Source organism: Luteibacter sp. ME-Dv--P-043b (assembly GCF_030209605.1).
Lineage (GTDB): Bacteria > Pseudomonadota > Gammaproteobacteria > Xanthomonadales > Rhodanobacteraceae > Luteibacter.
The window spans coordinates 57,672-112,967 of the sequence record NZ_JARVRT010000013.1 but is presented as its reverse complement, the minus strand read 5'-3'; the positions used below and the strand labels follow the sequence as shown (position 1 = coordinate 112,967).

Below are 55,296 nucleotides of genomic sequence, written 5' to 3'. Positions count from 1 at the left end.
GAACGTCGTGCGGCGATGCGTCGGGTCATGGGCGGCAATCGGTGTCTTTGGAAGATAAGCGCTGATGATGCCTGCTACCTTCCCGCTTGGGAACCGCGTTTCAAACGCACGTCTCGCGCACCCGGGGGCCCGGCGCTACCATCGGGCCCCTGTTCGTCGCTGCCCGTGGAAACCCAGGGAATGATCCCGACCGTTCGCACCTGCCTCGTCCGCCTCATGCCCATCGCCTGCGTGCTGCTGCTCGCTGCCTGCGGGCCCGCCAGGAAAAGCGTGTTCCCGCCGGCGGTGACGCTGCAGGAAGTCACCGCCAAGCCGGGTGGCGTCTGGCACCTGACCCTGCGCATCCGCAACAACAGCTATGGCGGCATGGCCTTCCAGAGCTTCCAGGGCACCCTGCGCGTCGGTGACCTGGGCGGCGTGTTGATGGATGTGAAGGTGGACCAGGACATCCCCTCGTTCGCCGCCGACGTAGCCAGCATGGACCTCGTGCCCACGCCGGAGATGAGCCGCGCGCTGGCCGAGCTGGCTGCCAAGGGCAGCGCCGGCTCGCTCCCCTACACCATCGATGGCCACATCGTCGCGCTGCCGGAGCAGGAAAAGACGCCCCGCTCCTTCGAGGTGCACGGGCGCAACTGGCTCTCGCCGGTACCCGGCATCCCCGATACCTATCGCTCTCCCTGATCCCACCCAGCCGCGCGCGCCGCGACGCCAGGACCCCGACATGACGCTCTACAAAGCCCCCCTCGACGACATGCGTTTCACCCTTTACGACGTGCTGGGCGCGGAAGCCGTGCTGGCCCGCCTGGACGGCGGCGAAGCGCACACGCGCGATCTGCTCGACGCCGTGCTCGACGAAGCGGCGCGCTTCAACGAGCAGGTGCTGGCACCGCTGAACGCCAGCGGCGACCAGGAAGGCTGCCACTACGACAAGGCCACCGCGTCGGTCACCACGCCCAAGGGGTTCAAGGAAGCCTATCGGCAGTACGCCGACGGCGGCTGGGCCGGGCTGACCGCCACCGAGACGTTCGGCGGCCAGGGCCTGCCCATCGTGCTCGGCGCGCTGACCAAGGAAATGATCGACTCGGCCAACCTGGCCTGGGGCATCTATCCGCTGCTCTCGCACGGCGCCACCGACGCGCTCGAGCACCATGGCGACGCCTGGCAGCAGGAGGTCTTCCTGAAACCGCTGGTGGAAGGACGCTGGACCGGCACGATGTGCCTCACCGAACCCCAGGCCGGTTCCGATCTCGGCCTGCTGAAGACGCGCGCCGAACCCAACGACGACGGCAGCTACCGAGTCACCGGCACCAAGATCTTCATCAGTGCGGGCGAGCACGATTTCGTCGAGAACATCGTGCACCTGGTGCTCGCGCGCCTGCCCGACGCCCCCGCTGGCAGCCGCGGCATCTCGATGCTCGTGGTGCCGAAGTTCAAGGTCGGCAAGGACGGCGCGCTCGGCCAGCGCAACGCCGTGGCGGCCGGCGCCATCGAGCACAAGATGGGCATCAAGGGATCGGCCACCTGCGTCATGAACTTCGACGATGCCCAGGGCTGGCTGGTCGGCCCGGCGCACAAGGGCCTGGTCGCGATGTTCACGATGATGAATGCCGCGCGCCTAGCGGTGGGTATCCAGGGCCTGGCCGTTTCCGAGCGCGCCTTGCAGAACAGTCTTCACTACGCCCGCGAGCGCCTGCAGATGCGCGCACTGTCGGGCGCAAAGTTGCCGGAAAAAGCGGCCGATCCGCTCACCGTTCACCCGGACGTGCGCCGCATGCTGCTCACCCAGCGTGCCTTCGTCGAGGGCGGCCGTGTGCTCGCCGCCTATGCCGCGTTGCAGGGCGACATCGAAGCGCGCGATCCCGATCCGCAGGCCCGCAAGGAGGCCGGCGAACTGCTTTCCTTCCTCATTCCCATCGCCAAGGGCCTGCTTACCGAAGCCGCGCAGGAATGCACCAAGGAAGCCCTGCAGATCTTCGGTGGCCACGGCTATATCGCCGAACACGGCATGGAACAGTTCGTCCGCGATGCCCGCATCATCACGCTGTACGAGGGCACCACGCAGATCCAGGCGCTGGATCTCCTGGGCCGCAAGGTCATGCAGCTGCAGGGCGCCGGACTGAAGCATTTCCTGGGCGAGATCTCGGCGTTCTGCCAGGCCCACCAGGGCAACGACACGCTGAAGCCCTTCATCGGCCCGCTGGCGATCGCCGCCAAGACCTGGGGCGATCTCACCCAGGCCATCGCCAGGAGCGCGCAGGCGAATCCGGAAGAACTCGGTGCTGCCGCCGTCGATTACCTGTACCTGTCCGGCTACGTCACCCTGGCCTACTGCTGGGCCCGTAGCGTGCTGGCCGCCGAAGGCTCGAGGCTGTCCGCGGACGGCAAGCAGGCCAAGCGCGATACCGCCAGCTTCTACTTCAGCCGCATCCTCCCGCGCATCCACATGCACAAGGCAGCGATCGACGCCGGCGTAGCCACCCTGCCCGAGGTGCTCTGACACGTCGCACCGCCGGGCGGCATCGCGCAGCGGTGCGCATCGCACCACGTACGCGGCATCACCCCGCGTGGACGGCATCACCCCGCGCATACGGCATCGCCCCGCATATACGGCATCGCCGCTCCTGTAGGAGCCGGCGATGCCGGCGATCCCGCGGCAGCGGCCCCCTCGCCGCACCGCCAAAGGGGCTTTTCCCCACATCCCCGAAGGTGTAGAAAAGGCTACCGGCCAGTCTCCCCACCGCAACGGTGCCCGACACGATGAGCGCTTCCCCGTTCCTGATCCGTCTCGCCGAAAGCGACGATGACGAGTTCATCCTTGGCCTGCTCCATCGCTTCGTCGACTTCCCGCTGCCCAACGGCCGCACCAAGACGGATTGCCTCAAGGGCATCGAATCCGACCTGGTCAGGCACCTCGACGAGCAACCGTCCAACAGCTACATCTTCGTCGCCGAGAATCAGGACGGCGAGCCGGTCGGCTTCGTCCACCTGCAGAAGACGAAGGATTTCTTCACCCATCGCGACAACTGCCACATCTCCGATATCGCGGTAGCCAAGGCACACGAAGGCGACGGCGTCGGCACGTTCCTGCTCGACCACGCCTATGCCTGGGCCAAGGAGCACCGCTGCCAGTTCGTCACCCTGGCCGTGTTCCCCGGCAACGAGCGAGCGCGCGAGATGTACGTCAAGCATGGCTTCGACACCGACCTGATGCGCCTGGCCAAACCCGTCCGATAGGACGCTGGTGGCGCCGGGAATAAAAAAAAGGCTGCCCTGGGCAGCCTTTTTTCGGCCATCGGTAAAGGCGATCAGACCTTCGCGACGGCGCCTTCCTTCTGCTCGCGCACGTCGAGGCGTGCGGCCATGCGATCGATGTTGGCCAGCGACACCAGGTGCGCGTAGATCCAGCCGAATGCGCCTTCGCGGAGGAACTCGCCGGCTACCTTCTCGTCGAGGGCGCGCAGCTTCTCTTCGTTGATGACGAACAGGCCGTTGAGGTTGATGCCCTTGCCTTCCTTCTGCAGGGTGATGGTGCGCGGCTCGAGCAGGTCGTGCTCGCGCAACTTGCCCATGAACCACTGCGTGCGGGCGACGTGGTCCTGGAATTCCCCCAGGAAGTTCACGGCGTTGGTCAGGGCCGGCGCGTCAGTGCCGTCCTCGTTGAACAGGCGCTCGCCCTCGGTTTCGTTGAAGCCTTCGTAAGCCTCGTCGAGGAAGACGGTGAAGTCGTCACCTTCCGTACCGGCGGGCTTCTCGGCCAGCACGAACGGGTAGCGGCGCACGAAGGCCGGGATGTACAGGCCCTGCTCCCAGAAACCGTTCTCGCCCACCAGCAGGTTTTCACCCTGGCGCAGGCCCAGGAGGGCCATCGGACCGGCTTCTTCCATGCTGTTGCCGGCGAACAGGATGGGGACGTCGCGCGAGGCGGGGGCGAACTCGACGCCCGTGAGGGGCACGGAATGCGCGGTGGCCGCGAAACGGATGTTGTTCACCGCCTTGAGGCGGAGATCGCGATGCGCGGTGCGGTTCAGGGGAACCGGACGCTCGTAGAAAAGCACTTCAGCCACTGTGAAACCCTCATGGACCCGCCGGACCTGGGAAGCCACCCCGGCCCCCCTTCCAAACCCGCGCAGGCATATACGAACCCCCACTATATCAGTGCCGCATGACCGCCACAGCACCGCAAGAAGCATACCGGGCGTGTGCAATTCGGTCGCAATTATCGGCTATGCTCGGGCAAACCCGCTTCAAAGGGGTGGGATCGCTTACCCGATCCGCACGGAGTTCGGCTGACTGGAACGCTCTTTCGCACGTGTGAAGGACGAGACCCGATGACGATGGAAGTGCTACACGAAGACCTGCCGAGGGTGACCGCGCTGCACACCACGCGCGTGCTCTCGCTCGACGCCGCCGGCCGCATCCTTGACTGGATCAGCTGGCAGGATGCCGTCTGCCTCTATGTGCGCGGCGTGGTGGCCTGGACGCTGGGCGACCCCTGCCTCACCGTGCACGGCGGCACCAGCCGGGCCAACGGCCTGCAAAGCACGCTGGACCTCCACCCCATCGTGGCCAGCACGGGCCATTGCCGCGAGCACGCGATCGACCCGGCGCCGGCCCTGACCAACACCGCCCTGTTCGCCCGCGACCGGCACCTTTGCCTGTACTGCGGCCACCACTACACGCGTCACGAACTCACCCGCGACCATGTGATTCCCCTGTCCAAACGCGGCGCGGACGAATGGGAAAACGTAGTCAGCGCGTGCCTGGCCTGCAACCTGCGCAAGAGCAACCGCACCCCCCAGCAGGCCAACATGCCCCTTCTGGCCGTGCCCTACCGGCCCAGCTGGGTCGAGCACCTGATCCTGTCCAATCGCAATATCCTGGCCGACCAGATGCAGTTCCTGATCAGCCATTTACCAAGGGATCGGCGCCCCGCCTGAGGCCTGGCCGGGCTTCGCCCGCAAACTTTCACACCCCATCCCTTGCCCCGGCCTCTCCGGAGGCCAACAATACGGGGATGAACGACCTCTCCCGCTATCCCTATCTGGCGCAGATCGAATCGCCGGAGGACCTCCGGCGTTTCCCGGTGGACGAACTTCCAGCGATCGCCGATGAACTGCGCCGATACCTGATCGAGGCCGTGGCCTCGTCGGGCGGGCATTTCGGCGCGGGGCTGGGCGTGGTCGAGTTGACGGTGGCCCTGCACCACGTGCTGGACACCCCACGCGATCGTCTTGTCTGGGACGTGGGCCACCAGTGCTATCCGCACAAGATTCTCACCGGTCGTCGCGACCGCATCACCACCATCAAGAAGAAGGACGGCCTGGCGCCGTTCCCGCGCCGCGAGGAAAGCGAATACGACACCTTCGGCGTCGGTCACTCGTCCACCTCGATCTCGGCCGCCCTGGGCATGGCCATCGCGCTGCAGCGCCGGGGCGACCCGCGCAAGGTCGTGGCCGTGATCGGCGATGGCGCGATTACCGCGGGCATGGCCTTCGAGGCGCTTAACCACGGCGGCGACGTCGAACCGAACATGCTGGTGATCCTCAACGACAACGGCATGTCGATCAGCGAAAACGTCGGCGCGATGACCAAGATGATGGCCCGCGCCATGTCCAGCCGGCGGCTCAACGCCCTGCGCGAGCGCGCCAAGAAGGCCATGCCGCGCGAGTCCTTCTTCGGCCGCTTCTTCAAGCGCTGGGAAGAACACGCCAAGGGCATGTTCGTGCCGTCCACCCTGTTCGAGGAACTGGGCTTCCACTACACCGGCCCGATCGACGGGCACAACATGCCCCAACTGGTGCAGGCGCTGGAAACGGTCAAGGACCTGCCCGGCCCCCAGCTCATCCACGTGATGACCACCAAGGGCAAGGGCTACGAGCCCGCCGAGAAAGGCCCCATCGAGTACCACGCCGTCGGCCCGTTCGATCCCGTCGCCGGACTGGTGAAGAAGGGCGCGCCGGCCAAGCCTACCTACACCGACATCTTCAGCGACTGGCTGTGCGACATGGCTGCCAGCGACGAGCGCCTGCTCGGCATCACGCCTGCCATGCGCGAAGGCTCGGGCCTGGTCCGTTTCTCGCGGGAATACCCGCAGCGCTACTTCGACGTGGCCATCGCCGAGCAGCATGCCGTAACGCTGGCCGCGGGCATGGCCGTGGAGGGCGCCAAGCCGGTGGTGGCGATCTACTCCACCTTCCTGCAACGTGCCTACGACCAGGCCATCCACGACGTGGCGCTGCAGAACCTCGACGTCACCTTCGCCATCGACCGCGCGGGCGTAGTGGGGCCGGATGGCGCCACGCATGCCGGCAGTTTCGACCTGTCGTTCATGCGCTGCCTGCCGAACATGGTGATCATGGCGCCGGCCGACGAGAACGACTGCCGCACCATGCTCAGCACGGGCTTCCATTACAAGGGGCCGGCCGCCATCCGTTACCCGCGCGGCACCGGCCCGGGCGCGAAGATGGCCGAGACGCTGGAAACCTACCCGATCGGCAAGGCCGAGGTGCGCCGACGCGGTCGCCACGGCCTGGCGATCCTCTCCTTCGGCACCATGCTGGCCCCCGCCGCCGTGATCGCCGGCGAAATCGATGCCACGCTGGTCAACATGCGCTTCGTCAAGCCGCTGGATGCCGAGCTGATCCTGGAGCTGGCTCGTACGCACGAGGCCTTCGTCACCCTGGAGGACAACGCCATAGCGGGTGGCGCCGGCGCAGGCGTGGCCGAGTTGCTGGCCGCCAATGGCATCACCCAGCCGATCCTGCACCTGGGCCTTCCGGACGTCTATCTGGAACACGGCAGCCGCGAGGAAGTCCTGACCATGGCCGGCCTCGACCTGCCGCAGATCCGCAACGCGATCCTGGCCCGGTTCCCGCAGTTCGTCGCCAAGGATGTGGCGAGCGCTTAAGCGGCTTCCATCGCTTCCATGGCTGCACGTGCGAGAAACCCCGAGCGGGTTTCTCCGTGGCGCTCGGCATAGGCGTCTATGGCGCTCAAGAGGCGATCGGGCACGGTGATGTTGACACGTACGGCCTTTGTGCTCAGCTTGGACAGGTCAACGCTGGCCAACGCCCATGTCCATCCCTCATAGCCGACGCGGGAGCGCAGGGCCTCCAGTGACGATGCTTTTGGCGGCATCTTGCCCCCTTCGATGGCGTCTTCGAGAAACAGGAGAATGGCCTCTTCAGCGTTCGCTACTGCCTCGTCGAGCGTATCACCGGCGCTGAAGCAGCCGGGAAGATCAGGCACGACCACACCATAAGCCGTGGTGCCACTACCTGGTTCGATGGCGATGGGATAACGCATGGTGTTCTCCAGATGCCGGGCTCAAACTATTCCGGCTTGTTTCTTGATGGCGGCGACAAGACCCCTGCCCAGTTCTTTTTTTGGGTGAGGCACGATCACCGTCACGTCCGCTGCATTGCGAAGCTTGTGATGGCTTCCCCGGATGCTCACTACGTGGAAACCATGAGCCTTGAGAAGCCTGATCAGGTCAGCGGAGGTCATGGTGTGTATAGTACACACTAAGTCTGACTATGTGTAGTCTTCGTGAAGATCAAGGCGCTGTTTTTTAAATCGAAACTTACTTCGCCATGTTGGAATTGCCACCTAGGACGTAATCGTGGATTTGAGTCCCTACGGATTCGTTGCCGGCGCGGCACCCGGATTGATTTCTCTTTTGCGCACCATGTTGGGCGTTCGGCGCGTCATGTCCGAGGCCAGAGACATTGCTCGAGGGCACGGAGAACTTCTGGATTTCCACTCGTCCGAAAATCAGTCTTATGACTTCATGTTCAACCCGCAAAACTTTATTAAACCCGGTGACGGGCCTGGCGTGCGAAGCGGTAAGAATCTCCTCCTGTCTCATAGGGACAAGGTATGGAGACGTTATTGGACAGGGTTTATTCTGGTGCTCCTTGGCGTGCCGTTCGGCCTGCTCATGGCGACGTGTGGCGAATACCTTTTAGGGCGGCCCTGGTGACTCGCATCCTCCAGATACACGGTCGCGGTTTTCAAGGTCTTGCTCCGTAAACACGTCATGCAAGCCGTGCGATGCCAGCACGGTACGGACGTCTTCCCCCTGGTTCCAGCCATGCTCGACAAGCAACCATCCGCCCGAGTGCAGGTGGCCCGCCGCGCCGGATGCGATACTCCGGATGTCGTCGAGGCCATCGTTGCCGGAGGCCAGTGCGCTGTTGGGCTCGAAGCGAAGGTCCCCCTGACCCAGATGCGGGTCGTCCGCTTCGATATAGGGCGGGTTGCTGACGATCAGGTCGAAGCGCTCGCCTGCCAGCGGCGCGAACCAGTCGCCGGCCAGGAACCTCACCCGTGAAAGGCCGAGACGTTCGGCATTGCGCCGGGCAATCTCGAGCGCCGCGCTGCTGGCGTCCAACGCCGTCACCGAGAGGTCGGGGCGCTCCTTGGCAAGCGCCAGGGCGATGGCCCCGCTGCCGGTGCCCAGGTCGACCACGCTCGCACCCTGCGGCAGGCGTTCCAGCGCCAGTTCGACCAACCGCTCCGTCTCCGGACGCGGGATCAGCGTGGCGGGCGTGACCTCGAGCGTCATCGACCAGAAGTCGCGGGTGCCGGTGATGTAGGCCACCGGCTCGCCTGCGACGCGGCGCTTGACCAAGTCGTCGAACCGCCCGGCCATGACGGCATCCAGCGCGTCATCCGCATGGGCGAAGAACCAGGCGCGGTTCACGCCCAACACGTGCGCCAGCATCAGCTCGGCCTCGAGGCGATCGCCGAGGTCGGCGGCGGATTGGCGCAGGATCGTGCGGACATCGGTCATCGGCGAATTCTAGCCCGCGCACGGCAGGAAGACGCCAGCAAGGTAGCCGCGACTACAATTCCGGCATGTCGCCGCGCCTCATCCTCTTCCTGACGGTCCTGCTCCTCGGCGGGTGCAAGGCCGCGTTCTTCGACGCGGTGAACCTGCGCCAGCCGACCGATGGCGTGGTATCGCATCGGGACATCATCTACGACACCGCGACAGGCACGGCACTGGACGTCTACGCGCCCGCCCACGCCCGGCATGCACCCGTCGTCGTGTACTTCTACGGCGGCAGCTGGATGGGCGGCCGGCGGCAGTGGTTTCGCTGGATGGGCGAGGCCCTGGCCGCGCGTGGCGTGGTGACCGTGGTCGCGGACGTTCGCCTCTGGCCGGCGGTGCGGATGAAAGGGTTTCTCCACGATGCCGCCGAAGCCGTGCGCTGGACGCGCGACCACGCCGCCACGTTCGGCGGCGATCCGCACGACGAATTCGTGATGGGGCATTCGTCCGGTGGGCAGATCGCCGCCATGCTCGCCGTGGACAAGCAATGGCTGGCCGCCGTGGGCATGCGGCCCCGCGAGCTTGCCGGCGTCATCGGCGTGGCCGGCACCTACGACTTCATTCCGTTCGACGAGCCGGCGTTCGCCGATATCTTCGGGCACAGCCCCGCCGAACAGGCCCTGTCGCAGCCGATCAACTTCGTGGACGGCGATGAACCGCCAGCGCTCATCCTTCAGGGCGAGGACGACACCATCGTGTCGCCGGCCGAAGCCGTTGCGTTCGAAGGCCGTTACCGCCAACAGGGCGAGCCCGTGGAACTGCGTCTCTATCCCGGCCTCGGCCACGAAGGCCTGCTGCTCGCCTTCGGCCCGCGACGGACCATAGCTCCCGTGCTCGACGACACGCTGGACTTCATCGGCCGCCATCCGGTTGCCCTCGAGCACTGATCCTGCGCCGTGCATCCGTTTTCACGGCGGGTCCGTAAGCTCTGTTCATGACCCGACTCTTCTTTGTCACGCTCGGCACCCTTCTGCTTACGGGCTGCCAGTCCGTCCTGTTCGGCGCGATCAATGCGCGGCAGTCCTCCACCGGCGTCGTGGCCCACCACGACATCGTCTACGACCCGACCGAGGGCCTGGCGCTCGACGTCTACGGTCCCGTGCAGGCAAAGAACGCACCTGTGGTGGTGTTCTTCTACGGCGGCAGCTGGAAGAGCGGCAAACGCCAGTGGTATCGATGGGTGGGTGAGGCCCTGGCGGCCCGCGGCATCGTTACTGTCGTACCGGACTACCGTCTCTGGCCGAAGGTGAGGCTGGACGGCTTCGTCGGCGATGCCGCCAGGTCGGTACGCTGGGCGCACGATCGGGTGGGCGAGTACGGTGGCGATCCCTCGCGCATCGTCGTCATGGGCCATTCCGCCGGCGGGCACATCGCCGCCATGCTGGCGACCGACGAACACCGCCTGGCGATGGTCGGCATGCGCCCCCGTGATCTGGCCGGATTCATCGGCCTGGCCGGTCCGTACGACTTCCTGCCACTGAAGCAGGACGACTTCATCGACATGTTCGGGCACACCGCGGCGGAGCAGGCACGTTCGCAGCCGGTCAATTTCGTCGACGGCGACGAGCCGCCTGCCTTGTTGCTACAAGGGCAGGACGATTCCACCGTCAGGCCGTCCAACGCGCTGTCGTTGCAGCGGCGCTACCAGGCACAGGGCGAACCGGTCGAGGTAAAACTGTACCCGGACATGGGCCACATGGGCATCCTTTTCGCCCTTCGCGGCGGCAAGGATGCCGCACCGGTACTGGACGATGTGGTCCGCTTCGTCCAGCAGCGGGTTCACCAGCCGGCGGCGCGCCCTGCCGCTGCCGCTGCCGCTGCCGTTCCCGTGCCCGTTCCCGCAGGGCACTGACGCCACCCGGCCTCAGCGCGCCTTCATGACGTCGCGGCCCTCGACGTTGCCGCCGCGTGCCGCATCCAGCACCTCCGGGTACGGGTAGTTCAACCCCAGCAACTGGCGGATATCCGGACTGGCATCCCTGACGAACGCCGCGGGCAGCGAGGCCGGCAGGTCTTCCATCGGCTTGACGAACTTCGGCAGGTACTGGGTGATGATCGCCGAGCGATCGACGGTGCTTCGATTGGGCATCGCGCAATGCCACACGGCGCCGAAGAAGATCACGGTGTCGCCCGGCTGGCCGAGCATGCGCTCGCAACGTTCGAAGAAGCGATCGTCGTCCTGCGGGTAATGCAGGTCACGCTGCGACCCCGGCACGTAGGCTGTCGCACCCGTTTCCTCGGTGAAGGGGTCGAGCATGATGGTCGCCTGCGCGTTGAGCGGAAAGCGCGAATGGATGCGCGCCGGATGCGTCTGCGGCGAGTGGAAATCCCAGTAGGGGTAATCGATGTGTGGCTCCTGCCCCGGACCGCCCGGAAGGATACGATTGGCGGCGATCGATCCCATGATGAACTCACTGCCGATGAAGGCGCGCATCACCTGCATGATCACCGGATGCGCGGCCATCCGCGAGAACACCTCGCCCTTGGCCAGCAGGTTCCAGACGCGGCGCTGCAGGTTGAGCCGACCGGCCCGCTCCGCATCGCCCTGGAAGTGCGTGACCTTGCCGCCACGCTCGTCGGCGTCGGACTCACGCATGACGATAGCCCGCGCCTCAGCGATCTCCGCCGGCGTAAACAGACCGCGCAAGGTGATCGCACCGGCACCATCCAGCAACTCGTTGACGATGAATCCGGTGTCGAGCGTGTCTTCAGTAAAGACACGAAGTTCGACCGCAGGACGGCGGGCAGTTTGGGCGGAGGCATTCATGGCAACTCCTGCGCGGGGCGCGTTGGCGTGTCGACCGTTTCAGGCGGCTCGGGCACTACGCTAGGCCGAATTGCAAGCGCTTGCAAACCGCACTGCAGCATCCGTAGAGTCGACACTCCCCCTCTCCGGAAAACCACGCGATGAGCGAGCTGAGGATCGGCCTGATCGGCGCGGGATACATGGGCAAGGCCCACACGCTGGCGCTGCACGGCGTGGCGGCGACGTTCGACACACCGCTGCGCCCCGTGTGCGAGATGCTTGCCACCTCCACCGCCGACGGTGCCGCATCGCATGCCCAACGCTGGGGATGGCGTCGTTCGACAGGACACTGGCGTGAACTCGTCAACGACCCGGCCGTGGATGCCGTGATCGTCGCCACCCCGCCGCGCACTCACCTCGACATGGTGATGGCCTGCGTGGCCGCGGGCAAACCGGTGTTCTGTGAAAAACCGCTCGGTGCGAACGTGCGCGAATCACTGGCCATGACGGAGGCGGTCGAAGCCGCGGCTATCGCCAACATGGTCGGCTTCAACTACATCCGCACGCCCGCCAGCCAGCTCGCCCGGCAGATCATCGCCTCCGGGGAGATCGGCGAGGTGATCCAGGTGACCGCGGAGCATGTCGAGGATTACCTGCACGACCCTGCCCTGCCCGCCTCCTGGCGCACGCGCATCGCCACGGGCACCGAGGCCGGTGCGCTCGGCGATGTCGCCTCGCACATCGTCAACGCGTGCCTGCGCCTCGTCGGGCCCGTCGCCAGCCTGGTCGCGGATACCCGCATCGTCCAGGCGACACGCGCGGGCGACACGGGACCGGAGCCCGTGGAGAACGACGACCTCGGCCAGATGCTGCTGCGCTTCGTCAACGGCGCCACCGGCAGCCTCAGTTTCAGCCGCATGGCCGCCGGCCGAAAGATGGGCTACACCTACCGCATCACCGGCACCCGCGGTGCCCTTGCCTTCGACCAGGAAGACCAGAACGCCCTGTGGCTTTACGACGCCAGCCGCGAGCCTGCGCGACGCGGCTTCCAGAAGCTGCTGATGGGCCCCGTGCATCCCGACTACCTGGCTTTCAACCAGGGCACCGGCCACGGCACCGGCTACAACGAGCAGATCGTGATCGAGGCACGCGACTTCCTGCAGGCTGTGGCCACCGGCACGCCGGTCTGGCCGACCTTCCGCGACGGTTACGCGGTGGACCGGGTGATCGACGCGGCGCTGGTATCGAACCGCGAGCGCCGCTGGGTCGATGTAGGCTAGCGCTCGCGCAGGCTTCGGCGCAGCACCAGTTCGCAGGGAAACAGCCTGCTGCGCGGCACCGTGTCGGCATCGTCCATCCAGGCCACGATGCGCTCGATGGCGTGCAGCACCATCGGGCGAATGGGCTGACGCACGGTGGTCAGCGCATAGGACGCCCACGCTGCCAGCGGCATGTCGTCGAAGCCGACGATGCTGATGTCATCCGGCACAGCCAGACCGCGCTCACGGCAGGCGTCGATCGCCCCGAGCGCCAGGACGTCGTCGGCGCAGAACACGCCGTCGATGGCGGCATCGCTGTCGAGCAGCGCATGCATCGCCCGCTGGCCGTGCTCGTGCGTGTAGTTGCCCGCGTGGACGGTGTGTCGCAGGGAACGCCCGGCCGCGGCAGCGAAGCCGGTGCTGCGATCGATGGTCGACGCGTCGTGGGCGGAGCCGCCGAGGAAGGCCAGCCGACGCAGGCCACGCTGGCGCATCGCCTCGGCCACCAGGCGTCCACCGGCCACGTTGTCCACCGTCACCACCGGCACGGGCGACGAACGCCCCGGGCGGCCGAACACGTGCATGACCGGCAGGCCCGCCTGGCGACAGGATGCCGCGAAGCCCGCCGGCGGTGCCGACGTGGCGATCAGCACGGCGTCGACGTTGTACTGCCGCACCATGTCGATGGCCGCCTGGCCGTCGTCGTCCTCGCCCAGGTTCGCCAGCAGGGGCCGAAGACCTCGCGCCTGCAACTCCCGCGTGAACAGGTCGAAGACCTCCATGAAGGTCGGGTTGCCGAAGTGGTTGGACACCAGCCCGATCAGCTTCGTCCGCCCCGTCATCAGGCTGCGCGCCAGATGGTTCGGCCGGTATCCCAGGCGATCCGCCGCCTCGGTCACACGCTGCCGTGTTTTCGCCGAGACGCTGGCGCCGACGGTAAACGTACGCGACACCGCGGACATGGACACACCCGCCGCCTCTGCGACATCGCGGGCGGTGGCGGTGGCAACGCGCGGCGGCGTGGATGGTCTGGATGACATGGGGCAAGGTTAGCGCAAGGGGCGGACGGCCGGGCTAAGTTGATGCACGTACCTGGATTGCACGATCCGATATCTCCGGCTGGAGGGATGACAAGAGCGAAAAGGCTCTTCGCGTATGACGGAGTATCTCCCGAAGCCAATGCCAAAGCCTGAGTCGCTGGCATGGCGCGGCGACGAGGCGCCGGGTGGTCACACTCTGCGCTCGAGCAGCGGCCGCAAGCGGCCGAACTCGCTCAGAGCGTAACCACCCGCCACCTCTGCGACGACAGAGGCAGGCGGGGATGGAGAGCAAAACGTCGGCCCTCGTCATATCGTCGAGATAAGTAACAGTCTTCGTATCCGTTTTTCCTGACTTGAATACGCAACAGAATCAGCGAGGCGCGGACGGATCCATTCGGTACAAGGGAGGGACCACAACGTGGACCCGTATCTTCCATCAGGCCACTACCGAGATATGGACCGAACGATCTTCCATGATTCGCATGCGCTCGGCGAGTCCTTCGTACCAGGCAGCCAAGGCCGGATAGCCATTGTTTCGATCGAATTCGGCGATCGCCTTGATGTTTGAAGAAAAATCGATAGGTACATCCGGTTGATCTGCATACCACTCACCCGGAATGGAATTGAACATAGACGTGGCGTCATCAGGATCGATCTTGTCTTGCGCGATCATGTCGTCAAGATAGGCCTGCAGTTGCCGTGGCGTTATATATGAAAAATCGATCCGTTGTGTCGAACGCGCACTCGACTCCGATTGATCGACAGCAGCGGCACGACTCACCGATGCCTTCATAGTCGCTTCTCCTGGAAGGAGTTGATTGGTCTTCATTGAAGATATTTCCACGATTCGCTTCTCCAGAAAGGTAGACAACGAAAGCAGATCAGCATGTCAAGCAACAGATGCGGGACACATGTCGCGGAAGAAACCTACGTGATGCAAAGGAGTCAAGGTTGGGCACAAGAGCGAAGTGCATTGGCTTACACCAGCAATCACTTGCGGCTGATATCGCCAAAAGCGGTGTAGCCGCACCATCGGCCTCGACCGACCTAGTCGTTCATGAAGAACTTCAATGAAAACATTTCTAATCGCAGCAAGCCTGCTCGTCGTGTCACCTGTGCAAGCAAGGCTTCTGAGCAACAACCTAAACAATGCTTACGTCTACTCGGTGACATCTTCCAAGGGCGGAACCGAGCTTGTTAAAGATCGATTGGCAACAGCACGTGACCACGGCGGCGCATGGATGCAGATCACTACGGACGACGTAGGCTACGGTCACAACGCGCAAGCCCGTTTGCTAGGCACTCCTCTGCGTGATATCCGCAGTGAGGCGCTGTGCAACGTCAACGGACAACCCCGGCCCTGTCACGGCCGCGGCACCGTCATAGGCTATCGCCGCACCTGGGATGCCAGCGGTCGCGAGGGCGGCAACTTCCAGTACATGGTGATTCCTAACGGCGTGGGCGGTCCGGTGCGCATCGACTTCCAGATCCGCTGATCCCCGAAGGATTCTCCCCCGATTACCGCAGAAGATATGTCGGGCCGCGAAAGTGACACTCGCTGCATCGCCAAAAACGGAGTCTCCCGTGTGGAACCGCCCAAGGTCGCCCACGCTTTGCTCTACGCACACGCTACCTCTGTCGTCGCAGAGGCGCTGGGTGGTTACGCTCTGAGCGAGTTCGGCCACTTGTGGCCGCTGCTCGAGCGCAGAGTGTGACCACCCGGCGCCTCGTCGCCGCACCATGCGAGCGACCGCAGCTCTGGCTTCGGGACAGTCCACACTTACACGCAAAGAACAAAAAAGGCCGGGCGATTTCTCGCCCGGCCTTTGACCGCAACCTACATCAGTTGACGATCAGCGCGTAATCGTCTTCGGGTCCTGCTTGGCCTTCAGCGCCGCGCACAGCAGCGTCTGTTCGCTGGTCTGCGCGAGACCACGATCGGCGCCACTGACCTGGCCAAGGCGGGGCTTGAAGAACGCATCCATGCGATCGGCTTCCGCCTTGGAGCAGCTGCCACCGGCCGCCATTGCCGGCAGCTGGCCACCGGCAAAGCTGCCGGTACGCGCCACGATCTTGTCGTAGTTCGCGGTGAACCACGTCCACAGGTCGTTACGCGTGGCTTCCGTGGCACGACCGCCACGCAGCACCGCCGCCATCTCGCCGACCTTTACATCCTTGCCCAGGGCGAAGTCGCGTGCCTTGTTGGCCAGCGCCGCATCCTTGGTGGAGGCAAGCGCGGAAAGCATCGCGTTGCGCTTGGCCGGATCGGAAGTCTTGGGGATCTCCGCGATCAGCGCATCGACGGCCGGCGCGCCACGTTCCTGCACCGCCACGCCCAGCGCATCGGCCAGCAGGTCAGGATCAGCCGCGTCGAGGTCGAGGTGGCCATCCTTCGTCTGCAGTGCGGCATCGCCCTGCTTGAGCATCTCCGCGCGTACCGAGGGCTCGGCGATGTCGTCGTCGCCCAGGAAACCCACCAGCGCCGTGCGGGTCAGCGTGTCGTTGTCCGCCTCACCGACCTTCTTGCGGAAGCCGAGGCCCTTCAGCTTCGGCAGGTAGGCATCGACGGCCCACTGGCGCAGGTGGCTCTTCTGCGCATCGGTGACGGCTTCGTGGTTGAGGATCCAGTCGAAGGTCATCAGCGGGGCGGTGAACACCTCGCGGGTCTTCGAGGCTGTCAACGGCTTCATCGCGGCAAGCACGTCGCCGGCATCGATGTCGCCGTGCTGGAACGCCGCGCGCACGGCATCGGCGTACGCCAGCTGCTCGGCATCGCTGAGCGTACCCACCACCTTGGCCAACGCCGCGAGGTCACCCTTGCCCTGCGCGAAGCGGTAGTAGCCGCGACCGTCGGCATTGGGCATCACCCAGGTGTTCTTCGCCGCGCCGTCGAGCACCATCGTGCCGGTGGCCTGGTCGAGCAGCTGGCACGCGACCTTGCTGGCTCCCGCGCCGGTACCGTAACGCACGCACATGGGCACGCCCCACACGCGGCTGGCGTCCCCCGTGCTGCCCAGCGGCAGGTAGCGACTCTGCGTCAGGTGCAGCACCGTCTTGCCACCTTCGGTCTTCACCTCGGTGGTGACATACGGCACGCCCGACTGGTCGAGGAAGCTGCGGAACGCCTTCTTGAAGGCATCGCCCTGGCCCGCGGCCTCGGCGATCGCGTCGATCAGGTCGTCGGCCGTGGCATTGGCGAACTTGTGCTTCTGGATGTACGCGCGCATGCCTTTCTGGAAAACCGGCTCGCTGACGTAGCCTTCGAACATACCTAAGACGGCGGCGCCCTTCTGGTAAGTGATGCCGTCGAACGCGGTCTCGATGTCGCCGTTACCGGTGATCGGCTGGCGGATCTTGCGGGCGCTCACGAGGCTGTCGTTGTTCATGGCGCCCTGGGCACCGCGGACGCGATCCAGGTCGGCACGGTATTCCGGATGCACCTTGCTGGTGACCTTCTGCTGCATCCAGGTGGCGAACGCCTCGTTGAGCCACAGGTCGTCCCACCAGGCCATCGTCACGGTGTCGCCGGTCCACTGGTGGGCCAGCTCGTGCGCGTTGACGTTGAACGAGCCGCGTACATACTGGGCGGCGGAATCCGGATCGATGAGCAGCAGCCAGTCGCGGAAGGTGACCAGGCCGGCGTTCTCCATCGCACCCGCGCTGAAGTCCGGCGCGGCGAGCAGGTCGAGCTTGTCATACGGGTAGCCGAAGCCGTAATAGTCCTCGAGCGTGTGGATGATGGCGTTGGTCTCACCCAGCACGTGTTGCATGCGATGGCCCTCGCCCTTGGCGGCGATGCCGCGCAGCGGCGTGGCGGTGGGGCGGTAGGCGGTCGGGCTGATGTCCGGGCCCTTCACCACGTCCCACGGGCCCACGGCGAACGCGACCAGGTAGGTGGGCAGCGGCTTGGTGGTGGAGAAGGTGAGGGTTTTCCAACCGGCGGCGGCTTTCTCTTCCTTGACCTGCGCGGTATTGGCCACGCCCTGGTCGTCGGACGGGATGGTCAGGCTGAGGTCGAACGGCACCTTGAACGACGGCTCGTCGAAGCCGGGGAACGCGTAGCGCGCCGACACCGGCTCCATCTGGGTCATGGCGTAGGGCACGCCCTCGTGGGACACCTTGTACAGGCCCTGCAGCTGCTTGTTCAGTGGCGCGGTGAACGCGATGGCGACGGTGATCTCGCCCTGCAGCTTCGCGCCGAGCTCGACCTTCGCCACGCCTTCCTTCTCGGCGGCGACGGTGTACTTGCCGGTGTGCGTCTTGCCGGCGGCATCGGTCACGGTGACCTTGGAGACCTTAAGGTCCTTGCCGTGCAGCCAGATGAAATCGGACGGCTGCGCCAGCTTGATCCGGATGGTCGAGGAGCCGGAATAGTCTTCCTGCCTGGGATCGACCTTGAACGCGAGCTTGTAGCTTTCCGGCTGGGCCCAGGCCGGCAGGTGGCCGAGCGGCGGCGCGGCGTCCGTGCCGGCGGCGAGCGCTGCGCCACAGCAGGTGGCGAGCGCGGTGAGAACGAGAGGACGGACGAAACGACGCATGATGGGTGGGACTCCCCTTTGGGTAATCCCCCATCCTGCAAACAGGGTGACTTTTGACACAGTGCCAGAAGGCACCCTTTTGTCGTTGCGGTGCGGCATGAAACAGGAGCATCGCCTACATCGTGGCGAGGCAACCTTGGTAAAGCATCGCCCACATCGTGGGCTCCTACATGGCTTGATTAACCGGCCGCTTCGGCTTGCTCGAGGACGACGCCGACGGCGTGGATCACCGAGGCGATGCGTACGGCGCTCTGGATGGCCTGGACGGAAATACCGCCATCGCGCAGCACTTTGTCGTGCGAATCGATGCACATGCCACAGCCGTTGACCGCGGAGACGGCCAGGGAGACCAGTTCGAAATCGTTCTTGGCATCGCCCTTGTAGGCGCCGATGACGTTCATGCGCAGCTTGGCGGGGATGCTGGCGTATTCCGGGTGGCTCACCAGGTGCTGGAAGCGGTAGTAGATGTTGTTCATGCCCATGATCGCTGCCGAGCCCTTGGCGGCGGTCACCTGCTCGGCCGAGGCATGCTCCGCGGCGAAGGCGGCGATGGCCTGGGTCAGCGGCTTGTAGCGGGTGGAATAGGCGGCACCGAGGGCCACCATGGCGATCTGGGCAAGGTTCAGGCCCGGGGCACCCGCTTCGCTCAGGACCGTATCGAGGTTGAGCTTGAGGTCCTTGGCATAGTCGGGAATCTGGCTACGAAGATCGGCGACGCTCATGGGATGCACCTTGTGTCTTTGGAAAGAGGGGAAAGGAGGGCGCGGACGACCGCGGCACGCACGGTGCCGGTTCGCGCGAAGGGCGCGGATCGTGTCCGGGATACCTTGAAAAACGGGCGGCGAAGCGAACTTCGCCGCCCGTGGGGCTGCCCGCGCCACGCGGGGGGAGGGAGCGGAGCGGCGCGGGACTTACAACCGCTGGTGCATCAGGCGACCTTGAGGGTCTCTTCGCCCGACTTCCAGTTGCAGGCGCACAGTTCGTCGGTCTGCAGGGCGTCCAGCACGCGGAGCACTTCGTCCGGGTTGCGGCCGACCGAACCGGCCGTGACGTAGGCGAACTGGATCTCGTTGTTCGGATCGACCAGGAACGTGGCGCGCTGGGCAACGCCATCGGCCGTGAGGATACCGAGCGCCGAGGTCAGGTCCTTCTTGATGTCCGCCAGCATCGGGAACGAGAGGTCCTTGAGGTCGGCGTGGTCCATGCGCCAGGCGCGGTGGACGAACTCGGAGTCGGTCGAGGCGGCCAGGATCTGGCAGTCGCGATCGGCGAACTTCTCGTTGAGGTCGCTGAAGCCCTTGATCTCGGTCGGGCAGACGAAGGTGAAGTCCTTCGGGTAGAAGAACACCAGCTTCCACTTACCTTCGTACGACTTGTCGGTAATGGTCGTGAACGCGTCTTCGATCTTGTTGGCCAGGGGGCCACCGTTCACGGCCAGCAGGTTGAATTCCGGGAATTTATCGCCGATGGTCAGCATGTTTTCGACTCTCCGTTACGGGTTGTTGGTTTCGTTGCGCGCTTGGTGACGCGACTGAATACCAAGGTTAGCCCGCTGCGGCGATTATCTCAAATCGATTGTAGGCATCAGTGTGATAGGCTGCATCTATTGATCTGCCTCGAGCCGCCGCCATGAACCTGCGTGACCTGCAGTACCTCGTCGCCCTTGCGGAACACCGCCACTTCGGTCGCGCCGCCGAGGCCAGCTTCGTCAGCCAGCCCACGCTGTCCACCCAGATCCGCAAACTGGAAGACGAGCTGGGTGTCGCGCTGGTAGAGCGCACGCCGCGAAAGGTGCTGCTGACCGAAACCGGCGGAGAAATCGCACGGCGCGCCCGTGGGGTGCTGTCGCAGATCGACGAGATCAAGGCGATCGCCCAGCGCACGCGCGATCCTGAGTCGGGCACGATCCGCCTGGGCATCTTCCCCACGCTGGGGCCTTACCTGCTGCCACACGTGGTGCCGCCGCTGCGGGCGCGTTTCCCCCGCCTCGAGCTGTTGCTGCGCGAGGAGAAGACCGAGCAGGTGCTGCACATGCTGCGCGAGGGCACCCTGGATGCCGGCATCCTCGCCCTGCCCGTCCACGACGATTCGCTGCACGTGGAATTCCTGTTCGAGGAGCCGTTCGTCCTTGCCGTGCCCAGCGGACACCCCCTCGCGGGCCACGCGCCGCTGCGCATGGATGACCTTTCGGACCAGAACCTGCTGTTGCTCGAGGACGGGCACTGCCTGCGCGACCAGGCACTGGAGGTCTGCCACATGGCCGGCGCCGGCGAGAAGACCGGATTCCGGGCGACCAGCCTGGAAACCCTGCGCCAGATGGTGTCGGCCAACGTGGGCATCACGCTGTTGCCTGCCCTGGCCGTGCAGGCCCCGGTAGCCCAGTCGCCCAATGTGGACCTGATCGCCTTCGCCGCGCCGGCACCCAGCCGCCGGATTGCCATGCTGTGGCGCAAGAGTTCCGCCATGACGCCGTTTTTCGAGGCGCTTGCGGCCATCGTCCGCGACCTGCCCGCCGCCCTGTTCGATCCACGGGGAACCGCGCCACGTCAACCAGAAAGGGTTTCGGGCGTTGGCCCCTCATCATCCTACTGACGGTTCTCGCGGCATGCGCTTCTGGCTGGTCCTCCTGCTCATCCTGTGTGGCTGGGGCGGTTACGCCTGGTGGCAGCACCATCCGGTGCACGACGCGCCCGGCGTCCTCGCGGGCGACACTCCCGACCAGGAGGACCTCGGCCCGGGCACGGTGCTCAACCGCGGGCACTACACGCTGGCGCCCCGCGCGAAGTTCGCCATGACCGGCCGCGTGCTGTCACGCGAGGACTACCAGCTGGACGACCTGGCGCCGATCGCCCCGACGGACCTCGCGCTGGGCTGGGGGCGCATGTCGGACACCGCGGTGCTGGACAAGATTCGCATCTCCCAGTCCAACCGCTTCTACTTCTGGTACACGGACCACTTCCCGATACCCCGCAAGGAGATCGAGGACTCCAGCGCCAACATGCACATGATTCCCGCCAACGACAACGCGGCGCGCGAGCTGCGCCACGTGCGCCCGGGCGACGTGGTCCACTTCGACGGCTTCCTGGTGGACGTGCGGCGCGACGATGGCTGGCAGTGGAAGACATCGCTGACGCGCGAGGACACGGGTGCCGGCGGGTGCGAGATCGTGCTCGTGGAGGACCTGCGCGAGGAGGGCCCACCCCGACACTGAGGCGTCAGGACCCGACCAGGGCGTACAGGGGCGCGTCACCGGACCACCGAGACCGCCCGTTCAGTCCCGCCAGTTCCAGCACCACGCTACCGCCGCAGACCTCGGCCCCCAGTCGCTCCACGAGCCGACGCGCGGCTTCCAGCGTGCCGCCGGTAGCCAGCACGTCGTCCACCACGATGACCTTCTCTCCCGGTGCGATGGCGTGCGCCCCGATTTCCAGGCGATCCAGGCCGTACTCCAGGCCGTAGTCGAGCCCGACCACGGGCGGCGGCAACTTGCCGGCCTTGCGGACAGGCACGAAGCCGGCGTCCAGCGCCCGGGCCATGGCGGCGCCGAAGATGAAACCGCGCGACTCGATACCGCACACGGCACCGATGCCCTTGCCGAGCCAGGGTGAGCACAAGGCGTCGATGCAGGCGGCAAAGGCCGCCGCATCGGCCAGGAGCGGGGTGATGTCCTTGAACATGATGCCCGGACGAGGAAAGTCGGGAACGTCCCGGACGAGATCGGATAGGGGCGACATGCCGCCAAGCTAACCCGCGTCCGCGCCGGCGGCAAGCGTGTCGCGCCCAAGGAAGGTAAACTTCCGCGTTTGCCGCGCCCTACCTGCCGAGTCCAAGCGATGTCGACCGAAACGCCCGTCCTGCCGCAGAACTTCATCCGCCAGATCGTCCGCGACGACCTCGCCGCCGGCAAGCACGCGACCATCCGCACGCGCTTTCCGCCCGAGCCCAACGGCTACCTGCACCTGGGCCACGCCAAGTCGATCTGCCTGAACTTCGGGCTGGCGACCGACTACGCCGGCGTGTGCAACCTGCGCTTCGACGACACCAACCCCTCGAAGGAGGACGTGGAATACGTCGAGGCCATCCAGCGCGACGTCACCTGGCTGGGCTTCGACTGGGCGGAACTACGCCACGCCTCGGATTACTTCGAGGTGTTCTACCGTTCGGCACTGAAGCTGATCCGCAAGGGCGTGGCCTATGTGGACGATCTTTCTGCGGAGGAAGTGCGCGAGTACCGCGGCACGCTGACCGAACCGGGCCGCAACTCGCCCTTCCGCGACCGCTCCATCGAGGAAAACCTCGACCTCTTCCAGCGCATGCGCGCCGGTGAATTCGCCGACGGCAGCAAGACGCTGCGCGCGAAGATCGACATGGCCTCGGGCAACATCAACCTGCGCGACCCGGCGCTCTACCGCGTACGCAAGGTGCACCACCAGAACACCGGCGACGCCTGGCCGATCTACCCGATGTACGACTTCGCGCACTCGCTGTCCGATGCGCTGGAAGGCATCACGCATTCGCTGTGCACCCTGGAGTTCGAAGACCACCGGCCCCTGTACGACTGGTGCGTGGACCACGTGGACCTCGCGAACGATCCGGCCCTGTGGGCATCGCTGGCCGCCGCCGGCGTGCCGACCACACCCAGCAAGCCACGCCAGATCGAGTTCTCCCGCGGCAACCTCAACTACACCGTGATGAGCAAGCGCAAGCTGATCACGCTGGTCACCGAGCGCCTGGTGGACGGCTGGGACGATCCCCGCCTGCCGACCATCGCCGGCGTCCGCCGTCGCGGCTTCACCCCCGCGGGCATCCGCCTGTTCTGGGAACGCATCGGCGTCAGCAAGCAGAACAGCACCATCGACATGAGCGTGCTGGAAGGCGCCGTGCGCGACGACCTCGACGGCACGGCACCGCGGCGCCTGGCCGTGATCGACCCGGTGAAGCTGGTCATCACCAACCTCGACGCCGCGCACGCCGAGTCGCTCACCTTCCTCAACCATCCGAAGGACGACAGCTTCGGTACCCGCAGCGTGCCGTTCTCGCCTGAACTGTGGATCGAGCGCGACGACTTCGCCGAGGTGCCGCCGAAGGGCTTCCATCGCCTGAAGCCGGAGGGCGAGGTCCGCCTGCGCGGCGTCGGCATCATCCGCTGCGACGCGGTCATCAAGGATGCGGACGGTCAGGTCACCGAGCTGCGTTGCACGCTCGACCTCGCCTCGCGCACCGGCATGCCCGGTGCCGATCGCAAGGTCAAGGGCACCATCCACTGGGTGAGCGCGCGCGATGCCATCCCGGCGGAGATCCGCCTGTACGACCGCCTGTTCGACGTCACCGACCCCGACGACGACAGCGACGGCAAGACCTACAAGGACCACCTCAACCCGGCATCGCGGCGCATCGTCCGCGGCTATGTCGAACCCGCGGCCGCTGCGGCATCCGCGGAGGAGCGCGTGCAGTTCGAGCGGTTGGGGTATTTCGTGGCCGACATGCACGACCACGCGGCCGACGCGCCGGTGTTCAACCGCATCGTCACCCTGCGCGATTCCTGGGCGAAGCAGGCCTGATGCTGTACGCACAGGTTCATCTCACCCTGCCGGCCTGGGTCCATGAAGCGGTCGATACCGCCGTGCCCTACATCGGCGACGAGGCCAAGGTCGGCCTGGCCATCGACCTGTCCTCGCGCAACGTCGACCTGGCCACGGGCGGGCCGTTCGGTGCCGTGGTGTTCGACGGCGCCGACCGCATCGTCTCGGTCGGCGTCAATCGCGTGGTGCCGCACAGCTGCTCCGTCGCGCATGCCGAGATGATGGCGTACATGACGGCACAGCAACGCCTGCAGCGTTTCCGCCTCAACGAGGACGGCTCGCGCTTCGTGCTGGCCACCAGTTCGCAGCCCTGCTGCCAGTGCTTCGGCGCCACCGTATGGGCGGGTATCGACGAGCTGCTGATCGGCGCCCGCTCCGAGGATGTCGAGGAACTGACCCCGTTCGACGAAGGCCCGCTTCCCGCCGACTGGGTGGGCGAACTGGCGCGGCGCGGCATCGCCGTGCGTCGCGACATCCGCCGCGACGATGCCCGGGAGGTCTTGCGCCGCTACGGTGAATCCGGGGCCGCGTATTGAGCGGCGCACCCGCCCGATGACGCGCTGGCGCGCCGTGCTGCCGCTGGTGCTGCTGATCCTGACCGGTGTCGTCGCGCTGGCCAGCGGCGCCCTGGACCGCTTCCATCCCGAGCATCTGCTTGCCGAGCAGGGCATGCTGCGAGCGGGCATTGCCGCACACCCCGTGCTGTCGCGGGCGACCTACGCGGGCGTGCTGGCCCTGGCGATCGCGACCGGGGTGCCCGGCACCATCGTCATCGTACTGGCCGGGGGACTGCTGTTCGGCATCGTCCAGGGCAGCGCGTTGTCGTCGGCGGCCCTCGTCGCGGGGTCGCTCCTGCTGTATGTCGCCAGCCGCCACGCCTTTCGGGCAGGCGGGCGGGCACCGCCCGAGTTCGCGGCGCGCCTGCGCGACGGCTTCGCCCGCCATCCCGTGCGCTATACCTTTGCCCTGCGCTTCGTTCCCGTGGTGCCCCTGGGGGCGATGACGGTCGCCCTGGCCTGGCTGCGCTGCCCGGTATGGCTGTTCATCGGCGCCACCTGGCTCGGTGGCACGGTATCGCTGGTGATCGAGAGCGCGATCGGCGCGGGACTCGCCTCCACCCTGGGTGGCGTGGCGCCTTTCAGCCTGCTGGATGTCCGCATCCTGCTTCCGCTGTGCGCCTTCGTGGTCGTCAGCCTGCTGCCCCTGGTCGTGCGATCGGTACGCGCACGCCGCCGGCGCGCCTGAGCACGGGCAACTGCGCTAGGCTGTAGCCTCGCGGCGCCAGGCAAGGGGCCGTCGGGGGAATGTCATGCGTGACGTATCGGCGTCGTCAGGGCTGGAAAGGGTGTGGCGCCGCACGTCGCTCGTGCAGCGCCTGACCTGCGTCGCCCTGGTGCCTACCGCCATCACTGCCGTGCTGCTGGTGACACTGCTGACCAGCCACCAGATGGACAACCTGCACGACATGGGCCGTTCCACGGCGGATGCGATCGCGCAGCAGTCGGCTTCCGTGTCCGGCGACGCCCTGCGCACCGGCGAGCGTCGTGAGATCGCCCGCATCGCGCAGTCCATCGTGCAGTTGCCCCAGGTGTCCCGCGTGCGCATCAGCGACCGCGACGGCGAGATCCTCGCCGACCGCGTCAACGGCACCGCCGGCGACGACGATACGCTCACCGTCGCCCGCGAGGTACTCGATCCGCTGACCCACCGCGTGGTGGGCTCGGTCACGGTGGACGTCAGCATCGAGGACGCCATCGAGGCGCAGCGGGTCGCCATGCACAACGCCCTGCTATGGCTGGCGCTGAGCCTGTTCATCGCGGCCATGATCGGGTGGTCGGCGGCACGCTGGCTCAGCGCACCCCTGCGCAACCTGGCCATCGCCGTGCGCCAGCTCGGCCTGGGCGACCGTACCGTGGTGGTGCCGGTGACCGACGATACCGAGATCGGCGATCTGCAACGCGGCTTCAACGGCGCCGCATCCAAACTGCTGCATGCGCAGATCGGGATGGAGCGTGAGATCGCCGCCGCCACCGAGGAGCTGGCTCGCAAGAACGCCGCGCTGGAAGCGGCCAGCGTCGCCAAGGCCCGTTTCCTCGCCGCTGCCTCGCACGACCTGCGCCAGCCGCTGTACGCCCTGACGTTGTTTTCGTCGGGCCTGGCCGTGGACGAGTTCGACCCGCTCCGACTCAACCGTATCGCGCACATCCAGGAATGCGTCGAGGCGCTGGATCACCTGTTCAGCGAACTGCTGGACCTGTCCCGTCTGGAGACGGGCGCCATGCCGGCCACCCTCCGCGACGTGGCGCTCGACGAGGTGTTCGAGGAAGTGAGCGTCAACTTTCGCATGGTCGCCGAGCAACACGACCTGCGCCTGATCGTCCGCACCACGGGACTGTGGGTGCACTGCGACCGCACCATGCTGGCCCGCATACTCAACAACCTGGTCAGCAACGCCCTTCGCTACACGCGCTGCGGCGGCGTACTGGTGGGCGCCCGAAAACGGCTGGACGGCCGGGTGCGGATCGACGTGTGGGATACCGGCATCGGCATCGGCGACGACCACCTTCGCCATATCTTCGACGAGTTCTACCGCGTGGAGAGCGGCCCGGAAGCCGGTCGCCCCGAGAGCACCCGGCGTGGCCTCGGGCTGGGCCTGTCGACCGTGCAGCGGCTGGCCGGGTTGCTGGGCAGCACGGCATCGGTTCGGTCGCGCCCCGGCAAGGGCAGCGTGTTCTCGCTGACCCTGCCGGAAACACGCCCGGGCATCGTCGAGTTCCGCCAGCCACCAACGCAGGCACCGGCGGCGACACGCGACGTCGCCGGCATGCGGGTACTGGTCATCGACGACGAGCCTTCCATCCTGGCCGGCATCAGTTTTCTCCTTGGCAGCTGGGGCTGCGAGGTGATGACTGCCGCAGATGCGCAGCAGGCCATGGAGGCCGTGCACCAGTGGATGCAGCCACCCGACATCGTGATTTCCGACCTGCGCCTGCGCGAAGGCACCGGCCTGGACGTGATCGCGCTGCTGGATCGCTACTACCGGCGACGTCCGGGCGATCCGCCGCCTTTCGCACGCGTGCTCATCACCGGCGAGACGCGCGTGGACTTCCTGCAGAGCGTAGATACGGCAACAACGCGCGTCCTGTTCAAGCCCGTGTCCCCGGATCGGCTTCATGAAGTCATGGTTTCCGCCTGGGCTGCCCATCATGCGCCGGCATGAGCCGTATGGCCGGCTTGCCGACGGCCATCGACAGGGCTATGTTCGCAGGAACGGGGAAGCCTGCGACCATGCAGGCGGAGGAGCGGTATGCACGTACTGATCGCGGACGATCACCGACTCATCATCGAGGGAGTGAAGCTCAAGCTGCGCGAGCTGGGTGACCACGTCACCTTCGTCGAGGCCCAGACGGTGGCGCAGCTGCAGAAACATCTCAGCGACGGACCACTGCCGGACATTGCCCTGATCGACATGGCCATGCCGGGCGCCGAAGGCGTCGAACACATCAGGCACGCCGTGGCGGCCATGCGTGAGGCCGAAGACGAAACCGGCATAGCGCGCATGCGTCCCGTCGTCGTGTTGTCCGGCACCGAGGATTCGTCATCGATCCGGCATGTCCTGGAGCTTGGCGTGCAGGGTTATATCCCGAAGTCATCGCCACCCGACGTCATCCTCAATGCCGTCCGGCTGATCGTGGGCGGCGGCATCTATGTGCCGCCCGAAGCCATGAAAGCCGAAGCCCCCGACGCGGTGCACGCTTTTTCCGTGCCGCGTGCCGCAAGCGACGGGCTGGCGCTGAAGGATCGCCTGGCCAGCATCCTTACCGATCGGCAGCGTGACGTGCTCAAGCTGCTGGCCCTGGGCCGGCCGAACAAGCTGATTGCGCGCGAACTGAAGATCAGCGAAGGCACGGTCAAGATCCACCTGGCGGCGATCTTCCGCGCGCTGCATGTCCGCAACCGGCTGGAAGCCCTTGTCGCCGCGCAGCACCTGGGCGACATGAACGACCTGAGCAACGACGTGTCGACCCACTCGTGATGCCTCCTGGCCGGAAGGCCTAGGCCAAACGGCCTGGGGCGGTCTGTCCGGCGAAACGTCACAGGCGTATCGTGGCGGGGTTGACGGACATGGGCCGAGGTACGAAGCGTGGCGAGCATCAACTGGGCGGACGCGGCGCCGACGGTAGCCTTCCTCGGCGTGTTCGCCGGAGCGATCGGCCTGCCAGTGCCCGCCATGCCAACCCTTATCGTGGTCGGCAGCACCCTGGTCGCTTCGCACGATCCCCTGCTGGTCGTCGCCACGTTCGTGGCCGCACTGGCCGGCGCTTTCCTGGGTGACGTGGCCTGGTTCCTCACCGGGCGGCACTTCGGATACCGCGTACTGGACGGCTTGTGCCGCGTGTCGCTCTCGCCGGACACCTGCGTGCGGCGCGCCAGCGGTTTCTTCGAAAAGCGCGGGGTCAAGCTGCTGCTGATCTCGCGCTTCGTCCCGGGGCTGTCGCTGGTCACCATTCCCATCGCCGGCGCGGGCGACACGCGCTTCGTCCGCTTCACGCTATACGACCTGCTCGGCGCTTCGCTGTGGATCGCCGTGGGCCTGTCGGTCGGCATGCTTTGCTATCGGCAGATCGACGCGGTGCTGGTCGCCCTGCGCGAGTTCGGCATCGGGCTGGCCGCGGTGGCCGTGGCCGTCATGGCGCTGTGGATCGGCTTCCGCTATGCGCGGCGGATGCTGCTCCTGCGACAGATGCGGCGGTCGCGCATCTCCGTCGACGAGTTGTCGCTCCTGCTGGCCAGCGATCCCGGTGCACTGATCGTGGACGTGCGCACGGCGATCAGCCGGCGCGATGATCCGTTCGTGATTCCGGGCTCGCGGATGTTCGATTTCGCCACGGCGGATGCGGACATCGCCACCCTGCCAAAGCACAGCGCGGTGGTGATCTACTGCTCGTGTCCGAACGAAGTATCGGCGGCGAAGGTGGCCGAACGGCTCGTCAAGCTGGGTTTCCGCAACGTGCGCCCCCTGACCGGCGGCATCGGCGCCTGGCGCGCCGCGGGACGCGAGGTGCAGGCGCTCGTCGCCACCACCTGAACCGACCCACCTCGCGGGTTGTGCGGTCACGGCCGGATCACTAAACTAGTCGGCTTGCCGCGTATGGGTCGTTAGCTCAGTTGGTAGAGCAGCGGACTTTTAATCCGTAGGTCGCCGGTTCGAATCCGGCACGACCCACCATACGCGTCAGCGACTTACCGAAAGCGGCGCGCTCCGCGTTTCGTGTCCCTATTGCTGAATCCAACGTTGGCGCGCCGGGTCACCCAGACCGCAATAAATCTGCAGGACAGCGCTTCCATTGGTGTCGAGACAGTACCCAGTGGAAACATTACGCATGGACCAGCCCAGGCGATCCTGCGTCAAAACCCACCGTTGCGCGTTTCCGCCGTTGCAGGCCTGTGCCGTGACCGACGGGCTGCTGGGGCTGCCACCCTGCAAACAAAGGTCTGACTGCACGTTGCGGATCTCGTCGCCGAGCTGATTCTGCGAGTGGCTCCACATCTGATAGCGGCCGCCATCGCAGATCGAGAGATTTACCTGTCCACCCTCCGTGGCCGTGACGCAACGCGAGGGTGGATTAAGAACGCTGAAATAGGCAACCCACGTAAAGGGGCCGCCAGTGATCATGGCCTGCGCATCCTGCTTATCACTCACTGCCGCCATGGCGGACAGCGAATGTGCAAATGAAACAACAGCCGTCGCAATCAGCAAAACCTTTTTCATGTCCCATGGCCCCATCACATATCGACTCGTGCGAATGACAGAGGTCTAAAGCCCTGCCGTTTTCATGGCGATCGAAATCGACCCATGCCATGCTTCGACCTTACCAGCACTTTTCCACAAGCCTGTTTCGGTTGCCGAAAACGGGCCCTATGTAAAAAACCATGGGCGGACCTCGTGCTCCGCCACCACGTCGCGAAAAACGACGGCCTGTCCTGGCGCCCTGCCGCTCAGTCCCTCGCGCACACACCGGCCACGTCCGTGGTCGGCCAGCGGCTCCTGAAACGATCGCCCGACGCATCCTCATGCGGTACGCGGGCAAAGGAGCATGCACATGCGATACCCGGTCACCATCATCGGCGCGGGACTAGGCGGACTGACGCTGGCCCGCATCCTCCATCGGAACGGCATCTCCGTCACGATCTGCGAAGCCGAACCCTCGGCCGACGCGCGGACGCAGGGGGGACTGCTCGACATCCACGAACGCACGGGCCAACGGGCCCTGCAATCCGCCGGCCTATTCACACGCTTCCTCGACCTCGTCCGCCCCGGCGAGGATGCCAAGCGCGTCGTCGACAGCCATGGCCGGCTGCTGCTCGACCGGCCCGGTGATCGCGCCAACGCGCGGCCCGAGGTAGACCGAGGCGAACTGCGCGCGATGCTCATCGACGCCCTTCCAGCCGACACCATTCGCTGGGGCCACAAGGTAGTGTCCGTCAAACCCTTGGGCCAGGGTCGGCATGAGATCGGCTTCGCCCACGGAGCGACCCTGGTAACCGACCTGCTTGTCGGCGCCGACGGTGCCTGGTCGACCGTGCGCCCGCTGCTGTCGTCGGCACGACCTGCCTACACCGGCACCTGTTTCGTCGAGATGCGGCTGCAACACAGCGACGGCCGGCATCGGGCCAGCGCGAACCTGATCGGTCGGGGCACCCTCATGGCCGTTGCGCCGGGCAAGGGCATCCTCGCCCATCGCAACGCGGATGGCAGCCTGCACACCTACGTGGCGCTGAACCAGCCGGAAGCATGGATCGCATCGATCGATATCGACGACACATCGCACATGCTGGTACGCCTGGCCGAGCATTTCGAAGGATGGGCACCCGCCCTGCGCCATCTCGTCACCCTGAGTGACACGCGACCGGTGCTCAGACCGATCCATGCGCTTCCCATCGAGCATCGCTGGCGTCGTGTTCCCGGTGTGACGCTACTGGGCGACGCGGCCCACCTGATGTCGCCCTTCTCAGGCGAAGGGGCCAACCTTGCTATGGTCGATGGCGCCGAGTTGGCGGGTTGGCTCGTGACGCACGCCGGCCACGTGGACACGGCGCTGTCGGCGTACGAAGACGCGCTGTTTCCGCGCAGTGCGGCCGTGGCGCGCGTGGCGGCGGGTAATCTCATGCGGTTCTTCGGCGATGCCGCACCGCGGAGCGTGGTCGAGCTGTTCGCGCCGCCCGCCCCTGCTGACTAAAGCGTTTTTCCGCATCAAGCGTAATGCGTGGGGTCCGGCACGCCGGCCTTGGCGAATCCTTCCGCGCGCAGCCGGCAGGCATCGCAGTGCCCGCAGGCGCGACCCTGCGCATCGGCCTGGTAGCAGCTGACCGTGGCCGAGAAATCCACGCCCAGGCGCATGCCTTCGCGGACGATGTCGCCCTTGCCCATCTCCATCAGCGGGGCATGGATGCGGATGCCCGCGCCTTCCACACCGGCCTTGGTGGCCACATTCGCCAGGGCCTGGAACGACTCGACGAACGCCGGGCGGCAATCCGGGTAGCCGGAGTAATCCACGGCATTGACGCCACAGAAGATGTCCGACGAGCCCAGCACCTCGGCCCAGCCCAGCGCGATGGACAGCATGATGGTGTTGCGCGCCGGCACGTAGGTCACGGGAATGCCTTCGCCGCCGTCCTCGGGCACATCGATGTCCGCCGTCAGGGCGGAACCGCCGATGCTGCGCAGGTCGATGTGCACCGTCTTGTGCGTCACGGCACCGAGCATGCCGGCCACCCGCGCGGAGGCTTCCAGTTCGGAGCTGTGGCGCTGGCCGTAGGCCACGCTCAGGGCGTACACCTCGAAGCCCTGCTCGCGCGCCATGGCGATGGTGACCGCCGAATCCATGCCGCCGGACACGAGGATCACGGCCTTGCGGGGAGAGGTCGAAGCATTCATGGCAATACCCTTGCAGTCGTATCAGTGGCCGGCAGCGTCGTTCCACAGCAGCTTGTGCAGCTGCAGCTGGAAGCGTACGGGCAGACGTTCGGCGAGGATCCACTCGGCGAGTTCGCGCGGCTGGACGTTGCCCCACACCGGGGAAAACAGCACCATCGCGCGGCGGTCCAGCGCATGCTGGCGGACGATGTCGCGCGACCATTCGAAATCGCCGCGGCTGGCGATGACGAACTTCACCTGGTCGTGCGGCAGCAAGTGGTCGAGGTTGGACCAGAGGTTGCGCGCGCTTTCGCCGGAGTCCGGGGCCTTCAGGTCCATGACCTTGCGGACGCGCGGATCGACATCGGCGACATCGAGCGCGCCGGAGGTTTCCAGGGAAACCTCGTGGCCGGCATCGCACAGCTTGCGCAGGAGGATCTGGCAGCGCTTCTGCGCCAGCGGCTCGCCGCCGGTGACGCAGACATGGCGCGCACCGTAACCGGCCACCTCGGCGACGATGGCATCGATGTCGTGCCACTGGCCGCCGTGGAAGGAATATTCGGTATCGCACCACACGCAGCGCAGCGGGCATCCGGTAAGGCGTACGAATACCGTGGGCCAGCCGATGGCGTCTGCCTCACCCTGCACGGAATGGAATATCTCGGTGATCCGCAGCCGCTCCGCGACGGGCGAAGCCGGCGGGACAGCCGCCGGTAGTACGGTGCTACCGGTCATGGGATCAGTTGGCCGTCTGGCGCTGCAGACGACGCAGGCGTTCCTGTGCGAGGCCCGCAGCCTTGGTGCCCGGATACTTGGTGCCGACCTGCTTCAGCGTGGCGATGGCAGCATCCTGCTGCTTCAGTTCGATCTGGCAATAACCGACCTTGAGCAGGCCGTCGGAGACCTTGTCGCTCTGCGGATACTGCTTGACCAGGCGCTGGAAAGCCTCGATGGCCACGGGATAGTTCATGGTCACGTAGTAGGACTCGCCCAGCCAGTAATAGGCGTTGGGGGCGAGCGGGCTATCCGGGTACTTGACCAGGAAGTCGCGGAAGCCACGCGACGCGGTGACGTAATCGCCCGCGCGCAGCGACTTGAACGCGGCGTCGTAAGCGGCTTGCTGGTCGGCATTGGCCGGCTGGGACGGCGCGCCCGCGGGGGGCGCGGCGGCGGCACTGCCGGCAGCCGCGCCTGCGGCGCCGGCTGCGGCGTTACCTTGCGACGACGTGGCCGGTGGCTGGGCCGCGGCCGGCGGCGTGCCCTGTGCAGCGGCGGGCTGGCCGGCGGGGGCACCACCCTTTTCGATACGACCCAGCCGCGAATCGACATCCGCGTACTGCGCCTTCTGGGAATCCTGGAGTTGCTGGTTCTGGTGCTGGAGCTCTTCGATCTGGCCCTGCAACTGCGAGACCTGCTGCTGCAGATCGTTCACCTGGTTGACCAGGGTGGTCGTGCCGGCCTGGGCCTGCGACTGCTGCTCGAGCCGCGCAACGCGATCGGCGAGACTGAGACGGGTGTCCTGGGCGGTGACGGGCAAAGCAAAAAGCATGGCGGACGCAAGTGCGCCCGCCATGCCAAGCCTGGCCATGTAACTGGTAGCCAGAGTCTTCTTCATCACTTACTTCGCGGTGTAGACGATCTCGACGCGACGGTTCTTGGACCAGCAGTCATCGTTGTGCTCACGGCAGGTCGGCTTCTCTTTGCCGTAGCTGGTGACGTTGACCTGGCCAGCCGAACCACCGGCAGCCTGGATGGCGCTGGACACGGCATTGCCGCGACGCTCGCCGAGGCCCAGGTTGTATTCACGCGTGCCGCGCTCGTCGGTGTTGCCTTCGAGGGTCATGGCCGACTGCGGACGATCCTGCAGGTACTTGGCGTGGCAAGCGATGATCTGCTGGAACTCCGGCTTCACTTCGTTCTTGTCGAAGTCGAAGTAGACGACGCGCTGACGCAGGCAAGCGTCGGTGTCGAGGTCGGACGGCTGGTACTTGCCGTCGTTCATCGGAGCCTGGGTCTGAGCGACCGGCTGCGATTCGGTCGGAGCGACCGGCTTGACCTGCTTCTTGGAGCAAGCGGCCGCGCCCACGCAGAGCAGGGCAGCCAGGGTGACGGTAACAGTCTTATTCATGGGACGTTCCTTAAAACAGTTGAGTTCCGACAGTCGGTTTTCGGTTTCGGGACAGGCACCGCCGGTTGTCCGGCTGTTTTTCTACTTACATCTACGCCGACGGGGCGCTGTCCCGCACCCTGCGTCTTCGCTCCGGCAACCGCCTTGCAGCGATTGCCGGTTAATTGTCGTCCGCAGAAAAGGCGCGGATGCCCGCGCCCCTCCCTGGACGTTACCGATACCACGTTCCCGTAGAAACGTGGCATCAGCGCTGTCGATAGGGTCCCCACGACGGTTCGCGCACGTCGCCGTCCGAAAGGACAAGGCGCTGACGCACGGCACCGTCTGCCGAAACCGCATACAGGACACCACGCGTACCCTGCGATGCAGCGTAAAGCAGCATGCTGGCGTTGGGCGCGAAGCTGGGCGAATCGTCCACGTTACCCGGGGAAACGAAGCGCACCTGCCCGCCCAGACTGCGGTCCATGATGGCGATACGATACACGTTCCCGTTGCCCTGCACCATCGCAATCTGCTTGCCGTCGTAACTGACCGAAGCGCTGGCGTTGAAACCACCCTGGAAGGTGAGACGCGTGGCGGCGCCGCCGGAAGCCGACATCTGGTAGATCTGCGGCTTGCCCGAGCGATCGGAGGTGAACAGGATGCTCTGGCCGTCCGGGGTGAAGGTCGGCTCGGTGTCGATGGCGAAGTTGTTGGTCAGCCGCGTTTCGGTATGGCTGGCCACGTCGATCACGAAGATCTCCGGGTTGCCCACATACGACAGGCTGACGGCCAGCTTGCGACCGTCCGGCGACCAGGCCGGCGCACTGTTGATGCCACGCGGATGCGAGGCGATCAGGCTGCGCGAGCCGGTGGAGATGTTCTGCACGTAGACCGCCGAATTGCCGCTTTCGAACGACACATAGGCGATCTTGCTGCCGTCCGGCGACCAGGCCGGCGAGAGCAGGGATTCACGCGAGCGAGCCACCACCTGCGGATTGAAGCCGTCGGAGTCCGCGACGATCAGCGAGTAGGTAGCGTTGTTACCCACGCCCACGGCCGTGATGTAGGCGATGCGGGTCCAGAAGGCGCCGCGCACGCCGGTGATCTTTTCATAGATCTGGTCGGCGATCTGGTGGGCCACGCCGCGCAGGTCACCGGCGGGCGCGGTGAACGACTGGGCCAGCAGGCTCTGCTGCTTGTTGACGTCCCACAGCTCGTAATCGACCTTGAGGTTGCCGCCACCGGCGTCGCTGATGCGGCCGATGGTGATGAAATCCTGCTTGAGCAGGCGCCACGTGGCGAACTTGATGTCCGCGCCCTGCGACGGGGTTTCGACGATGTCGGCCTTGTCCAGCGAGCGGAACTTGCCCGAGCGGTTGAAATCCGCGCGGATCACGTCGGCCACGTCGGTAGGCAGTGGCGCGCCACCGGCCTGGGCAAACGGCACGACGGCGATCGGAGTGGCCGTCTTCAGGCCGCCCACGATGTCGACGTTCAGCGACTGGGCGGCTGCCGGACCGGCCACGAAGGCAGTCAGGGCAACCAGAAGGAGAGCTAGGCGGGGGAGCATTCTGCGCATGGGCGGATTCATTGCGACCTGGGAAGAGGGGACGGCGACGGCATGTTAACCCGCTGGCGAAAGCCAGCATGACCCGATTATGAACCGCCCCGCCCGGCGCCTGCCGGGCCGGGGCGCGTCACATCATTGCGGCCGGAACGTGAACGTGAGGTTGCGCTGGAACACATCCTCGAAGCCCTGGTACGGCAACGGCTGGGCGCGCAACACGGCGTTCTCGATCGACGCCCGGCCCGCAGCGTCGTACGGGCAGCTGGCGTCCGCCTTCGCACTGAGCACCTGGCCACCCGGGATCTGGGTGATGTGCACCATGCAGGGGGCGTCCGGCATGTTGTCAGGCCGCAGCCAGTTGGGTGTCACGGCGTTCTGGATCGCGGCGATGTACAGGGCCTGCTTGCTGTCGTCCTTGCCGGCCTGGCCGGTCTGGACCTTGTCGGCGTACGGCAGGTTTTCACGACCATCATCCTTTGCGTTGGCGAGGTCCTGCAGCTGCTGTTCGGCCTGCTTCTTCTTGCTGTCGGCCTGCTTGGTCTGCGACTTGGCGGCGTCCAGCTGCTTGAAGATCTCGTCGATCTGCTTCTGCTTTTCCTTTTTCTTCTCTTCCTGCTGCGCATCCAGCTCGGCCTGGCGCTGGCGCTGCTGCTCTTCCTGCAGGCGCTTGGCATCCTCAGCCTTCTGCACGGCGTCGTCGACCACCTTTTCCTGGTCCTTCAGGGCCGGCACCTTCGGCGGCGGCGGCAGGGTCTCGACCTTGGGTTTCTCGGGCTGCGGCGGCGTGGGCGTGGGCTGCGCGGGCGGCGGGGGCACCGTGTTGGGCACCGGCTTGGCGGTGTGCTTCGGCGGCGGCGCTCCCGTGGGGCCGATCAGTGTGGCCTCGATGATCTGGCCGGGCAGCTGGATCGGCGCGGGACACTTCAATGGGTTCCATGCCGCGGGCAAGCCCAGGGCGTCGGCCCACTTTTCGTAGTCCGAGCACGGGATGATCGCGAGGCCGAGGAAGGCCACGATGCCGATGTGCAGGAGCGCGGCGAGGACGACCGCGCGCGGCGTACCGTTACGGTTTTCCATTCTGCGCGCCCGACTCCGGCTGGCTCATCAGGCCGATCTTGGAGACGCCCGCTTCCTGGAGGATCGGGAGGATCTGGTAGACCTTGCCATAGCCCACGCGCTGGTCGCCCGCCACCAGGACCTGAAGCTCGGGGTTGGCATCGTGGAAGGCGGTGATCTTGCTCTTGAACTCGTCCGCGCTGACCGGCTCGCGCTTGGTGCCGTTGGCGGTAAGGTAGATCTGGCCACCCTCGTCGACGGAAACGACGACCGGGTCCTTCTTGTCCTGCAGGGACTTGGCGTTGGTCTGTGGCAGCTGGATATCCACGCCCAGGTTCATCATCGGCGTGGTGACCATGAAGATGATGAGCAGGACGAGCATCACGTCGATGTACGGCACGACGTTGATCTCGGATTTCAGCTTCCGCTTGTGGCGGCGGTGCACGTTACGCGTGGCCATGGCGGGGGCTCAGGCGACGTCGTCGGCGTGGATCTGGCGCTGCAGCACCGAGGAGAACTCTTCCTGGAACACCTCGTAACGCGACGCGACGCGCTCCACCTTGGTGGCGAAGCGGTTGTAGGCCCAGACGGCCGGGATGGCGGCGAACAGGCCCATGGCCGTAGCAATCAGGGCCTCGGAGATGTGCGGGGCCACCACGGAAATAGTGACGTCCTTCATCTCGCCCAGGCCCTGGAAGGCACCCATGATGCCCCAGACGGTACCGAACAGGCCGATATACGGGCTGATCGAGCCGACGTTGGCCAGGAATTCCAGGTTCTGTTCCAGCTTGCCGATCTCGCGGGTGCCGGCCACGCGCATGGCGCGCTCGGAGCTTTCCATGATGCGGTCGGCATCGCCGGCCCGGCGCTGGCGCTGGCGGGCGAATTCACGGAAGCCGGCCTCGAACACGTTCTCGATGCCGCTCTGGCCTTCGCGGTTACCCACCTCACGGAACAGGGCCGCCAGGTCGGCACCGGACCAGAAGCGATCCTCGAAGGTCTCGGCGTTGTCGTGGGCGGTCTTCAGCTGGCTGTACTTGCGGATGATGATGACCCACGACAGGAACGAGAAGACGAGGAGAAGCAGCATCACCAGCTGCACCGGCAGGCTTGCTTCCGCAACCAGCTTGAAAATGTTCAGTCCACCGTTCATCGCTTGAAGGCTCTCCGCCGGGTATCTGGGGCTTTAGGTAAGGGGGAAGGCTTGGAGGAACAAGCCGGCCGGTATCTGGGCAGGTCGCATGGTGACGAGGTTGACGCACGCCACGCGCACCGTGGCGCGCAACAGCGTCGTGCCCCCGCACACGATCTCCTGACCGAACAGCATACTGGCTGAACGCCGCTCTTTGACGTCTACCGTGACCTGGAGTTCATCATCCAGACGGGCCGGCCGCAGGAAATCGAGGTGCATCTCGCGGACGACGAAGCCGAGCGAGGTGGTTTCGCGCAGGGCCAACTGGTCGATGCCCTGCGCACGCAGCCATTCCGTGCGGGCGCGCTCCATGAAACGGACATAGTTGGCGTGGTACACCACGCCGCCGGCGTCCGTGTCTTCCCAGTAGATGCGCACGGGAAAGCTGAAGGCACTCATGGGTCGTCTGCGAACAGGTCGGGGACGTCACCCTGGCGCGGCGGCGGGTTGAGGCCGAGGTGGCGCCAGGCCTTCGCCGAGGCCATGCGGCCACGGGCGGTGCGGATCAGGTAGCCCTGCTGGATCAGGTAGGGCTCGACCACGTCCTCGAGGGTGCCGCGGTCCTCGCTGAGGGCGGCGGCCAGGGATTCCACCCCGACGGGACCACCGTCGAAACTCTCGATGATGGTGCTCAGGAGGCGGCGGTCGAGATCGTCGAAACCCTCGGCGTCCACCCTGAGCATGTCGGTCGCGGCACGGGCCAGGGCGTGGGTGATGATGCCATCGCCGCGCACCTCGGCGAAATCGCGCACCCGGCGCAGCAGCCGGTTGGCGATGCGCGGCGTGCCGCGGGATCGCCGGGCGATCTCGATCGCCCCCTCCAGCTCGCACTCGATACCGAAGATTTTCGCGGCGCGGCGGACGATCGCGGTCAGCTCATCCACGCTGTAGAACTCCAGCCGCTGGATGATGCCGAAACGGTCGCGCAGCGGGCCGGTGAGCAGACCCGCACGCGTGGTCGCGCCGATCAGGGTAAAGGGCGGCAGGTCGAGCTTGATCGAGCGGGCGGCCGGGCCCTCCCCGATCATGATGTCGATCTGGAAGTCTTCCATGGCTGGATAGAGCACTTCCTCCACCACCGGGGAAAGGCGGTGGATTTCGTCCACGAACAGGACGTCGTTCTTTTCCAGGTTGGTCAGCAACGCGGCCAGGTCGCCCGCGCGTTCCAGCACCGGCCCGGAGGTGGAGCGGACGTTGACGCCCAGCTCGTTGGCGATCACGTGCGACAGCGTGGTCTTGCCCAGGCCGGGCGGCCCGAAGATGAGCACGTGGTCGAGTGCGCCCTGCCTACGCCGCGCGGCCTCGATATAGATCGACATCTGCTCACGCACCGTCTGCTGGCCGAGGTATTCGGCCAGGCGTTTGGGACGGATGCTGGCTTCCAGCGCGTCGTCATCCATGGCGGCGGCGGTGGAGATGATTCGGTGCTCGGACATCCTCACATTATGGCAGGATTCGCGGACCGGACAGGTCGAACCGACTGCCCGATCCGCTTTGTCAGGCCAGGCGCGGGTCAGTATCGAATAGAACGAGCCATGGTAAGCAAGGCTTCCTGGTTGGGTGCCAGTGCATCGGGGTCGACAGGCTGGAGGTTCAACCTCATGACCTTGTGGTCGGTGACCCAGCCCAGCGAGACCTGCGTGGCGCCGTCAGGCCCACGCATGGTCTGGATGGTGCCTGGTTGACCGTTGATATCGGTGTTGAGCCACTCCTTGATGACCGTAACAGACCCGCCGCCGTCTGCGTATTCGGACTCGTCCAGTTGTACCAGTCCGAGCCCGGCCACTTCCCATGAACGACTGAGGCCGGTCCAGCGACCATCCCTATTCCCGCCCGCCGTGGACACATCCACCAGTGGAAGCCCCTCGAGCAAGGTCTGGGAGATCGATGCCGGCTCATAGTAAAGATGCGGCTTGACCTGGGACAACGTCGTAAAGACTTCCTCATTGCCGCCAAGGGCGCTGCTGCGGACATGGGCAAGCGATGCGCGCACATCCGGGACATCCTCAGCCGTGTGTACGCCCCTGGAAGACTGCTCGGCAATATCCTGCTCGATCTTCGCGGCAAGGGCGCCAACGAAAGGCGATTCATTCAGCGGCACCACGTGAAGCCCCGGGGACATGGGGATGCGCGAAATGTCCAGGTCGCCCTCGCTTGTGGCCGACGTATCATCCGAGACTGCGGACGAATTACCGCTTTGCGCAGGAACGTCGACCAGAGTCGACGAGGCCGAGGCACATGCTGAGAACAGGGAAGCCGACAGGAAAGAAACATAGAGAATCTTCTTCATTTCACCACTCCGTCAGATTGCAGTCGGTCGCAATGGAATACTGAGTCTGCAGGAATCGCAGGTCATCCCCGAATACGTGGACGCCGCGCACAGTGTTGCGCGACGCATCCGCGAGGTCCCCGGCATAAGAGCGCCACGTCATGTTCCAGTCCGCCGTCACGACATGACCCGCCACGGCACCGAAACCCACGTGGGTACCCTGGGTGTACATGAAGTGGCTACGTAACGCGGGTCGATCGTAGGTAATCGACTCATTGATGGTTCCGGCGATGCAATTGGCGCGACTCAGCCATTTGACAGACGCCGATGCCTCGGAACTCACGATCAGCAACGTGAGTAAAACGATGAGCGGTTTGGCTCGCATTCCACACTCCTGAATCGCCCTCCATCGGGCGAATTCAGACTAGAAATCGTGGAGTACTTTGGAGATAGGAATCGGTCGCTACGTTGTGGACGTAAGACGCCGACGTGATAACGAGCACGACCCGCACACCGACGGCGACATGCTATTGCTCGGCTGGCCGCAGCATCGGCTTGGCGATGCTGCGACCACCGCTGCTTATATCTCGACCTGCGCGCCCAACTCGATCAGCCGGTTGCCCGGAATCTGGAAGAAGGCCGTGGCCGGCATCGCGTTACGGGCGAGGAAGGCGAACAGCTTGTCGCGCCAAAGGGCCATGCCGGGACGGCGGGCGTCGGCGACGATGGTCTCGCGCGACAGGAAGAACGTCGTATCCATCATGTCGAAATCGAGTCCGCGTGCACTCGCGCGCGAGAGCGACAGCGGGATGTTCGGATCCTCGGCGAAGCCGTAGCGCAGCTGCAGGCCGAAGAAGCCGCCGCCGTATTCGATCACTTCCATGCGCTCGTCGAAGTCGGCCACGGGCGTTTCCAGCATCTCGACCGTCAGCAGCACGTTGCGCTCGTGCAGCACCTTGTTGTGCTTGAGGTTGTGCAGCATCGCGTGCGGCACCGAGTTCTGGTTGGCGGTGAGGAACACCGCCGTACCCGGCACGATCAGCGGCGGATGGTCGGCGATGTTCGCCACGAAGGGCTCCAGCGCCAGGCCGGACTGCTTGATCTCGCGCACCACGAGGTCCCTGCCCCGCCGCCACGTGGTCATGACGGTGAAGATCACCACGCCCAGCACCAGCGGGAACCAGCCGCCATGGGCGATCTTCAGCGCGTTGGCGCCGAAGAAGGCCAGGTCGATGACCAGGAAGATGACGCCGACCGTGATGACGGCCGCCCAGTGCCAGTTCCAGCGGCGGCGAGCGACGACCAGCGCCAGCAGCGTGGTCATGGTCATGGTGCCGGTCACGGCGATACCGTACGCCGCACCGAGGTTGTTCGACGAGCGGAAACCAATAACCGCGAGGAACACCAGCACCATCAGCAGACGGTTCACCCAGGGCACGAAGATCTGCCCCGACATCTCGTGCGAGGTGTGCACCACGGCCATGCGTGGCGAGTAGCCCAGCGACATCGCCTCGCGGGTCATCGAGAAGGCGCCCGAGATCACCGCCTGCGAGGCGATCACCGCCGAGGCCGTGGCCAGCGCGATCATCGGGTACAGCAGGTTCTCGGGCACCATCTTGTAGAACGGGTTTTCGATCGCGGTCTGGTCGTGCAGCAGCAGCGCGCCCTGGCCGAAGTAGTTGATGAGCAGCGCCGGCAGCACGAAGAAGAACCAGGCCAGACGGATCGGCTTCTTGCCGAAGTGACCCATGTCGGCGTAGAGCGCTTCGCCGCCGGTCAGCGCCAGCACCACGCCACCCAGCGCGATGAAGGCGGAACGGCCGTGCTCGGTAAAGAAGGTCACCGCGTACCACGGGTTCAACGCCCACAGCACCTGCGGATGCATGACCAGCTGACGCAGGCCCAGCCAGGCCAGCACGAGGAACCACACGGTCATGACCGGGGCAAAGGCCTTGCCGACGATTTCGGTGCCGTGCCGCTGGATGGCGAACAGCGCCACCAGGATGACCAGGCAGATGGGCACCACGTAGGTATCCAGCGAGGGGGCCGCCACTTCCAGGCCTTCCACCGCGGATAGCACGGACATGGCCGGCGTGATCACGCCGTCCCCGTAGAACAGCGACGCGCCGAAGATGCCGATGGCGGCCAGCACCCAGCGCGCGCGGGGCGATCCGCTGACGCTGCGCTGCGCCAGCGCCATGAGCGCCATGATGCCGCCCTCGCCCTTGTTGTCGGCTCGCATCACGAAGGTGACGTACTTCAGCGAGATCACCATCAGCAGCGACCAGAAGATCAGCGACAGCACGCCGAGCACCGCGGCAGGCTGCGGCGTCATGCCGTGCGTGCCGAGGGTTTCCTTCATGGTGTACAGCGGGCTGGTGCCGATGTCGCCGAAAACGATGCCGATGGCCCCGAGCGCCAGCGCGGCAAGTTTCTTGCCGCGGGCGTTCTGCAGTTCTTCGGCGGGATTGTGATGACCCATGACTCAGCTTCCCAGCGCGGCGCGGAGCGCCTTGCGGATAATGGCCTCGGCGGTATCGCCTTCGGCGGCCGCCTTCTGTACCAGACGCGATGCTTCCACCGGCTTGTAACCCAGTTGTTGCAGCGCCACGGTGGCTTCGCTTACCGGGTCCACCGGGATGGCATCGCCCGTGCCCGGTGCCGCCGGCAGGCGGACACCGACCGCATCCACGCGATCGCGCAACTCGACCACCATGCGCTCGGCGGTCTTCTTGCCGATGCCGGGGATCTTGGTCAGCGCCACCACGTCGCCCGCATGCACCTGCCGGGACAGTTCCTCGGTGGACACGCCGGAGAGCACGGCCAGCGCGATCTTCGCGCCGATGCCGCTCACCTTCAGCAGGTTGCGGAACATGGCCCGCTCGGTCTCACGCAGGAAACCGTACAGCGCCACGCCATCTTCCTTCACCGCGTAATGGGTGAGCAGGATGACCTCCTTGCCCGTGGCGGGAAGGTCGTAGATGGTGGACATCGGCGCATCGACGTCGTAACCGACCCCGCCCACCTCGATCAGGAGGGAGGGTGGCTGCTTGCTGATAAGAATGCCCCGCAGGCGGCCGATCATCGGCGACGTCTCCATGCCGTGCGCGGGATACCCACGCGTTCGATACTGGACCGGGTGTGGGCGTGGGCGATCGCGATCGCCAGCGCATCCGCGGCATCGGCCTGCAGCGGCCCCTTGATGCCGAGGATCATCCCGATCATGTGCTGGACCTGGGTCTTGTCGGCGCGGCCGGTACCGACCACGGCCTGCTTGACCTCGGTGGCCGCGTATTCGTGCACCACGATGCCCCGGTTGACCACGGCACAGATGGCGGCGCCGCGCGCCTGGCCCAGCTTGAGGGCCGAATCGGGATTGCGCGCCATGAACACCTTCTCGATGGCGGCCTCGGCCGGCGCGTGCGTGGCGATGATGACACCCAGTTCGTCGAAGATACGCTTCAGCCGCAACGGGAAGGTGGCCTCCCCGCCGATGGTGAGCGCACCGTGCCATACATGCGTCAGCGTCCCGTTGTCGGCGACATCGAGTACACCGACGCCCGTACGCTGGCTACCCGGATCGATACCGAGGATGCGGATCATGACAGCGGGTTAGTAGGCAAGACGATAGGGAGCAGGAGGCCTCACGCCTCGTCCGCATCCTGTGTCGGGAGAACGGCGTTGTGGTAGACCTCGTCGACGTCGTCGAGCGCGCTGAGCCGGTCGAGCAGTTTCTCGAAGTGCTCCAGCGCCTCGCCCGTGGGCGTGACCAGGGGACCGTTCGGACGCATGACCACGTCGGAGCCGTCGATCTCGAAACCCGCGGCGGCCAGCGCCTTGCGCATGGCTTCCACGGCGATGGGATCGGCGGCGAGCAGCACCGTGCCGACACCGTTCTCGATGACGATATCTTCGGCGTTGTTCTCGATGGCCGCTTCTTCCAGCTTCGCCTCGACATCGGCGTCGCCACCGGTGTGCACCAGCACCTGGCCCACGCGGGTGAACTGGAACGCCACCGAATTGGTGGTGCCCATGTTGCCGCCGAGCTTGTTCAGCGCCGCGCGCACGTCGGCGACGGTGCGGGTCTGGTTGTCGGTCACGCAGTCGATGATGAGCGCGGTGCCCGCGGGGCCGTAGCCCTCGTAGCGCACCTCGTGCATGTCGGCGCCGCCTTCGGCACCGGAACCGCGCTTGATCGCGCGCTCGATGGTGTCGCGGGTCATGTTGGCGGCCAGCGCCTTGTCCACGGCGGCGCGCAGGCGCGGGTTGCCGTTGGGGTCGGGCACGCCGCCACGGGTGGCGATGGTGATTTCGCGGATCAGCTTGGTGAACACCTTGGCGCGCTTGGCGTCTTCGGCGTTCTTGCGACCTTCGATGGAAGGGCCTCTACCCATGTTCGATTCCTGGACTTACCGGACGGACGAGGCGCGATTCTAGCTGCAATCAGGCCGGGGGGCTAAGGGGGGCGGCAAAGCGTCCCTCACGGAGGAAGGTCGCGACCTGCCGGGCCACATCCGCCGAGACCAGCAGGCCGGTGTGACTGGTTTCCAGGACGCAGTGGTCGCACAGGCCCGGCAGGCGGGTTTCCTCCACGCCCACGGAGCCATCGTGCTCCTCGCCGATCTCACCTACCAGTGCGCCCAGGCCGACCGGCATGCGCCCGGCGATCATGCCCACCTCGCGCGCGCCGTCCCAGCGATCCAAGCCGTGCTCGAGGAGGCCCTTGGCCTGGCCCAGCAGCATGTCGCCACCCCAGCGGTGGGTCAGGCCCCGTGCCGCGCCGCTGCCGTTGAGCGGCGAGCCGAGGCAGACGATGCGGGCCGGCGACGGCGCTTCGTCACGGCAGGCCAGCAGGGCGAGGATGCCGCCCAGGCTGTGCCCGACGATATGCACGGGCTCGGGCGCCAGGTGGCGAATCCGTTTCCGCAGGCGTTCGATGGCCTGCTCCGGCGGCGCGACCACGCTCATGTATTCGAACGGATGGACCCGGAACCCTTCGTCGCGCAGCCGGCGGCTGAGCATCGCCATGGCAAAACCGCGCATCCACAGGCCATGCAGCAACAGCACGTCGATGGGCGAGTCACTCATGGCAGGGCGCCCGACCGAAGTCAGGGTTTGGGCGCCTCCGCGGCGACGCGGACGTGGAGTTCCTTCAGCTGGGGCTCCGACACCGGCGACGGGGCGTCGGTCATCAGGTCTTGCGCGCTGGTGGTCTTGGGGAAGGCGATGACGTCACGGATGGACTCGGTGCCCGCCATGAGCGCCGCGATGCGGTCGATGCCGAAGGCCAGGCCACCGTGCGGCGGGGCACCCATGCGCAGGGCCTTGAGCAGGAAGCCGAACTTGGCTTCGGCCTCGTCGGCGCCGATGCCCAGCAGGCCGAACACGGCACTCTGCATCTCGGGGCGATGGATACGGATGGAGCCGCCGCCGATCTCGTTGCCGTTGAGCACCATGTCGTAGCCGCGGCTGACCGCCGTGGCCGCGTGCTCGCGCAGGTCGGCGATATCGTCGACCTTGGGCGCGGTGAACGGGTGATGCAGGGCGACGAAGCGTTTTTCCTCCTCGTCGTACTCGAACATCGGGAAGTCGGTGACCCACAACGGCTTCCAGCTGTCCTCGACCAGGCCACGGTCGCGACCAAGCTTGATGCGCAGCGCGCCCATGAAATCGGTGACCGTCTTCCATGCGCCGGCGCCGAAGAACACGATGTCGCCATTGGCGGCGCCCGTGAGCGCCAGCACCTGGGCCAGGGCCTCGTCGTCGAGGAACTTGGCCACCGGCGAGTTGATGCCTTCGCGACCCTTGGCCAGGTCGTCGACCTTCAGCCAGGCCAGGCCCTTGGCACCATAGCGGGCGGCGTATTCGGTCAGGCCGTCGATATCCTTGCGCGAGAGGTCCGCCGCGCCAGGCACGCGCAGGGCAGCCACGCGGCCGGCCGGGTCGTTGGCCGGGCCGGAGAAGACCTTGAACTCGACGTGTTTCACCGCCTCGGCGATGTCGGTCAGCTCCAGCGCGATACGCAGGTCCGGCTTGTCCGAGCCGAAGCGGCGCATGGCCTCGGCGTAGGTCATGCGCGGGAACGAGGCATCCAGCTCGACCTTGCGCACTTCGCGGAAGACATGGCGGATCAGGTTCTCGACGAAGTCCTGGACGTCCTGCTCCTCGACGAAGGCGAACTCGAGGTCGAGCTGGGTGAATTCCGGCTGGCGATCGGCGCGGAGGTCTTCGTCCCGGAAGCAACGGGCGATCTGGTAGTAGCGATCGAAGCCCGCCATCATCAGGATCTGCTTGAACAGCTGCGGCGACTGCGGCAGCGCATAGAACTGGCCCGGATGCACGCGGCTGGGCACGAGGTAGTCGCGCGCGCCTTCCGGCGTGGCCTTGGTCAGGATCGGGGTTTCGATGTCCTGGAAGCCGGCGGCATCCAGGTAACGGCGCAGCTCGCGCACCAGCGCGGTGCGCGTGCGCATCATCTGCTGCATCTCGGGACGGCGCAGGTCGAGGTAGCGGTAGGTCATCCGCATGTCCTCGTTGGGCGTCTCGTGCTGCGCGAACGGCAGGTCACGCGCCTCGTTGAGGATCTGGACGGTGTCGGCGAGCAACTCGACCGTGCCTGTCTTCAGCTTGTCGTTGGCGGACAGGCGGCGACGGAGCTGGCCGGTGACCCGGATGACGAATTCGTTGCCCAGCTCGCCGGCCACGGCGAAGGCCGTGGCGTTCTCGCGCTCGATCACGACCTGGGCGATGCCCTCGTGGTCACGAAGGTCGACGAAGGCCACGTGGCTCTGCAGGCGGAGGGTGTTGACCCAGCCGCAAAGGGTGACTTCCTGGCCGACCAGGGACTCGTCGATGGCTCCGCAAAAATGGCTGCGCATGCGCTTGAAGCTTCGTGGGAAAAGACCCCGGATCGTATCACGACCGGGGTCTGCCAAGCGCCGGCAGGGGCCGCTCAGCGGCCGATATCGAACTTCGCGCGGCAGCCGTGATCGGCCCAGATGCCCTGGGGCGAGAAGCCGTAGCTGTAGCCCTCGCGACAGGCGGCGTCCGAGTTCTGTTCGACCAGGCGGGCGCCGGGACCGACCGGCCAGCGACACAGCACGCGCTTGTTGTCCTCGCTGTCGCAGGACACGATCTGGCCGCTATTGCCGGCGTAGCCGGGACGACCGCCATCGGGCCTGCCGTAACCGGGAGGATAGCGATCGCGATCGCGGTCGTTGCCCCAGCCTGGACGACCGCCGTTGTCGCCCCAGCCCGGTCGGCCGCCGCCCCAGCCACCGGCTTCCTGGAAGATGCCGCGGCAGCCATCGTCGACCCACAGGCCGCCGCGATCCATGTCCCAGTTGCGACCGCGGATGCAGGGGGTCTGGGAGTCCTGCCGGACCAGGCGTGCGTCGCGCCATGGCACCTGGCAATAGGCGCGGCGGCCGCTGTCGCTGTAGCAGTTGACCGTGTCGCCGCCGCGCTGGGCGTGCGCCACGTGCGGCGTCACGAACAGGCCCGCGCCCAGCGCAACCATGGCGACCAACCCGAGAATGCGTTTCATGCCCCTGACCTCCGATGTGTGTGTGCAGAAACTATCGGACGCATACGCAACGATGTTTGAACGGATCGCAGGAAAACGATGACGTCGTGCGGCGGGTCAGCGGCGGGTCAGTCGCCGGACGACTTGGCGGGCGCCGGGCTCGGCGCCGGCGTCGGCGCGGAGGCAGGCGCGGGCGCCGCAGCCGCGGGCGCCGCGGCGGGTGAACCGGACGAGCCCTCGACGAGGTTGCGCTTCTTGTCGCCGTCCTTCTTGAAGTCGGTCTCGTACCAGCCGCCGCCGGCCAGGCGGAACTGCGGGGCGCTCAGCATGCGTCCCACCTGCGGCTCGCCGCAGGTGGGACACACGGTGGGATCGGCATCGGACATCTTCTGCAGGCGCTCGAAGCGGTGGCCGCAGGCCTTGCACTGGAATTCGTAGATGGGCATCGGGTGAAACCTCGGGAATCAGGCGGGCATTGTCGCAAAAGTGAGGTGGTTGCCGTCCGAATCCACCCGGATGGTCTGCCCGGGCACGAACGCCCCCTGCAGGATGCGCTGCGCCAGGGGGTTCTCCAGTTGCTGCTGCACGGCACGCTTGAGCGGGCGGGCACCGTACACGGGGTCGAAACCCGCGCTGCCCAGCAGGTCCAGCGCCCGGTCGGTGATATCCAGCGACAGCTGTCGATCGGCCAGCCGCTTCGCCAGGTAACCCAGCTGGATACGGGCGATCGAGCGGATCTGCGCCTTGTCCAGCGCGCGGAACACGACCAGGTCGTCCAGCCGGTTGATGAACTCCGGCCGGAAGTGGCCCTGCACCACGCCCAGCACCGACGCCTTCATCTGCATGTAGTCCGCCTCGCTGTCGCCCGCCTGCTCCTGGATCAGGTGGGAACCCAGGTTGGAGGTCATGACGATCACCGTGTTGCGGAAATCGACCGTGCGCCCCTGCCCGTCCGTGAGGCGGCCGTCGTCCAGCACCTGCAACAGGATGTTGAACACGTCCGGATGGGCCTTCTCCACCTCGTCAAGCAGGATCACGCTGTACGGGCGGCGACGGACCGCCTCGGTCAGGTAGCCGCCTTCCTCGTAACCCACGTACCCCGGCGGCGCACCGACCAGGCGGCTCACCGAGTGCTTCTCCATGAACTCGCTCATGTCGATGCGGATCATCGCGTCCTGCGTGTCGAACAGGAAATCCGCCAGCGCCTTGCACAGCTCCGTCTTGCCGACACCCGTGGGGCCCAGGAACAGGAACGAGCCGTACGGACGGTTGGGATCGGACAGCCCGGCGCGCGCGCGACGAATGGCATCGGAGACGGCGCGCACTGCCTCGTCCTGGCCGACCACGCGCTCATGCAGCGCGCTTTCCATCTGCAGCAGCTTCTCGCGCTCGCCCTCCAGCATCTTGTTGACCGGGATACCCGTCCAGCGCGCGACCACCTCGGCAATCTCCTCGGCCGTGACCCGGTCCTGCAACAGGGTGAAGTCGTGCTTCTCCACTTGCTGGGCGGCGGCCAGTTGGGCTTCCAGCGCGGGCAGGCGCCCGTACTGGATCTCGCTCATGGCGCCGTAGTCCTGGCGACGCTGCGCGGATTCCAGTTCGAGCCGGGCCTGCTCGATCTGCTCCTTGATCTTCGTCGCGCCCTGCAGCATGGCCTTTTCGGATTTCCATACCTCGTTCAGGTCGGAGAACTCCCGATCCAGTACCTCGATATCGGTTTCCAGCTGGGCCAGGCGTTGCCGGGATTCGTCGTCGTGTTCCTTCTTCAGCATCTCGCGCTGGATCTTCAGCTGGATCAGCCGGCGCTCCAGGCGATCCAGTTCCTCCGGCTTGGAGTCGATCTCCATGCGGATGCGCGAGGCCGCCTCGTCCATTAGGTCGATGGCCTTGTCGGGCAGCTGGCGGTCGGGGATGTAGCGCGCGGACAGCGTCGCGGCGGCGACGATGGCCGGGTCGGTGATCTCGACGCCGTGGTGCACCGCGTAGCGCTCCTTCAGGCCGCGCAGGATCGCGATGGTGTCCTCGACGCTGGGCTCGCCCACGTAGACCTTCTGGAAGCGACGCTCCAGGGCGGCATCCTTCTCGACGTACTTGCGGTACTCGTCGAGGGTGGTGGCACCGATGCAATGCAACTCGCCGCGCGCCAGCGCCGGCTTCAGCATGTTGCCCGCATCCATCGCGCCGTCGGCCTTGCCGGCACCGACCATGGTGTGCAGCTCGTCGATGAACAGGATGACCCTGCCCTCCTGGCGGGAGAGGTCGTTGAGCACGGCCTTGAGCCGCTCCTCGAATTCGCCGCGGAACTTCGCCCCGGCGATCAGCGCACCCATGTCCAGCGACAGCACGCGCTTGTCGCGCAGGCCCTCGGGCACCTCGCCGTTGACGATGCGCTGGGCCAGCCCTTCGACGATGGCGGTCTTGCCCACGCCCGGCTCGCCGATCAGCACGGGGTTGTTCTTGGTCCGGCGCTGCAATACCTGGATGGTGCGACGGATTTCCTCGTCGCGGCCGATCACCGGGTCCAGCTTGCCCACCTCGGCGCGCTCGGTGAGGTCGATGGTGTATTTCTCGAGCGCCTGGCGTTGTTCCTCGGCGTTCTCGGACTGCACCTTCTCGCCACCGCGAAGCTTCTCGATCGCCGCTTCGAGGCGATCCTTCGTGGCGCCCGCGGCCTTCAGCGCGCCGCCCACCTCGCCGCGGTCCTCCAGCGTGGCCAGCACGAACAGCTCGCTGGCGATGAACTGGTCGCCCCGCTGCTGCGCCAGCTTGTCGGTGAGGTTGAGCAGGCGATTGAGGTCGTTGCCCAGGTTGATGTTGCCTTCCTGCCCGCTGACGCGCGGCAGCCGGTCCAGTATCTCGCCGACCCGCTGGCGGAACGCCGGCACGTTCACGCCGGCCTGCGTCAGCAGCGGGCCGGTGGAGCCGCCCTGCTGGTCCAGCAGCGCGACCATGACGTGGGCGGGCTCGAGCATGTTGTTGTCGCGACCGACCGCCAGCGACTGCGCATCGGCCAGCGCCTGCTGGAAGCGCGAGGTAAGTTTGTCCATTCGCATCGTCGATGTCTCCCTGGAAAGGTTATGGCGCATTCGGGGCGCATCGCCCCGAACCGCCTCTGGCGCAAGACATGCGGGTGATCGTACGACCCTTCAACGGGCCGTGCGCAGCACTTTTTTCACACCCCGGCCGGCATGCTCGGCGAACCGCCGCCCCATGGAGACGCCGTGACAGCCGCCCGCGACACCTTGCCCCCTCCGCCCGTCGACCTGATCGACACCGGCAGCGCCCTTTTCCTCGACGCCGACGGCACCTTGCTGGCCTTTGCCGACGATCCGGACGCGGTGGCGGTGACCGACGGACTCCTGGACACGCTGGACGCGCTGCGCGATCGACTGGACGGTGCGCTGGCACTGGTCAGCGGTCGCGCCATCGCCGGGCTGGACGCCATCTTCGGCCGGCCCGACTGGGCCGCGGCGGGCCAGCACGGCCTGGAGCGCCGCGACGGTGCCGGCCGACTGACCACGGTTCCGGTGGACGAGGCGGAACTGGCCCGACTGCGCCAGACGGTGCACGCCGTGGCCGCCGACATGCCCGGGGTGAGGGTGGAGGACAAGAGCTGGTCCGTCGCGCTGCATTGCCGCGAGCGCCCTGAACACGAGGCCGAACTGGCCCGGCGTGCCCCGGAGATCGCCGCGCGCTTTCCGGGTTTCGAGTTGCAGCCCGGCAGTTACGTCTTCGAGTTCAAGCCGCGCGGCATGGACAAGGGCGTCGCCGTGGCGGCCTTCCTGTCCACCGCGCCGTTCGCCGGCCGCCGGCCGGTGTACCTCGGCGACGACCTGACCGACGAACACGCGTTCGCGGTGGTCAATGCGCAGGGCGGGGTGTCCATCCGGATCGGTTCGCGAACCCCATCGCAGGCCGCTTTCACATTGTCTAGCCCGGCCGATGTCCACCATTGGCTCGATTCCGTGAAAGCCCGACTGACGCAGGGAGCCGCAAGGTCACAATGAGCCGACTAGTCGTCATATCCAACCGTGTGGCGCTGCCCAAGCAGACGCAGACCGGCGGCCTCGCCTCGGCCATGAACGCGGCACTGCAGGAGATGGGTGGCCTGTGGTTCGGCTGGAGCGGCAACATCGCCGCCGAGACCGGCAAGGAGTTGCACGAGGTCAGCGACGGGCATATCGAATACGCCACCATCGACATGTCCAAGCAGGACCACGACGACTACTACAGCGGATTCGCCAATCGCGCCCTGTGGCCGTTGTTCCATTACCGGGGTGACCTGGTCGACTACCGACGCGGCCATCTCGAAGGCTATTTCCGGGTGAACCGCGCTTTCGCCAGGCGCGTGTCGAAGCTGATCAAGAAAGACGACGTCATCTGGGTTCACGACTACCACCTGATCCCGCTGGCTTCGATGCTGCGCGAACTGGGCGTGGAGAACCGGATCGGTTTCTTCCTGCATACGCCGCTGCCGGCCGCGGGTCTGCTGATCACGCTGCCGCGCCATCGCGAACTGCTGGAATCCTTCGCCTCGTACGACTTGGTCGGCCTGCATACCCAGCGCGACCTGCGCGCGCTGGAGGATTATTTCCTGCACGAACTGGGCGCGGCGATGCGCACGGGCGGACGCATCCGCGCCGCCAACGGGCGTATCTTCCGCGCCGGCGTGTTTCCGATCAGCATCGACACCGCCGAGGCGGTGGAACTGGCCCACCGGGCCGAAGACAGCGGCGCCGTGGCCAAGCTGCGGGCCAGCATCGACGACCGCCAGCTCATCATCGGCGTGGACCGCCTGGATTATTCCAAGGGCCTGCCCGAACGCTTCGAAGGCTTCGCGCGCCTGCTGCGCGACCAGAAGGACATGCGCGGACGCGTGTCCCTGCTGCAGATCGCCCCGCCCTCGCGCTCCGACGTGCCGGAATACCGTTCGCTGCGGCGCGAGCTGGAACGCAGCGCCGGGCACATCAACGGGCAGTACGCCGAGCCGGACTGGGTACCCATCCGGTACGTCAACAAGTCGTTCGGACACAAGGTGCTGGCCGGCTACTTCCGGGTCGCCAAGGTCGGCCTGGTGACCCCCCTGCGCGACGGCATGAACCTGGTCGCCAAGGAATACGTGGCCTGCCAGGATCCGCAGGACCCCGGCGTACTGGTGCTGTCGCGCTTCGCGGGCGCAGCCCAGGAGCTGGACGCCGCATTGCTGGTCAACCCGTCGGACCTGGACGAGGTGTCCGAGGCGCTGAAGCGGGCACTGGAGATGCCGCTCAAGGAACGCCGGATGCGCTGGCAGTCGATGATGGACGTACTCGAGCGTAACGACATCACCACCTGGCGCAACGCGTTCCTGCACGCCCTGATGGAACCACCCAAGGTGAAGCCCGAGATCTACGTCCAGGCGCCGATGACCGCCTCGCCGGGCTGAGGCGCCCTCAACGCGTCCAGATGAGCGTGGCGAGACGCCCGCTGGCCGCGCCATCGCGGCGATAGGAATACAACCTGTCGTCGCGGAACGTGTCGAAACCCCCGCCCGATATCCGATCCACGCCAGCGACGGCCAGCTTCAATCGGGCCAGCGCGTAGAGGTCGCACAGCCAGTGACCCGGCCGGGTTGCCTCGAAGGCCGTGGCGGCGGCCGCATCGGCATCGACGAACGCCGCCCTGACCTCCTCGCCCACTTCATACGACGCCATGCCGATGGCCGGCCCCAGCCATGCCTGGACGCCCGAGGCCGCCATGTGTTCCACGGTCCGCTCGAGCACCCCCGCCGCCAGGCCACGCCAGCCCGCATGGGCGGCACCGATCGTCTCGCCATCGGCCGAGGCGAACAGCACCGGCAGGCAGTCGGCCGTGAGAATGGCCAGCACCCGTCCCGGGCCACGCGCCACCGCGGCATCCGCTTCCGGCTCGTCGCCAGCGGCAGGGGCGGCCTCCGCCACCTGCGTGCCATGTACCTGGCGCAGCCATAACGGCGCCTCCGGCAGGCCCAGCGCGGGGACGAGTGCGGCGCGATTGGCCCGCACCGCGTCCACGGCGTCACCGGAGCGCAGGCCCAGATTGAATCGGGCATAGGCCCCGCTGGACACGCCCGGCCCGTGCCGGGTCGCCACCGCCGCATCGATCGTGTCGGGCACCGTCCACTCGGGGCGAATCCAGCTGCGCGGCATGCTCAGTCCTCGATGGGGTGCAACTGGGTATCGGCCCGCAGCGACGCGATCAGGGCGTCCTGGTCGGCGGGACGCGGGGAGTCGAACTCCAGCAACGCGCCCGTGACCGGATGCTCGAAGGCCAGCTTCTCAGCGTGGAGCGCCTGGCGCCGGAAGCCGCGCAGCGCGTCGATCAGTTCCTGGCTGGCTCCACGCGGCAGGCGCAGGCCATTGCCATAGAGCTGGTCGCCGACCAGCGGATGGCCGATATGCGCCATGTGCACGCGGATCTGGTGGGTGCGTCCCGTTTCCAGGTTGCATTGCAGGACGCTGTGCGAGCGGAAGCGCTCGCGGACCCGGTAATGGGTGACCGCCTCCTTGCCGCCGTCTTCCACGTCGCGAACGCCCTGCTTCAGGCGGTCGTGCTGGTGACGGCCGATCGGCTGGTCCACCGTGCCGCCGGCCACCATGGTGCCCAGCACCACGGCCTCGTACTGGCGGCGCACGTCGTGCCGCGACAGCATCGCCACCAGCCCCGTATGGGCCGGAAGCGACTTGGCGACCACCATCAGGCCCGCCGTGTCCTTATCCAGGCGGTGGACGATGCCACCGCGGGGCAGCTCGGCCAGGGCCGGGGCGTGGTGCAGCAGCGCGTTGAGCAAGGTGCCCGCCGGATTGCCCGCCCCGGGGTGGACGACCAGGCCCATGGGCTTGTCCAGCACCAGCAGGTCGTCGTCCTCGTAGCGGATATCCAGGGCGATGTTTTCCGGCTGGGCGTGGACCTCCGTCTCCAGCTCGGCCTCCAGCAGCACCCTTTCACCGCCGCGGACGAGGTGCCGGGGAGCCGCCGGGGCCCCGTCCAGCAGCAGTTTGCCCTCCTTGATCCAGCCGGTGAGGCGGGATCGGGAATAATCGGGGAACATCTCGGCCACGGTCTGGTCGAAACGCCGTCCAGCGGCCGTTACCGCTATGGTGGCCTCGTGCCGGACCGTCGTCATACCGACCCGCCCGGCCGAAGGCCGGTTTCGGCTATCATGCCCATTCGCTTAAGCATCCGAACTCTCTCAATGCGTGCAACCAAGATCACCATTCTGCTCGTCCTCGCCCTGTCGATGAGCGCCTGCTCGATGTTCCGCAGCAAGAAGGAGACGATCGACACGATGCCGGTCGACCGGCTTTATGCCAATGCCCACAATTCGCTGGAGCACTCCGACTATTCCGCGGCCGAGAAGGCCTACCAGCGACTGATCGCTCGTTTCCCCTCGGGTGACATCAACGAACAGTCGCAGATCGAACTGGCTTACGCGCAGTACAAAGACAACAAGCCGGACGACGCTTACTCGACGATCAACCGCTTCATCAAGACGTTCCCGACCCACAAGCATGCAGATTATGCCTATTACTTGCGCGGTCTGATCAATTTCGATCGCACCGGCGGCGTGATAGAGCGTTACCTGCAGCGCGACAACTCGGGTTCGACCCGGCGCGACCAGGGCTTCAACCTCACCGCCT

At 66.2% G+C, this 55,296-nt stretch carries 58 protein-coding genes and 1 tRNA gene (2 of these 59 running past the window's edge); 23 read left to right on the top strand and 36 right to left on the bottom strand.

The window, feature by feature from the left end:
- Positions 1-29, bottom strand: the beginning of a protein-coding gene (locus QRN34_RS08480) for an SET domain-containing protein-lysine N-methyltransferase (RefSeq protein WP_036137445.1). It extends 454 nt beyond the left edge of the window; only the first 29 of its 483 coding nucleotides appear in the window; it begins with the start codon at positions 27-29; its stop codon lies beyond the left edge, outside the window.
- Between the two features lie 151 nt (positions 30-180).
- Here QRN34_RS08480 and QRN34_RS08475 point away from each other — a divergent pair, with 151 nt between their 5' ends.
- From QRN34_RS08475 to QRN34_RS08465, 3 genes are all read left to right on the top strand, one after another.
- Positions 181-681: a hypothetical protein gene (locus QRN34_RS08475; RefSeq protein ID WP_285403719.1), complete on the top strand. Its 501-nt coding sequence runs from the start codon at positions 181-183 to the stop codon at positions 679-681.
- A gap of 40 nt (positions 682-721) precedes the next feature.
- The gene (locus QRN34_RS08470; RefSeq protein ID WP_285403717.1) at positions 722-2,497 is read left to right on the top strand and encodes an acyl-CoA dehydrogenase C-terminal domain-containing protein; all 1,776 of its coding nucleotides are present in this window, start codon (positions 722-724) and stop codon (positions 2,495-2,497) included.
- Positions 2,498-2,757: 260 nt separating this feature from the next.
- Complete coding sequence (locus tag QRN34_RS08465) at positions 2,758-3,234, top strand: GNAT family N-acetyltransferase (protein ID WP_036137450.1); 477 nt, start codon at positions 2,758-2,760, stop codon at positions 3,232-3,234.
- Between the two features lie 71 nt (positions 3,235-3,305).
- Here QRN34_RS08465 and QRN34_RS08460 read toward each other — a convergent pair whose 3' ends face one another.
- On the bottom strand, positions 3,306-4,064 hold the full coding sequence (locus QRN34_RS08460) for a SapC family protein (protein WP_285403713.1): 759 nt from the start codon (positions 4,062-4,064) through the stop codon (positions 3,306-3,308).
- A gap of 270 nt (positions 4,065-4,334) precedes the next feature.
- Between QRN34_RS08460 and QRN34_RS08455 the strand changes: the two genes are divergently transcribed.
- Together QRN34_RS08455 and dxs are read left to right on the top strand one after the other, a co-directional pair.
- The gene (locus tag QRN34_RS08455) at positions 4,335-4,937 is read left to right on the top strand and encodes an HNH endonuclease (protein ID WP_285403711.1); all 603 of its coding nucleotides are present in this window, start codon (positions 4,335-4,337) and stop codon (positions 4,935-4,937) included.
- A gap of 77 nt (positions 4,938-5,014) precedes the next feature.
- Positions 5,015-6,907: a 1-deoxy-D-xylulose-5-phosphate synthase gene (gene dxs, locus QRN34_RS08450; RefSeq protein ID WP_285403708.1), complete on the top strand. Its 1,893-nt coding sequence runs from the start codon at positions 5,015-5,017 to the stop codon at positions 6,905-6,907.
- Here the strand turns inward: dxs and QRN34_RS08445 are convergent.
- Both QRN34_RS08445 and QRN34_RS08440 read right to left on the bottom strand, forming a co-directional pair.
- Positions 6,904-7,305 (bottom strand): type II toxin-antitoxin system HicB family antitoxin, encoded by a 402-nt coding sequence (locus QRN34_RS08445; RefSeq protein ID WP_285403706.1) that lies wholly within the window; start codon positions 7,303-7,305, stop codon positions 6,904-6,906. The two genes, dxs and QRN34_RS08445, sit on opposite strands and share 4 nt — an antisense overlap.
- A 21-nt stretch (positions 7,306-7,326) precedes the next feature.
- Positions 7,327-7,506, bottom strand: a complete 180-nt coding sequence (locus QRN34_RS08440; protein ID WP_285403704.1) for a type II toxin-antitoxin system HicA family toxin — start codon at positions 7,504-7,506, stop codon at positions 7,327-7,329.
- Positions 7,507-7,621: 115 nt separating this feature from the next.
- Here QRN34_RS08440 and QRN34_RS08435 point away from each other — a divergent pair, with 115 nt between their 5' ends.
- A complete protein-coding gene (locus tag QRN34_RS08435) occupies positions 7,622-7,981 on the top strand; it encodes a hypothetical protein (protein ID WP_285403702.1) in 360 nt (119 codons plus the stop codon).
- Here the strand turns inward: QRN34_RS08435 and prmC are convergent.
- Positions 7,964-8,794, bottom strand: coding sequence for a peptide chain release factor N(5)-glutamine methyltransferase (gene prmC / locus QRN34_RS08430; protein WP_285403700.1), 831 nt, complete (start codon positions 8,792-8,794; stop codon positions 7,964-7,966). The genes QRN34_RS08435 and prmC overlap by 18 nt on opposite strands.
- 65 nt (positions 8,795-8,859) lie before the next feature.
- On the opposite strand from prmC, the gene QRN34_RS08425 reads away from it, so the two are divergent.
- Positions 8,860-9,723, top strand: coding sequence for an alpha/beta hydrolase (locus QRN34_RS08425; protein ID WP_285403698.1), 864 nt, complete (start codon positions 8,860-8,862; stop codon positions 9,721-9,723).
- A 47-nt stretch (positions 9,724-9,770) separates the two neighbouring features.
- Complete coding sequence (locus QRN34_RS08420; protein ID WP_285403696.1) at positions 9,771-10,688, top strand: alpha/beta hydrolase; 918 nt, start codon at positions 9,771-9,773, stop codon at positions 10,686-10,688.
- 12 nt (positions 10,689-10,700) lie between these two features.
- On the opposite strand, the gene QRN34_RS08415 is transcribed toward QRN34_RS08420, so the two are convergent.
- A complete protein-coding gene (locus QRN34_RS08415) occupies positions 10,701-11,603 on the bottom strand; it encodes a phytanoyl-CoA dioxygenase family protein (protein WP_285403692.1) in 903 nt (300 codons plus the stop codon).
- Between the two features lie 140 nt (positions 11,604-11,743).
- On the opposite strand from QRN34_RS08415, the gene QRN34_RS08410 reads away from it, so the two are divergent.
- Positions 11,744-12,862 carry a Gfo/Idh/MocA family oxidoreductase gene (locus tag QRN34_RS08410; protein ID WP_285403687.1) on the top strand — a complete coding sequence of 373 codons (1,119 nt, stop codon included), beginning with the start codon at positions 11,744-11,746 and terminating at the stop codon, positions 12,860-12,862.
- Here QRN34_RS08410 and QRN34_RS08405 read toward each other — a convergent pair.
- Both QRN34_RS08405 and QRN34_RS08400 read right to left on the bottom strand, forming a co-directional pair.
- A complete protein-coding gene (locus QRN34_RS08405; protein ID WP_285403682.1) occupies positions 12,859-13,881 on the bottom strand; it encodes a LacI family DNA-binding transcriptional regulator in 1,023 nt (340 codons plus the stop codon). The genes QRN34_RS08410 and QRN34_RS08405 overlap by 4 nt on opposite strands.
- Positions 13,882-14,317: 436 nt before the next feature.
- Positions 14,318-14,710 (bottom strand): hypothetical protein, encoded by a 393-nt coding sequence (locus QRN34_RS08400; RefSeq protein ID WP_285403679.1) that lies wholly within the window; start codon positions 14,708-14,710, stop codon positions 14,318-14,320.
- Positions 14,711-14,951: 241 nt separating this feature from the next.
- On the opposite strand from QRN34_RS08400, the gene QRN34_RS08395 reads away from it, so the two are divergent.
- Positions 14,952-15,377, top strand: a complete 426-nt coding sequence (locus QRN34_RS08395; RefSeq protein ID WP_285403676.1) for a DUF4879 domain-containing protein — start codon at positions 14,952-14,954, stop codon at positions 15,375-15,377.
- 357 nt (positions 15,378-15,734) lie between these two features.
- On the opposite strand, the gene QRN34_RS08390 is transcribed toward QRN34_RS08395, so the two are convergent.
- The 3 genes from QRN34_RS08390 to QRN34_RS08380 form a co-directional block, all read right to left on the bottom strand.
- Positions 15,735-18,419 (bottom strand): M1 family metallopeptidase, encoded by a 2,685-nt coding sequence (locus tag QRN34_RS08390; RefSeq protein ID WP_285403669.1) that lies wholly within the window; start codon positions 18,417-18,419, stop codon positions 15,735-15,737.
- 179 nt (positions 18,420-18,598) lie between these two features.
- On the bottom strand, positions 18,599-19,141 hold the full coding sequence (locus QRN34_RS08385; RefSeq protein ID WP_285403667.1) for a carboxymuconolactone decarboxylase family protein: 543 nt from the start codon (positions 19,139-19,141) through the stop codon (positions 18,599-18,601).
- 206 nt (positions 19,142-19,347) lie between these two features.
- Entirely contained in the window at positions 19,348-19,896 is a 549-nt protein-coding gene (locus QRN34_RS08380; RefSeq protein WP_036137465.1) for a peroxiredoxin, read from the bottom strand.
- 152 nt (positions 19,897-20,048) lie between these two features.
- Here QRN34_RS08380 and oxyR point away from each other — a divergent pair, with 152 nt between their 5' ends.
- On the top strand, positions 20,049-21,011 hold the full coding sequence (oxyR, locus tag QRN34_RS08375) for a DNA-binding transcriptional regulator OxyR (RefSeq protein WP_285403665.1): 963 nt from the start codon (positions 20,049-20,051) through the stop codon (positions 21,009-21,011).
- 13 nt (positions 21,012-21,024) lie between these two features.
- Positions 21,025-21,630, top strand: a complete 606-nt coding sequence (locus QRN34_RS08370; RefSeq protein ID WP_285403664.1) for a hypothetical protein — start codon at positions 21,025-21,027, stop codon at positions 21,628-21,630.
- 4 nt (positions 21,631-21,634) lie between these two features.
- Here the strand turns inward: QRN34_RS08370 and QRN34_RS08365 are convergent, their stop codons facing one another.
- A complete protein-coding gene (locus QRN34_RS08365; RefSeq protein ID WP_285403663.1) occupies positions 21,635-22,153 on the bottom strand; it encodes an adenine phosphoribosyltransferase in 519 nt (172 codons plus the stop codon).
- A gap of 99 nt (positions 22,154-22,252) precedes the next feature.
- On the opposite strand from QRN34_RS08365, the gene QRN34_RS08360 reads away from it, so the two are divergent.
- The 7 genes from QRN34_RS08360 (at position 22,253) to QRN34_RS08330 (ending at position 29,231) form a co-directional block, all read left to right on the top strand.
- On the top strand, positions 22,253-23,980 hold the full coding sequence (locus tag QRN34_RS08360) for a glutamine--tRNA ligase/YqeY domain fusion protein (protein ID WP_285403660.1): 1,728 nt from the start codon (positions 22,253-22,255) through the stop codon (positions 23,978-23,980).
- Positions 23,980-24,537, top strand: a complete 558-nt coding sequence (locus tag QRN34_RS08355; RefSeq protein ID WP_285403658.1) for a nucleoside deaminase — start codon at positions 23,980-23,982, stop codon at positions 24,535-24,537. The genes QRN34_RS08360 and QRN34_RS08355 overlap by 1 nt, the downstream gene beginning before the upstream one ends.
- A 16-nt stretch (positions 24,538-24,553) precedes the next feature.
- Positions 24,554-25,246: a VTT domain-containing protein gene (locus tag QRN34_RS08350; protein WP_285403656.1), complete on the top strand. Its 693-nt coding sequence runs from the start codon at positions 24,554-24,556 to the stop codon at positions 25,244-25,246.
- A 64-nt stretch (positions 25,247-25,310) separates the two neighbouring features.
- Positions 25,311-27,221 (top strand): hybrid sensor histidine kinase/response regulator, encoded by a 1,911-nt coding sequence (locus QRN34_RS08345; protein WP_285403653.1) that lies wholly within the window; start codon positions 25,311-25,313, stop codon positions 27,219-27,221.
- 87 nt (positions 27,222-27,308) lie between these two features.
- Positions 27,309-28,037, top strand: coding sequence for a response regulator transcription factor (locus QRN34_RS08340; protein ID WP_285403651.1), 729 nt, complete (start codon positions 27,309-27,311; stop codon positions 28,035-28,037).
- Positions 28,038-28,145: 108 nt separating this feature from the next.
- Positions 28,146-29,090, top strand: a complete 945-nt coding sequence (locus tag QRN34_RS08335; RefSeq protein ID WP_285403649.1) for a DedA family protein/thiosulfate sulfurtransferase GlpE — start codon at positions 28,146-28,148, stop codon at positions 29,088-29,090.
- Positions 29,091-29,155: 65 nt separating this feature from the next.
- Positions 29,156-29,231, top strand: a tRNA-Lys gene (locus QRN34_RS08330).
- 48 nt (positions 29,232-29,279) lie between these two features.
- Here the strand turns inward: QRN34_RS08330 and QRN34_RS08325 are convergent.
- Entirely contained in the window at positions 29,280-29,774 is a 495-nt protein-coding gene (locus tag QRN34_RS08325) for a ricin-type beta-trefoil lectin domain protein (RefSeq protein ID WP_285403646.1), read from the bottom strand.
- A gap of 331 nt (positions 29,775-30,105) precedes the next feature.
- On the opposite strand from QRN34_RS08325, the gene QRN34_RS08320 reads away from it, so the two are divergent.
- Positions 30,106-31,242, top strand: a complete 1,137-nt coding sequence (locus QRN34_RS08320; protein WP_285403643.1) for an NAD(P)/FAD-dependent oxidoreductase — start codon at positions 30,106-30,108, stop codon at positions 31,240-31,242.
- Positions 31,243-31,256: 14 nt separating this feature from the next.
- Here QRN34_RS08320 and queC read toward each other — a convergent pair whose 3' ends face one another.
- The 21 genes from queC to clpB form a co-directional block, all read right to left on the bottom strand.
- Positions 31,257-31,940: a 7-cyano-7-deazaguanine synthase QueC gene (queC, locus tag QRN34_RS08315; protein ID WP_285403636.1), complete on the bottom strand. Its 684-nt coding sequence runs from the start codon at positions 31,938-31,940 to the stop codon at positions 31,257-31,259.
- A 21-nt stretch (positions 31,941-31,961) separates the two neighbouring features.
- On the bottom strand, positions 31,962-32,654 hold the full coding sequence (gene queE, locus QRN34_RS08310; RefSeq protein WP_285403634.1) for a 7-carboxy-7-deazaguanine synthase QueE: 693 nt from the start codon (positions 32,652-32,654) through the stop codon (positions 31,962-31,964).
- Positions 32,655-32,658: 4 nt separating this feature from the next.
- Complete coding sequence (gene ybgF / locus QRN34_RS08305; protein WP_285403632.1) at positions 32,659-33,534, bottom strand: tol-pal system protein YbgF; 876 nt, start codon at positions 33,532-33,534, stop codon at positions 32,659-32,661.
- Between the two features lie 3 nt (positions 33,535-33,537).
- On the bottom strand, positions 33,538-34,047 hold the full coding sequence (pal, locus tag QRN34_RS08300) for a peptidoglycan-associated lipoprotein Pal (RefSeq protein WP_036137489.1): 510 nt from the start codon (positions 34,045-34,047) through the stop codon (positions 33,538-33,540).
- Positions 34,048-34,291: 244 nt separating this feature from the next.
- Complete coding sequence (gene tolB / locus QRN34_RS08295) at positions 34,292-35,620, bottom strand: Tol-Pal system beta propeller repeat protein TolB (RefSeq protein WP_285403629.1); 1,329 nt, start codon at positions 35,618-35,620, stop codon at positions 34,292-34,294.
- A gap of 111 nt (positions 35,621-35,731) precedes the next feature.
- Positions 35,732-36,673 (bottom strand): cell envelope integrity protein TolA, encoded by a 942-nt coding sequence (locus tag QRN34_RS08290; protein ID WP_285403626.1) that lies wholly within the window; start codon positions 36,671-36,673, stop codon positions 35,732-35,734.
- The gene (gene tolR / locus QRN34_RS08285) at positions 36,660-37,112 is read right to left on the bottom strand and encodes a protein TolR (protein WP_036137496.1); all 453 of its coding nucleotides are present in this window, start codon (positions 37,110-37,112) and stop codon (positions 36,660-36,662) included. The genes QRN34_RS08290 and tolR overlap by 14 nt, the downstream gene beginning before the upstream one ends.
- A 9-nt stretch (positions 37,113-37,121) precedes the next feature.
- The gene (tolQ, locus tag QRN34_RS08280; protein WP_036137499.1) at positions 37,122-37,805 is read right to left on the bottom strand and encodes a protein TolQ; all 684 of its coding nucleotides are present in this window, start codon (positions 37,803-37,805) and stop codon (positions 37,122-37,124) included.
- A 33-nt stretch (positions 37,806-37,838) separates the two neighbouring features.
- The gene (gene ybgC, locus QRN34_RS08275) at positions 37,839-38,243 is read right to left on the bottom strand and encodes a tol-pal system-associated acyl-CoA thioesterase (RefSeq protein ID WP_036137501.1); all 405 of its coding nucleotides are present in this window, start codon (positions 38,241-38,243) and stop codon (positions 37,839-37,841) included.
- A complete protein-coding gene (ruvB, locus tag QRN34_RS08270) occupies positions 38,240-39,280 on the bottom strand; it encodes a Holliday junction branch migration DNA helicase RuvB (protein WP_285403619.1) in 1,041 nt (346 codons plus the stop codon). The genes ybgC and ruvB overlap by 4 nt, the downstream gene beginning before the upstream one ends.
- 77 nt (positions 39,281-39,357) lie before the next feature.
- Complete coding sequence (locus QRN34_RS08265; RefSeq protein ID WP_285403617.1) at positions 39,358-40,134, bottom strand: hypothetical protein; 777 nt, start codon at positions 40,132-40,134, stop codon at positions 39,358-39,360.
- A gap of 1 nt (position 40,135) precedes the next feature.
- Positions 40,136-40,498 (bottom strand): hypothetical protein, encoded by a 363-nt coding sequence (locus QRN34_RS08260; protein WP_036137510.1) that lies wholly within the window; start codon positions 40,496-40,498, stop codon positions 40,136-40,138.
- A gap of 195 nt (positions 40,499-40,693) precedes the next feature.
- Complete coding sequence (locus QRN34_RS08255; RefSeq protein ID WP_285403614.1) at positions 40,694-42,595, bottom strand: potassium transporter Kup; 1,902 nt, start codon at positions 42,593-42,595, stop codon at positions 40,694-40,696.
- 3 nt (positions 42,596-42,598) lie between these two features.
- Entirely contained in the window at positions 42,599-43,198 is a 600-nt protein-coding gene (gene ruvA, locus QRN34_RS08250; protein WP_036137514.1) for a Holliday junction branch migration protein RuvA, read from the bottom strand.
- Positions 43,195-43,716 (bottom strand): crossover junction endodeoxyribonuclease RuvC, encoded by a 522-nt coding sequence (gene ruvC / locus QRN34_RS08245; RefSeq protein ID WP_285403571.1) that lies wholly within the window; start codon positions 43,714-43,716, stop codon positions 43,195-43,197. Before ruvC ends, ruvA begins: the two co-directional genes overlap by 4 nt.
- Before the next feature lie 41 nt (positions 43,717-43,757).
- Complete coding sequence (locus tag QRN34_RS08240; RefSeq protein ID WP_285403568.1) at positions 43,758-44,507, bottom strand: YebC/PmpR family DNA-binding transcriptional regulator; 750 nt, start codon at positions 44,505-44,507, stop codon at positions 43,758-43,760.
- A gap of 49 nt (positions 44,508-44,556) precedes the next feature.
- Positions 44,557-45,201, bottom strand: coding sequence for an alpha/beta hydrolase (locus tag QRN34_RS08235; protein WP_285403566.1), 645 nt, complete (start codon positions 45,199-45,201; stop codon positions 44,557-44,559).
- 20 nt (positions 45,202-45,221) lie between these two features.
- Complete coding sequence (aspS, locus tag QRN34_RS08230; RefSeq protein WP_285403564.1) at positions 45,222-46,991, bottom strand: aspartate--tRNA ligase; 1,770 nt, start codon at positions 46,989-46,991, stop codon at positions 45,222-45,224.
- 74 nt (positions 46,992-47,065) lie between these two features.
- Positions 47,066-47,659 (bottom strand): DUF3011 domain-containing protein, encoded by a 594-nt coding sequence (locus QRN34_RS08225; protein ID WP_285403562.1) that lies wholly within the window; start codon positions 47,657-47,659, stop codon positions 47,066-47,068.
- A 107-nt stretch (positions 47,660-47,766) separates the two neighbouring features.
- Entirely contained in the window at positions 47,767-48,084 is a 318-nt protein-coding gene (locus QRN34_RS08220; protein WP_285403561.1) for a zinc ribbon domain-containing protein, read from the bottom strand.
- An 18-nt stretch (positions 48,085-48,102) separates the two neighbouring features.
- A complete protein-coding gene (gene clpB / locus QRN34_RS08215; protein WP_285403560.1) occupies positions 48,103-50,691 on the bottom strand; it encodes an ATP-dependent chaperone ClpB in 2,589 nt (862 codons plus the stop codon).
- A 168-nt stretch (positions 50,692-50,859) separates the two neighbouring features.
- On the opposite strand from clpB, the gene otsB reads away from it, so the two are divergent.
- A complete protein-coding gene (gene otsB / locus QRN34_RS08210; RefSeq protein WP_285403559.1) occupies positions 50,860-51,645 on the top strand; it encodes a trehalose-phosphatase in 786 nt (261 codons plus the stop codon).
- Positions 51,642-53,063 carry an alpha,alpha-trehalose-phosphate synthase (UDP-forming) gene (gene otsA, locus QRN34_RS08205; protein ID WP_285403558.1) on the top strand — a complete coding sequence of 474 codons (1,422 nt, stop codon included), beginning with the start codon at positions 51,642-51,644 and terminating at the stop codon, positions 53,061-53,063. Before otsB ends, otsA begins: the two co-directional genes overlap by 4 nt.
- 7 nt (positions 53,064-53,070) lie before the next feature.
- On the opposite strand, the gene pgeF is transcribed toward otsA, so the two are convergent.
- Both pgeF and rluD read right to left on the bottom strand, forming a co-directional pair.
- Complete coding sequence (gene pgeF / locus QRN34_RS08200) at positions 53,071-53,805, bottom strand: peptidoglycan editing factor PgeF (protein WP_285403557.1); 735 nt, start codon at positions 53,803-53,805, stop codon at positions 53,071-53,073.
- 2 nt (positions 53,806-53,807) lie between these two features.
- A complete protein-coding gene (rluD, locus tag QRN34_RS08195; protein WP_285403556.1) occupies positions 53,808-54,782 on the bottom strand; it encodes a 23S rRNA pseudouridine(1911/1915/1917) synthase RluD in 975 nt (324 codons plus the stop codon).
- 69 nt (positions 54,783-54,851) lie between these two features.
- Here rluD and QRN34_RS08190 point away from each other — a divergent pair, with 69 nt between their 5' ends.
- Positions 54,852-55,296 carry the 5' portion of an outer membrane protein assembly factor BamD gene (locus QRN34_RS08190; RefSeq protein WP_036137538.1) on the top strand. It continues 383 nt past the right edge of the window, so only the first 445 of its 828 coding nucleotides appear in the window; its start codon is at positions 54,852-54,854; its stop codon lies off the right edge, out of view.

Excerpts from the sequence above, each read along its gene's own strand:
- ybgC (WP_036137501.1), bottom strand. The coding sequence starts at position 38,243 with ATGAGTGCCTTCAGCTTTCCCGTGCGCATCTACTGGGAAGACACGGAC.
- QRN34_RS08415 (WP_285403692.1), bottom strand. The coding sequence starts at position 11,603 with ATGAATGCCTCCGCCCAAACTGCCCGCCGTCCTGCGGTCGAACTTCGT.
- QRN34_RS08365 (WP_285403663.1), bottom strand. The coding sequence starts at position 22,153 with ATGTCGCCCCTATCCGATCTCGTCCGGGACGTTCCCGACTTTCCTCGT.
- QRN34_RS08265 (WP_285403617.1), bottom strand. The coding sequence starts at position 40,134 with ATGAAGAAGATTCTCTATGTTTCTTTCCTGTCGGCTTCCCTGTTCTCA.
- QRN34_RS08320 (WP_285403643.1), top strand. The coding sequence starts at position 30,106 with ATGCGATACCCGGTCACCATCATCGGCGCGGGACTAGGCGGACTGACG.
- dxs (WP_285403708.1), top strand. The coding sequence starts at position 5,015 with ATGAACGACCTCTCCCGCTATCCCTATCTGGCGCAGATCGAATCGCCG.
- QRN34_RS08360 (WP_285403660.1), top strand. The coding sequence starts at position 22,253 with ATGTCGACCGAAACGCCCGTCCTGCCGCAGAACTTCATCCGCCAGATC.
- queE (WP_285403634.1), bottom strand. The coding sequence starts at position 32,654 with ATGACCGGTAGCACCGTACTACCGGCGGCTGTCCCGCCGGCTTCGCCC.
- QRN34_RS08370 (WP_285403664.1), top strand. The coding sequence starts at position 21,025 with ATGCGCTTCTGGCTGGTCCTCCTGCTCATCCTGTGTGGCTGGGGCGGT.
- ruvA (WP_036137514.1), bottom strand. The coding sequence starts at position 43,198 with ATGATCGGCCGCCTGCGGGGCATTCTTATCAGCAAGCAGCCACCCTCC.
- clpB (WP_285403560.1), bottom strand. The coding sequence starts at position 50,691 with ATGCGAATGGACAAACTTACCTCGCGCTTCCAGCAGGCGCTGGCCGAT.
- QRN34_RS08260 (WP_036137510.1), bottom strand. The coding sequence starts at position 40,498 with ATGCGAGCCAAACCGCTCATCGTTTTACTCACGTTGCTGATCGTGAGT.
- QRN34_RS08380 (WP_036137465.1), bottom strand. The coding sequence starts at position 19,896 with ATGCTGACCATCGGCGATAAATTCCCGGAATTCAACCTGCTGGCCGTG.
- QRN34_RS08355 (WP_285403658.1), top strand. The coding sequence starts at position 23,980 with ATGCTGTACGCACAGGTTCATCTCACCCTGCCGGCCTGGGTCCATGAA.
- QRN34_RS08235 (WP_285403566.1), bottom strand. The coding sequence starts at position 45,201 with ATGAGTGACTCGCCCATCGACGTGCTGTTGCTGCATGGCCTGTGGATG.
- otsA (WP_285403558.1), top strand. The coding sequence starts at position 51,642 with ATGAGCCGACTAGTCGTCATATCCAACCGTGTGGCGCTGCCCAAGCAG.
- oxyR (WP_285403665.1), top strand. The coding sequence starts at position 20,049 with ATGAACCTGCGTGACCTGCAGTACCTCGTCGCCCTTGCGGAACACCGC.
- QRN34_RS08240 (WP_285403568.1), bottom strand. The coding sequence starts at position 44,507 with ATGGGTAGAGGCCCTTCCATCGAAGGTCGCAAGAACGCCGAAGACGCC.
- ybgF (WP_285403632.1), bottom strand. The coding sequence starts at position 33,534 with ATGAAGAAGACTCTGGCTACCAGTTACATGGCCAGGCTTGGCATGGCG.
- tolR (WP_036137496.1), bottom strand. The coding sequence starts at position 37,112 with ATGGCCACGCGTAACGTGCACCGCCGCCACAAGCGGAAGCTGAAATCC.
- prmC (WP_285403700.1), bottom strand. The coding sequence starts at position 8,794 with ATGACCGATGTCCGCACGATCCTGCGCCAATCCGCCGCCGACCTCGGC.
- QRN34_RS08225 (WP_285403562.1), bottom strand. The coding sequence starts at position 47,659 with ATGAAACGCATTCTCGGGTTGGTCGCCATGGTTGCGCTGGGCGCGGGC.
- QRN34_RS08410 (WP_285403687.1), top strand. The coding sequence starts at position 11,744 with ATGAGCGAGCTGAGGATCGGCCTGATCGGCGCGGGATACATGGGCAAG.
- tolB (WP_285403629.1), bottom strand. The coding sequence starts at position 35,620 with ATGAATCCGCCCATGCGCAGAATGCTCCCCCGCCTAGCTCTCCTTCTG.
- QRN34_RS08395 (WP_285403676.1), top strand. The coding sequence starts at position 14,952 with ATGAAAACATTTCTAATCGCAGCAAGCCTGCTCGTCGTGTCACCTGTG.
- QRN34_RS08440 (WP_285403704.1), bottom strand. The coding sequence starts at position 7,506 with ATGACCTCCGCTGACCTGATCAGGCTTCTCAAGGCTCATGGTTTCCAC.
- tolQ (WP_036137499.1), bottom strand. The coding sequence starts at position 37,805 with ATGAACGGTGGACTGAACATTTTCAAGCTGGTTGCGGAAGCAAGCCTG.
- QRN34_RS08400 (WP_285403679.1), bottom strand. The coding sequence starts at position 14,710 with ATGAAGACCAATCAACTCCTTCCAGGAGAAGCGACTATGAAGGCATCG.
- QRN34_RS08445 (WP_285403706.1), bottom strand. The coding sequence starts at position 7,305 with ATGCGTTATCCCATCGCCATCGAACCAGGTAGTGGCACCACGGCTTAT.
- ruvC (WP_285403571.1), bottom strand. The coding sequence starts at position 43,716 with ATGATCCGCATCCTCGGTATCGATCCGGGTAGCCAGCGTACGGGCGTC.
- QRN34_RS08290 (WP_285403626.1), bottom strand. The coding sequence starts at position 36,673 with ATGGAAAACCGTAACGGTACGCCGCGCGCGGTCGTCCTCGCCGCGCTC.
- QRN34_RS08420 (WP_285403696.1), top strand. The coding sequence starts at position 9,771 with ATGACCCGACTCTTCTTTGTCACGCTCGGCACCCTTCTGCTTACGGGC.
- QRN34_RS08345 (WP_285403653.1), top strand. The coding sequence starts at position 25,311 with ATGCGTGACGTATCGGCGTCGTCAGGGCTGGAAAGGGTGTGGCGCCGC.
- QRN34_RS08405 (WP_285403682.1), bottom strand. The coding sequence starts at position 13,881 with ATGTCATCCAGACCATCCACGCCGCCGCGCGTTGCCACCGCCACCGCC.
- QRN34_RS08350 (WP_285403656.1), top strand. The coding sequence starts at position 24,554 with ATGACGCGCTGGCGCGCCGTGCTGCCGCTGGTGCTGCTGATCCTGACC.
- pgeF (WP_285403557.1), bottom strand. The coding sequence starts at position 53,805 with ATGCCGCGCAGCTGGATTCGCCCCGAGTGGACGGTGCCCGACACGATC.
- ruvB (WP_285403619.1), bottom strand. The coding sequence starts at position 39,280 with ATGTCCGAGCACCGAATCATCTCCACCGCCGCCGCCATGGATGACGAC.
- QRN34_RS08465 (WP_036137450.1), top strand. The coding sequence starts at position 2,758 with ATGAGCGCTTCCCCGTTCCTGATCCGTCTCGCCGAAAGCGACGATGAC.
- QRN34_RS08390 (WP_285403669.1), bottom strand. The coding sequence starts at position 18,419 with ATGCGTCGTTTCGTCCGTCCTCTCGTTCTCACCGCGCTCGCCACCTGC.
- QRN34_RS08425 (WP_285403698.1), top strand. The coding sequence starts at position 8,860 with ATGTCGCCGCGCCTCATCCTCTTCCTGACGGTCCTGCTCCTCGGCGGG.
- QRN34_RS08325 (WP_285403646.1), bottom strand. The coding sequence starts at position 29,774 with ATGAAAAAGGTTTTGCTGATTGCGACGGCTGTTGTTTCATTTGCACAT.
- pal (WP_036137489.1), bottom strand. The coding sequence starts at position 34,047 with ATGAATAAGACTGTTACCGTCACCCTGGCTGCCCTGCTCTGCGTGGGC.
- rluD (WP_285403556.1), bottom strand. The coding sequence starts at position 54,782 with ATGACGACGGTCCGGCACGAGGCCACCATAGCGGTAACGGCCGCTGGA.
- QRN34_RS08220 (WP_285403561.1), bottom strand. The coding sequence starts at position 48,084 with ATGCCCATCTACGAATTCCAGTGCAAGGCCTGCGGCCACCGCTTCGAG.
- QRN34_RS08470 (WP_285403717.1), top strand. The coding sequence starts at position 722 with ATGACGCTCTACAAAGCCCCCCTCGACGACATGCGTTTCACCCTTTAC.
- aspS (WP_285403564.1), bottom strand. The coding sequence starts at position 46,991 with ATGCGCAGCCATTTTTGCGGAGCCATCGACGAGTCCCTGGTCGGCCAG.
- QRN34_RS08340 (WP_285403651.1), top strand. The coding sequence starts at position 27,309 with ATGCACGTACTGATCGCGGACGATCACCGACTCATCATCGAGGGAGTG.
- QRN34_RS08385 (WP_285403667.1), bottom strand. The coding sequence starts at position 19,141 with ATGAGCGTCGCCGATCTTCGTAGCCAGATTCCCGACTATGCCAAGGAC.
- QRN34_RS08475 (WP_285403719.1), top strand. The coding sequence starts at position 181 with ATGATCCCGACCGTTCGCACCTGCCTCGTCCGCCTCATGCCCATCGCC.
- QRN34_RS08455 (WP_285403711.1), top strand. The coding sequence starts at position 4,335 with ATGGAAGTGCTACACGAAGACCTGCCGAGGGTGACCGCGCTGCACACC.
- queC (WP_285403636.1), bottom strand. The coding sequence starts at position 31,940 with ATGAATGCTTCGACCTCTCCCCGCAAGGCCGTGATCCTCGTGTCCGGC.
- QRN34_RS08255 (WP_285403614.1), bottom strand. The coding sequence starts at position 42,595 with ATGGGTCATCACAATCCCGCCGAAGAACTGCAGAACGCCCGCGGCAAG.